Consider the following 56,937-nt stretch of genomic DNA (forward strand, 5'->3'; position numbering starts at 1 on the left):
CTCTTTACCACCTTGTCGATAAGCCACGCCGACGGCTTTCTGGCCCTCCAGAACAATCCGGCTGGCATGAGCCTTTGTTTGGATGTCCAGATTGGAACGCTTTCGAGCCCGGCCGAGATAGGCGCGTGCAGTCGACATGCGGAAACCACCTTTGGCGGTGTTTTGATAAAGACCAACCCCTTCCTGGTCAGGGCCATTGAAGTCCGGATTGTAGGTATAACCAGCTTCCTGAGCGCCTTTCAGAAACACGTCGCAAAGGGGATGAAGGTCGCGCTTCATCGTCGAGACATATTGAGGTCCGGACCCGCCGCGATAATCGCTTTCGCCCTGGTCATTGGTCTCCATTTTTTTGAAATAGGGCAGGACATCCGCGAACCCCCAACCTGGATTGCCCTCGGCTTCCCAATCGTCGAAATCGGCGTGTTGTCCGCGAATATAGACCATGGCGTTGATCGAACTGGATCCGCCCAGAACCTTGCCACGCGGCCAGTAACCAGAGCGATTGTTCAGCTCGGGATCGGGTTCGGTGGTGTACTTCCAGTTGATCGGAGCGCTGTAGAACGCCTTGCCATAGCCAATCGGCATCCAAATCCAGAAATTCAGATCCGAACCGCCCGCCTCAAGAAGGCACACTGTGTATTTGCCGTTTTCAGACAAGCGATCTGCCAGCACGGCTCCGGCTGAACCAGCGCCTACGACAACAAAATCATACTCGGTCATGGCTGGTTTACCGCACCGACTTGTCACGTTGAATGAAGATCGAAACCAGAGCCAGAAGGCCGGAACCGACCATGAGGAAGAACGAAACGGCATTCAACACAGGTGTCGAACCGACCTTGGCCATCCGGTCATACATCGTGATGGTGAGCGGCGCTTCCGAGCCGACCAGGAACAGAGTGGTGTTGAAGTTTTCAAAGGACACAAGGAAGGCCACAATGCCTGAGGCGATCATTGCCGGGCGCAGAAAGGGCAGGGTGATGGTTCTCAGTACCCGTGCGCGGTTTGCGCCAAGGTTCAGCGCAGCTTCTTCCATGCTGTCATCGAATTTCTTCAAGCGCGCGGTGATCACCAGCGAGGTAATCGTGGTGATGAAGGAAAACTGCCCAAGCACAACCAGAAAGATCCCCGGGCGCAAGAAGTCCAGTTCCATGTCAAAGCTGTTCTCGAAATAGTTGGCTGTGTCGCTCGCCAACACAAGGATCGAGATGCCCAGGATAACACCAGGAATAACAAGCGGAATGACCATCACAATGTAGAGCGCATTTTTGCCGGGGAAATCACCGCGAACAAACAAAAACGCATTGGTGGTTCCAACCAGAACAGACAGGGAGGCGACAAAGCAAGCTATGACAAAGGAATAGTACATCCCGCGCAACAAGCGGCGATCATGAAACATGCCGAGTTTCGGCTCGGTGTCGTTGAAGAACCAGTCGAGCGTGAAACCTTGCCACGGCAGGGCGGGAAACAGGCTGTCGTTAAAGGCAAATGCACCTGCAGCAATGAGAGGCGCTGCCAGGAAAATGAAGAACGCCGCGACGTATATCCGGTAGCCCCAGAGAAAGGGAGATGGGTTGCTTTGAAGCAGCATATTCGGTCTCCTCAGCTCTTGGCGACGGTGTTGGCGAGTGTCTGTCCGCTGAGCTTCAGGCCCAACCAGATAACGAGCGACGTGAAGGCCAGGAGCAGGAAGCCAAAGGCTGCGCCGGACTCCCAGTTGAACCGGGTGATGAACTGGTCATAGATCTGTTCGGTGAACCAGCTGGAGTTCTTGCCGCCCAGGAGAATGGGTGTCAGATAGGATCCTGCTGTCAGCATGAAGACGACAATGCAGCCCGAGACGATCCCTGGCATTGCGTAAGGAACGATGATCCGGCGGAGTACCGTAAAGCCGTTGCCGCCCAGATTGTATCCGGCCTCAATCATGGAATTGTCCATACCATCGAGTGTCGATACCAGAGGCACGATCATGAACAGGATGACGGTGTAGACTAGGCCGACGACAACCGTGGCATCATTGTAGAGGAACTCAATCGGACCATCGATCGCGCCGGACCATTGCAGGAACGTTGAAATGACGCCGGTTTCGCGCAGCAGCAGTATCCAGCCAAAGGCGCGGATCAGATCGCTGACCCACAGTGGGATCAGACATAGCAGAAACAGTGCGCCGCGGGTTCTGAAGCCGGCAACCTTGGCTATGTAGTAGGCGATCGGAAAACCGATCAGCAAAGCGAGCGCCGTGACCAGCAACGCCATGGAACCGGTTCGCAGGAGCGTGTTCCAGTAGATAGGCTCCATCGCGAAATCGATGTAGTTGCCAAAGCCGAATTCATAGACCCTTGGCGCAACTTTTTCGCGCAGGGACAGAATGACCATGCCGATATGCGGAAGCAGGATCAGCAACAGGATCCAGAGCGCGAAGGGAGCGAACAGGAGCAGCAGGGTGAGGCGTTTGATATCTTTTTGTTGCATCACGATGCCTCATGATGTGCAAAGCATGTAGCCTGCTCAGAAGACCATGCAAGGCGAACATCTTCGCCTGGTGCCAGGTCGCCGCTTCCCGTCAAGGTGACGTCTGCCTCGATAAGTTGTCCGGTCGAGCCGCGGACAAGCACCCGGCTGTTCGCCCCGTTGAAAAGCAGGCTGTCGACAACGCCATTGATCGAAGTTTCATGCGCTTCAACCGGGGCTTCCCGGTCTGCGCCGCGCAGGGTGCGAATGAATTCGGGACGAACGAAGATATCTACGGTTTCACCCTCTGAGATCCGGCTTTGGCCGTTTGCGGTGAACTTGATAGGCAGGCCCTGGTCCGTTTCAGCCATCCCGCCGGTGGCGTCACTGCTTTTGACGCGCCCGGTCCAGCGATTGCTGTCGCCGACGAAGCCGGCAACAAAGGCCGTGTTTGGGCGATGGTAGAGTTCCTGGGGCGCCCCGACCTGTTCGAAGTTGCCCTTGTTCATCACTGCGACATGATCGGACATGACCAAGGCTTCGGATTGGTCATGGGTGATGTAAATGAACGTGGTGTTGAACTGATGCTGCAGGAGCTTTAGCTCGATTTTCATGGCCTCGCGCAGCTTGAGATCAAGAGCGCCGAGTGGTTCGTCAAGCAGCAGAACATCCGGGTCAAGCACCATGCAGCGAGCAATCGCGATACGCTGTTTCTGCCCTCCCGAAAGTTGGTGAATTTCACGATCGGCGACATCGGGCAGAGCGATACGCTCAAGCACATCATGGACCTTCCGCTTGATTTCATCCTTGTCGTTGCCGTTACAACGCAATCCGTAGGCAATGTTCTCATAGACATTCATCATCGGGAAAAGCGCCAGATGCTGAAAGACCATCTTCACATTGCGCTTGTTGGGCGGCGTTCCGAGAACCGACTTGCCCTTGATTTTTATGTCCCCGCCCGTTGGCTCCTCAAATCCGGCAATCATTCTCATCAAGGTTGTCTTGCCGCAGCCCGATGGACCCAGAATGGAAAAGAAAGACCCGCTTGGAATGGTGAAAGACACATCATTTACGGCGCGAACCTTTCCGAACGACTTGGCGATGTTGTTGCATTCAAGGTCAAAAGTCGGATTGGGTGTCATGAGCGTGCCAGTTGCGGATTGAGAATTGAAGGAAGGTATTCGGATCTCTGGTTCAGCTTAAGCCCCTGATCAAGGTGAGGGGCGAGCGTTCGGCGGATCCTGTGTGCTTAAGAAGAAGTTTGATAGGGCGCTGCGAAGCGCCCTATCGTTTTCGTCAGCTGCTGGATCAAATTAGCCGCCGGTGGCTGCCTTGATCTTTTCCAGGGTCTTGCCTTCCATGTCCTCAACTCCGGGAGGGATGTTGGCAAAGAACTTGAGGTTGCTGATGTCGGCATCGGTGAAGGCGGCGCTGACAGCGACCTTCTTCTCAGGTGGCAGTAGATCCTTGGCGCCTTTGACGGATGCCATCGATCCAGTGCTGCTGGACATGATGGTGACGTTTTCAGGCCGCAGAACAAAATTGATCCACTTGTAGGCCGCATCATCGGCCTTGCCCTTGCGAGGTAGCGTGAAGGTGTCGATCCAGGCCAGTGCACCGGTCTCAGGCGGAACAAAAACTATGTTTTCGTTTTGACCAAACAGCTTGTACGCAGTGGAGTCCCAGGTCTCTGATGCAACGATTTCGCCGGAAAGCATCATGGCCGACAGATCGTCGCCGCCTTTCCAATAGGCTTTGATGTTGCCTTTGCACTCGATCAGCTTGTCCGCGACCTTGTCGAGAATCTCCTGATACTTGTCCAGATCAGCATAGGCGGCGAAGGGATCTTCACCCATTGCGAAGGCAGTGCCAAGCAAGATGGTGCGCTTCAAGCGCATTGATGTCTTGCCCTTGTATTTTGGATCGCAGAGATCGCCCCAACCCTTGAAGTCAGGCGCCATCTCCTTGTTGGCCATAAGGCCGGAGGTGCCCCACTGGTGCGGGACCGAATAGACTTCACCCTCGATGGTCGTATTCGCCTTGACGCCTTCCAGCAGCGAAGGTTCCATCACGCTGGTGTCGATCTTGGACAGATCCATCGGCTTGTAGATGTCATATTCGAGCTGCGCCGCATAAATACGGTCATGGCTCGGTTGGGCCAGATCGAAGCCAGCTCCACCTGTGGCGCGTAGCTTGGCAATCATTTCCTCGTTGTTCGAGAAGGTGACCTCGACGTCGATGTCGGGATACTCTTTTTCGAATTTCTGAACGAGTTCTTCTGGCGCATAGGAGCCCCAGGTCAGAAGACGTAGTGTCTCTGCTTGAGCGGAGCTGGCCCCGGTGAGCATGGTCGCGGCGAGCAAGGCGGCGACGGTTGGGTTCAAACGCATTTAGTATCTCCCTTTCAGCAGTCATAACAATTGCAGTCGGCAGCGATGGGGAAAATACTAATGTTGAATTGGTCTGTATAAATATATCCATTACGGATAAAATTGCAGACCAATTATGTTGATTGGCCCACGATGCTCTTGATGATTTCAATGCCTTTCTTGATTTCCTCGGGCGGGGAACTGCCAAATCCAAGAACAATGCCACTTTGCTTTAGCTTGTTCAGGGCGTAGCGCCCTAGAGGAGATGTCACCACCCCGGCGGATCTGGTTTCGGCCACCAGGAAATCCTCGGTCAGGGAAGGCGCCAGCAGCCCCACGGCGTGAAATCCGCTCTTTGTGGGCTGCACATCAATCTTGCCTGCCAAACATGATGCCGCGCTGATCAGGGCATCATGACGCTCCTTGTAGAGTTGCCGCATCATCCGGATGTGAGTGGCGAACATGCCTTCATCCATGAAGTCGGCCGTGATTGCCTGGGTCGCTGTCGAGACGCCGCTTAGCCACGCCGAGCAAATATGGTTGAAGCTCTCGACAAGCCCCCTGGGGGCCAGGACAAAGCCGAGGCGAAGGCTCGGAAACAGGGATTTGGAGAAGGTGCCGACATAAATAACCCGTTCCTGGGTGTCGATGCTCTTCAAGGTCGGCGGTGGTTGTTCGCCATAGTAGAATTCACCGTCGTAGTCGTCCTCCACGATCATTGCATCTGCGTCGTGGGCTGCCTGTAGTAAGGCAAGCCGGCGTTCCAGGCTCATCACGTGACCCAACGGCTGCTGGTGTGAGGGGGTGACGAAAGCCAGCCTGAAATGGGGAGCTTTTTTCAAGCCATCGTCGACACAAAGACCTTCTTTATCGACCTTGATCGGTACCAGGTTTGCGCCGGTTGAGATGAAAGCATTGCGGGCACCGATTGCGCCCGGATTTTCAAACCAGACAGGTTCACCTGGATTGACCAGGAGTGAGCTGATCAGCGAGAAACCCTGCTGAGCGCCGTTGACGATGAAGATTTGCTCCGGGTCGCATTTAATGCCTCGCGAGGCATTCAGCTGGCGCGCAATGGCAGCGCGAAGCGGCGGAAACCCGAAGGGCTCGCCATAGCCTGTGACCTGATCGCGTTCGCGCCGCCAATGTCTGGCTGACAATCTTGCCCATTGAGCCATGGGAAAGGCATCGAGAGCGGGAAGGGCGGTCGTGAACGCCAGGGATTTGTGCGGCAGTCTGGTGCGCGGTGCAAAATCTGGTGTTGCATGTTTTGCTGCGTGTGAAAGACGCGGCTCGGCGATGGCGCGGATCTTACCTAGCGACGCGGATCCTGGTTTGTGCCGGACTTTCAGGGCGTCGCTGACAAATGTCCCTGCACCAACACGCGATTCCACCAGACCTTCAGAGATCAGACGGTCAACGGCGTCAATCACAGTGGTCCGGGAAACGCCGACCTCTTCGGCCAGGGTTCTGGTCGCAGGCAAACGCTCGCCCGGCATCAGTCCGCCCGCCAGCAGCAGCTCGCGCAATGCCATATAGAGTTGTACGGAAATGCGCCTGCTGGAGGTTTTGTCGATCCGGATGGATGACAACAGGACGCCGGCATGATGCTTCATCGGACCCTTTCAATTGGTATGAAGGTTTGCGCAAAACGGACCTTAACTCAAGTCCAATAATGACTATTTTAGCGTCAAGCTGCCAAGCGATTGCGCAGGCGGTACAAAAATTACAAAGGTCTGATCGGTCCATGAAGATCCAATCCATCGAGACGTTCACAGATGAGTTCGTGTGCTTTGTCCGTGTGACGACAGACACTGGTGCGCAGGGCTGGGGGCAGGTCGCGCCCTATTGTGCCGACATCACCGCGGAGGTTGTTCACCGCCAGGTTGCGCCTTACGCCCTGGGACAGGACGCCTACGACATTGCCCATCTGATGGACATGATTCCCGACAGGGAGCACAAGTTTCCAGGGGCCTATTTGCGCCGTGCGATGGGGGGGCTGGATACAGCGCTGTTTGATCTGCGTGGAAAGATTGAAGGCAAACCGGTCTGCGAATTGCTCGGCGGAACGCCAGGAAAAGTAAGGGCCTACGCGTCTTCCATGAAACGCGATATCACACCGCAAGACGAGGCGGATCGTCTGAAGAAAGAGCAGGATGCATTCGGCTTTACGGCATTCAAATTCCGCATCGGCGCCGAATGTGGGCGCGATCATGACGAGTGGCCTGGGCGGACTGAAGAAATTGTACCTACGATGCGCAAGGCTTTTTCGGATGACGTCGCTCTGCTCGTTGATGCGAACTCCTGCTACTCGCCAGCCAAAGCAATTGCTGTGGGAAGGTTCCTGCAAGACAATGGTATTTCCCACTACGAGGAGCCTTGCCCCTATTGGCATTATGATCAGACCAGGCAGGTGACTGATGCGTTGGAGATCGATATCACCGGCGGCGAGCAGGATTGCTCACTGGTGGATTGGCAACGCATGATCGATGACCGCGTCGTCGATGTGATCCAGCCCGATATCTGTTATCTCGGGGGCATGGTGCGGACCATGAAGGTTGCCGAAATGGCGCATCAGGCTGGATTGCCGTGTACGCCACATGCCGCCAATCTCTCGATGGTGACGCTGTTCACGATGCATCTTTTGCGGGCCATCCCAAACGCTGGGAAATACCTGGAATTCTCAATTGAGAAAGAAGACTATTATCCTTGGCAATATGGTCTTTTTGCCTCTTCTCCCTTTGATATTGTTGACGGGAATGCGGTGGTTACCGATGCACCTGGATGGGGTGTCGAGATCAACACGTCGTGGCTGGAAAAGTCCCGCTACAAGATCAGCGAATTGGAAGCCTGACCATGAAGAGTGTTGCCGAGCTGACTGCCGAATACCTAGAAACTGGAACCCTTGAAGGACTTCCGAACGGCCACTTTATTGACGGTGCTTTCTCACGTCCCGATCACAATGGTTCGATGGAAAGTTTTGATCCGGGGTCGGCAAAGGCATTTGCCAGTTTCGCGGCAGGGACCGCAGGGGATGTTGATGATGCGGTCGCCAGTTCACGCAAGGCCTTCGAGACATCCTGGCGTGACGTTCTGCCGGTCGAACGGGCGCGGATCCTGCTCAGGGCATCTCAGCTTATCCTTGAAAACATCGATCGGCTCGCGATCGTTGAATGTCTCGACAGCGGCAAGCCTTTGAACGAGGCGATGGGCGATGTTCGCGGCGCGGCGAGAACATTCGAGTACTATGCCGGCGCCTGCGATAAGCTTCAGGGCGACAGCTTCCCGCTCGGGCCAGACTATCTTGGCTATTCCATTCATGAGCCGGTCGGTGTCACCGCCCATATCATCCCCTGGAATTTCCCCATTTCGACGGCTGCGCGTGGCTTTGCACCGGCTTTGGCTGCAGGTTGCGCCGTTGTCGCAAAACCTGCCGAACAAACGCCGTTCACAGCCCTGATGTTGGCAGAGGTGCTGTCTCAGGCAGGGCTGCCTGATGGTCTTTGCAATGTTCTGACCGGAACAGGTCAGGAGGTCGGCGCTCCGCTGACGCGCCACACGGGTGTGGATCACATTACCTTCACCGGCTCGGTCCTCACGGGAAGCTCGGTGATGAAGACAGCGGCTGATGACATCACCCGTGTTGTCCTGGAACTTGGCGGCAAATCGCCTGTCGTGGTGATGAAGGATTGCGATCAGGACAAGGCTGTGGCCGGGGTTCTGGGCGCGATCTACGAACACGCCGGGCAGATCTGTTCAGCTGGGTCCCGCTTGATCATCGACAAGGCTATTCACGAAGAGTTCCTGGAAGAGCTTGTCGCCAAGACCAAGGCTCTGAGCCTGGGGCATGGATTGCGCGATCCGAACGTCGGCCCGGTGAACTCCGCCCAGCATCTGGACAAAATCGAGGGCTTTCTGGATCGTGCCAAGGCACGCGGGCTGAACATTGTGGCAGGCGGCAATGTCACGGTTGATCCTGAGACGGGCGCCGGTTGGTTCTTTGAACCGACGATTGTTGATGGCGTTGATCAGGCGGATGAGCTTGCACAGGAAGAGGTTTTCGGACCGGTACTGACGGTTCAGGTCGCAGACGATGCCGATCATGCGGTGGAATTGGCGAATGACTGTCAATACGGTCTGGTGGCGGGGATCTTCACCAGGGACTTTTCCGCAGCTCACCAGATGGCCCGAAAAATTGACGCCGGCCAGATCTACATCAACGAGTATTTTGCAGGCGGCGTTGAGGTTCCTTTCGGGGGCAACAAGAAATCCGGCTTTGGCCGCGAAAAAGGCATCGAGGGCCTCAAGAGCTACTGCAAGACCAAGAGCGTTGCCGCCAAAATTTCCCGAGACGATATCAACGAGAGAACCACATGATCGACTTGAAAGCCTTCGCAAGCCTTGCCTCGACAGAGCTGGGAGTCTTTGCCGACAAGCCAACGACTTTGACCAAGGGTCAGCAGGAAGCTTCAAGTATACTTTGGGCGTCGGACGATGGCGCAACCAAGATTGGCGTTTGGGAGTGTACGCCTGGCCGCTTTACTGCTGACCGGACGGCTGCCGGGGAATACTGTCATATCATCTCTGGGCGGGCTTCCGTCTCCAATGCAGATGGCAGTGGCTCCCGGGACATTGGGCCGGGTGATCTGCTGGTGTTACCGCAGGGCTGGACCGGCGAATGGGTGATCCACGAGCATATGCGCAAGCTGTTCGTTATCAGCGCGACTGACAAAGCCTGATGTGACGTCAATTGCTGGTTTGCGCTGGAGCACGGCCACATGGCGTCTGTGAACTGACAGGTTCTCTCCCACCTGGAATCGCAGTCTTGCCAGCGTCCCTGACCACATATTTACCTAACCGGTTTGTCTTTATTTGAGTGGAACGGCACGGACGTGGCTTGATGTGCTTGGCAAAGCAGCGCGAATTTGGTTTTGTGCTTCAATGGCTTTGCGTGAGTGTTACAAACCGGCATGAACCGTTCCGAACAGATTTGTGCGGCCCTGCGGACCGCAATCCTTGAGCGCGCCCTTCTTCCGGGCATGAAGTTGCCCGAAGATGCCCTTGGTGAGCGTTTTGGGGCGAGCCGAACGATCGTGCGACAGGCCCTGGAACGGCTGGCGGCCGAGGGACTGGTGGAACTGCGTCGCAATCGCGGGGCGGTGGTGGCAACGCCCAGCCTGGAAGAGGCAAGGGATCTCTTTGATCTGAGATGCCAGATCGAGGATTTGGTGGTGTCGCGGCTGATTGCGAACTTTGGCCCCAGGCACCTTGAGGCCCTTGAGAGTCATCTGGCAAAGGAAATCGAGGCAGAGCATGGCCCCGAGCCGGTTTCGATCCGACTGGCGACCGAGTTTCACATTTTATTGGCACAGCTCACCGAAAGCCCGGTGCTGATCCGGTATGTGGAGGACGTCGGCTATCGCTGCGGCCTGACGTTGGCGCTTTACTCCAGGCCGCATTCGACAGACTGCGGCATCCATGAACATCGCGAGATCATTGATGCCTTGAAAAGGGGCGATCAGATGCGTGCCCGCGATCTGATGCGGCATCACCTTGGCGCCGTGGCCGAAAGGGCCCTGCTCAAGGATGAGGCCGAAGGGCAGGGCACGATCTATCTGGACGCACTTGAACCCTACGCCAAGGGGGTCCGCGAAAACGGCTAGTTGCGCATGGACATCGAGGCCTGGTCAGGCCTCGATGTCCATGCGAATGAGAATCCGTTCGGCGCTGTCGTTCCAAACGTCCATCTTCACGATCTTGCCGTTTCGAACCTCAAACCGGTCTATGTAACGGTTGCCTTCAAAAGACGTGCCGTCAGGCCATTCGCCATAGAGTGTGCCGACGGAGTAGACCACCGTTCCTTCAGGTCCGCTGGCAACGTCAAAGCGGTCCATCTTCTTTTTCACCCAGCTGTAGCGCATCGCGTTGAAGCCTGTGGGCCCCGAGGGATGGGTAAATTTGCGCCCGCCCGTAAATGTAATGTCCACATCATCGGCCACGAAGGTCGCCGCGAGCTCCGGATCCGGCTTCATGGAGGCATCAAGGTAATCACGAACGATCTGTGCTTCTACGGGCAAGGGGGCTGTTTCAGAAGGGATGTGCATGGGGTGATCCTTTTCAGAGGCTTGTATCAGCCCTGACTATAGAAACTGCGACCGAACTCGCATGCTCAAATTGCATGCAATTTTTGCATGCAATTTAATCGTAAAATTGTCGGCAAACCTCGAACTGAAATGCACTTTCATTTAAATGATTGAAATATAATAATAAAATATCTTGGCATCGAGTTTGCTTCGGTCGACGCATTCGGACAGGCGTTCCGGACGTCCAGAGGAGTAATTCATGCAAACTTCCCGATTTCTTTCCCAAGTAACCCGCCGTGCCCTGATGTCAGGCGTTGTTGGCCTGGCAGTGGCCACCAGTCTGCCGGCCTTTGCAGCCGACACGGTGAAGATCGGCCTTGTCGCCGCGCTCAGCGGTCAGTCTGCAAAGTCGGGCCAGGCGATCACTCGAGGTCTCACCATTGCGATTGATGAAATCAACGCAAAGGGCGGTGTCCTTGGCAAACCGATCGAGCTGGTTAGCCGCGATGACGAAAGCAATCCCGGCAAAGGCCTGGTCGCCGCACGCGAGCTGGTGCAGCGCGAGGGCGTTGCGGCCATGATCGGAGGTCTGGATACGCCAGTGTCCTTCGCGATCGTTCCGTTTGCCAATCAGGCGAAGGTTCCCTTTGTGGGGCCTTGGGCTGCCGGCACCGGCATCACCAAGAACGGCGCGGAAGAAAACTACATCTTCCGCGTGTCTGCCGTTGATGAATATGTCGATGAGGCCATCACCGAGTATCTCGTGGCCAATCACGCCGTGAAGAAGCCGGGCATGATCCTCATCAACAACCCTTGGGGAGAGTCCAACGAAAAGGGCCTGACCAAGGCGCTTGAGAAGCGTGGCATGGAAACGGCAGGGATCGAAAAGTTCGAGTCCAATGATGTCGACGTCGTTCCGCAGCTCACGCGGTTGAAGGAAAATGGTGCGGATTCTCTCTTCGTGGTCGCAAACGTTGCGCCAACGGCACAGGTGATCAAATCGCTTGATCGCATGGGCTGGGATGTGCCGCTTGCGTCCCATTGGGGCCCATCGGGTGGTCGTTTCACCGAATTGGCTGGAAAGAGCGGCGAGAAGCTGCACTTCATCCAGACCTACCTGTTCGTCGAAGGTGATGCGAAGGGGGAAGCCATGTTTGCCAGACTGCAAGAGGCTTTTCCGGAAATCAAAACCATGGCCGATGTGACCCCGGCAACCGGTATCGCAAATTCCTACGACGCGATGATATTGCTCGCGGCTGCGATCGAAAAGGCCGGTTCGACTGATGGCCCAGCCATTCGGCAGGCAATGTACGAGATCGAAAACATCGAAGGCTTGATCAAGACCTACACCGATCCGTTCTCGCCGGAAGACCAGGACGCAATCGGTCCTGAAGATTACCTCTTCGCACATTTCGTTGAAGGTCAGATCATTCCTGTCAAGTGATCCAGGACATCGGCTCCCGCCCGCCCGCCGGGCGGGAGCCCTTTTGCACAGACTTAAAGACTTCATCGCTCGCCAAAGCGCGCAGGAAACACCCATGACCTTATTGATTGCCGCCCTGGTGACCGGGATCGGACTTGGAAGCATGTATGGCTTGATTGCCCTCGGCTTTCAGATCACCTACTCGGTTTCGCAGACAGTGAATTTTGCCCAGGGAAGCGTCGTCATGCTCGGCGCGGTCCTTGGCTACGTTTTCATCGAACGGCTCGGATTGAACTGGCTGATTGCCTATCCGCTGGCGATACTGTGTTGCGGTGGCTTCGGCATGATTGTTGAGATCCTGCTGGTGCGGCCTTTTGTCGAGCGGAACTCTGAAGCCTGGTTGATGGCGACGGTGGCCGGCGGCATCTTTCTTGATAACGCGGTGCTTTTCACTTTTGGCAACGAGCCGCGAACGCTTGCTTCGAGCCTCACACAGTCGACGTGGCAGTTCGCCGGTACCGGGATCTATCCGCAGCAGATCCTGGTTCCCATCGCCGCAGTGGGCGTAGCACTTGCCCTGCATTTCCTGTTTCGCAAGACCCTGCAGGGCCGTGCCCTGCTTGCGGTTGTTCAAAACGTTCAGGCCGCGCGGCTGATGGGCATCAACACGACAGCCATGGTGTCTGGTTCCTTTGCGCTCTCGGCGATGCTTGCAGGCGGGGCGGGGCTTCTGATTGCGCCCTTGCTATCGGTTCACTCCGACATGGGCACGTTGTTTGGACTCAAGGCATTCGCGGTCGCGATCCTGGGCGGCATGACCTCTGCATCCGGAGTGATGCTCGCGGGCTTCCTCTTCGGGCTGGTGGAGGCGCTTGTGACCTCCTATCTCGGCTCGTCTTCCACCTACATCGTCGTCTTTGCGCTCGTGATCCTGGCGCTCACCTGGAAGCCGGACGGATTGTTCGGGCGACCAGCGGTCAAGAAGGTCTGAGAAAACAAGATGCAATATCTCATTTCCCGTACGGGGCTGGACCTCTTGATTCTCGCGCTGACGGTCGGCGGGCTTGTGCTCACGTTCGCCAGCGGCGGCTACATTCAATTCGTCATGGGCCTGGTTGCACTGACGACCGTACTTTGCGTTGGGCTGAATGTTCTCTACGGGCTGACAGGTCTGGTGTCGCTCGGACAGGTTGGCTTCTTCGCCATCGGTGCTTATGCCACCGGGGTTCTGCTGCTCAATGATGTCAGTTTCTGGATTGCCTTGCCCGCTGCAGCAGTTGCCGCCGGCATTACCGGCTGCCTGCTTGCGATCCCCGCAGTCCGTATGGCCGGGCCATTTCTGGCGATGGTGACGATCGCCTTTGCATTCATCGTCGAACATGGTGCGGTCGAATGGCGTGCGGTGACGGGTGGCCAGAACGGTTTGACGGGTTTTCAGATGCCCATGATCGGTGGATACACCCTGTCTGAAACGGACCTTGTGCTGTTCAGCATCTGTCTCGCAGGCCTGTCGCTTTATCTGTATCGCCGCTTGTCCGATAGCGGCTGGGGCATGGCTATGACGGGCATGCGTGATGCGGAGACTGCCGCTTCATCCCTCGGATACAGACCCTTCGTGGTGAAGTCGACCGCATTTGCGATTGCTGCGGCCATGGCAGGTGTCGCGGGCGGACTGTTCACGCCGCTGATGATGTTTATTGCGCCGAGCAATTTCCCATTTTCGCAATCAATCCTTTTTCTTTTTGCGGTCCTGATTGGCGGTGCAGGGAGTGTTCTCGGGCCATTGGCAGGCGCGCTTGTGACAGTTCTTTTGCCCGAATTCCTGTCGGGACTGGCCGAGTACCGGCTGTTGTTTTTCGGCGGCTTGCTTGTCGGCGTTCTTTTGATCGCACCGCGCGGACTCGTGGGGTCGATCGCAGCCTTTTTGCCACGGCCATCGCGCGCGATAAAACCCAGTCCGGCAACGGACATCGAAGCGCTGCTGGCAGGCTATCCCAAGCCGGACAAGCTCGAGATCCAGGGGCTCGGCATTTCATTTGGCGGCGTGCGCGCAGTGGACGGTGTCAGCCTGTCCCTGCCGTCCGGTGCGGTGACTTCAATCATCGGGCCGAATGGGGCGGGAAAGACGACAATCCTCAATATGATCAGTGGCTTCTACAAGCCAACGGATGGGGACATCACCTTGTCCGGCAAATCACTTGCCGGGCTGCCTGCCTTTGAGGCGGCACGCAGCGGGATCGCACGCACCTATCAGACGACAAAACTGTTCGAGAACATGAGCGTCGTTGCCAATGTGATCTCCGGATTGTCCAGAGGCAGGCTCGGCCAGCCTCTCGGGCAGATCGAGTCCCCGGAAAATCTCGAGCTCGCGGCCGGGCTCCTGCGGTATTGCGGCTATCTGGGAGATCTGGACAAGCGTGCAGGCGATCTTCCTCACGTTGACCGCCGCCTTGTCGAGATTGCACGGGCACTCGCCATGAAACCGGGCATTCTGTTGCTGGATGAGCCTGCCGCCGGATTGATGCGGGCCGACAAGGACCAGCTCGCCGTCATCCTTCGCAAGATCGCGGACCTTGGGCTGGCGGTCGTGTTGGTCGAGCATGACATGGAGCTGGTGATGGGCATTTCAGACCGGATCCAGGCCGTAGATGCGGGCAAACCGATTGCCTTCGGCACGCCCTCCGAAATCCAGGAGAACGAGATCGTCATCGCTGCCTATTTGGGTGATGGATCCGCGCCAGCTTTGCCGCGCAAAGATCTCCTCGAAACAGTGGAAACGCCTGTTCTGTCGACCTTGAAACTGACCGCTGGCTATGGGGCTGCACCAGTCCTCAAGGATGTGACACTCAAGGTACGTCCGGGAGAAATGGTGGCTCTTCTTGGCGCCAACGGAGCAGGCAAATCCACCTTCCTGTCCGCAGTGTCGGGTCTTCACCGCCCGGTAGACGGTAGCATCATCCTGAAGGACGAGCCCGTTCATGCGCTTGCTCCTCATGACCTGGTTGCACGCGGCCTGGTTCTGGTTCCCGAAGGACGGCAGGTGTTTCCCGAACTGACGGTCCTCGAGAACATCGAACTCGGCGCTTACAAACGGCAGCGGGATATGTCGGGCGATGAAGTCGAGGCTTTGCTCGAGCGGTTTCCGAGGCTGAAGGATCGGCTGCACAGTCGGGCAGGGCTTCTTTCAGGCGGCGAGCAGCAGATGATGGCCATTGCCCGTGGTCTCATGGCACGCCCGAGTGTGCTTTTGCTGGATGAGCCGTCTCTTGGCTTGGCTCCGGCGATGATCAATGAGCTTTACGCAATCCTTGGGGAGTTGCGTGATGAGGGAACCACCATCCTGCTGGTCGATCAGATGGCCTCGCTTGCGCTTTCGGTGGCTGACTATGGCTACGTTCTCGAGCAGGGTCGTATCGTCATGGAAGGGCCTGCCAACGATCTGATCTCCGATGAAAGGCTCACGGCAGCCTATCTGGGTGGCGGAGAGGACGTTTCCATGCAGGAGGCGGCGCGATGAGCGATCTGATCATCCGCAATGTCAGAACGCCGGAAACCGAGGGGCTTGTCGACCTTCTGATCGTCGGCAACCGGATTGAGGAAATAGGGGCTGGTCTGGTCGCCGAAGCGACCGAACGAGACGGGAACGGCGCTCTGCTCGTTGCGGGATTTGTGGAGAGCCATATCCACCTCGACAAGGCCTGTATTCTCGATCGCTGTCACAATGAAACAGGAACGCTCGAGGGGGCAATCGCGTCGGTTGGTTCGGCCAAACGAAATTTCACCGCCGATGACGTCTATGACAGGGGCAAGCAGGTTCTGGACAAGGCGATTGTCCAGGGAACAAATGCGATGCGCACCCACGTGGAAATCGACCCGGGGATTGGACTTGCCGGTTTCCATGCGGTCGTGGCGTTGAAAAGGGACTATGCCTGGGCGGTCGATCTGCAGATTTGCGTTTTTCCGCAGGAAGGTTTGACCAACTATCCTGGAACGCAAGAGCTTTTGGAGGACGCACTCGGCTGCGGAGGCGATCTTCTGGGCGGCTGCCCTTATACTGACAGCGATCCGAACGCGCAGATTTCCATCCTGTTCGAGATGGCAGCAAGACATGATGTGGATCTTGATTTCCATCTCGATTTCGATCTCGACCCGAGTTGGCGTCATCTGGACGAAATCGCCCGCAAGACGATTGCGCATGGCTGGCAGGGACGGGTGGCGATCGGCCATGTGACGAAGTTGTCAGCGCTTCCGCACGCAGAACTCATGGAGGTGGTTTCACTGCTCAAGGATGCGGGAGTTGCGCTGACGGTTTTGCCCGCGACGGATCTGTTTCTGATGGGGCGAGGTGAAGACCATCTGGTGCCACGCGGTGTGGCACCGGCACAGATCTTTCACGAGCATGGTGTCTGCTGCACCGTGGCGACAAACAACGTGCTGAATCCCTTCACGCCTTACGGTGATTGCTCGCTTCCCCGGATTGCCAATCTCTTTGCCAACGTTCAACAGCTCAGCACGGAAAGCGAGCTTCAGGCCTGTTTTGACATGGTTTCCGATATTCCCAGAAGATTGATCAATCAGTCACGCCGGATTGCGGTTGGTGAGGCGGCTACCTTTGTTGCTCTTCCGGCGCTGACCGGAGGACAGGCCGTCGCCGAAATCGCAAGGCCGTTGTGGGGCTTCAAGGATGGTAAAATGACCTTTGAACAGGCGCCGTCCAAGCTTTTTGAACCCGGTTAAGTTGTCTGGGCTGATCTTAGTCAGGCCGCTCGATCATGCTGACGTGGGCTGCAACCACCTTCCAGCCATCCGGCGTGCGCACCCAGGTCTGCATTTGTCGCCCGACCTTGGTGGGGGCGCTGGGCTTGATGTAGTGCGTTGAGGCAGTGGCGAAGTCTCTGCCATAAGTGGTGATCTCGACCCGCTCCAGTGTCCGGGCAAGATCCACATTCGGGCGGCCTGAGCGAAAGGCTGCAATTTCATCATAGCCATAGAGGTTCTCGCCGCCGCCATAGCGGATGGTCGTCGGCGCATTGAAGAATAGCCGGTCCAGCGTCTCGACATCATTCGAGACAAGCGCCGTCTCATACTCATGAAACATGGTGGTGACTTCTGCCTGGACCTCCGGAATGTTGATTTCCAGCGCAGCGCCGGTAAGGGCATCTGTGTCGCTCATCAAGTTTGCTCCTGCTTGCGGGCCTGGATCTGGCCCCTGAGCGTTTCGAGAAAGGGAATGTCGCGGTACTGATCCGGCTGGACCGCGTCCCAGGCGACGCCAGTTGGCTGTGGGTAGGGTGTCCGGGTCTCGATGAGTTCAAGCTCCGTCGCGATGGCGTGAAGGGCGCTGTCATGGCCCATCATGACAAGGCTGCTGTCGTCCACGACCTGGGACGAATGCACGGTCGTTGTGATCAAAGTGTCCGCTTTGAGTTTGCCGAGTTCGCGAAAGATGCCGAGTTCAAGATCGGCGAAACCGCCACCCTTGCCGGTGCGTCCGCCATTGCGGCTGACGGCAACACAGCCGACCACGACAAAATCGAGCGGTTCCATGTCGATAAATTCGACAGGCTCTCCGTGCTCAACGAAGCCCTGAGAGGTTGCGGCAAGCTCGAACTGGATGCCTGCCCTCTCAAGGGCCTCAGGATCAAGGCGCACGAAGGGGTAGGGCTTCAGCAGCTCGGGGACAGGCGCATAGACAATCTTGCCGTCATAAAGGGCCCTGAGACGCACAGGTATCTGGGGCGGGTCCGGATTGCATTTGACGGTTCGTGCTGCTTTCCACTGGGGGAGCTGAGCCAGGTTCAGCGCTGCCTGGTCGGCACCGACGAAATTCGGGATACGACTGTCGACAGGCCCGACGTTGACGCCGCCCGACACCAGGCCGGACCAGATCTGGTTCCTGATTTCATCCTTGCTTTCGTTTCGTCCTGACCAACGTGCCGTTTCCATGGTGCTATCCACCTTCCTGGTTCAAAGTGCTGCGACCGGCGCCTTGGCGACGCCGATGTCTTGCAGATGGTGCGCCACGCGCAGGGCCAGATCTTCGCGCCAGGCCGATGAAGGAGAATGGCTGTGTGAACAGGCCAATGTTGGGCCTGGCTGGAATGACTTGACCGTCGAGAGTGATTGTCTTGGTGCCAGACGGCAGAGCGGCAAAAGGCGTCGTGGGAGTCAGTATGATGTCGAGGTTTTCGAACATCTCGCTCATCATGGCGCGGAACCAGCTGCGGAAGCGATGGGCCTGTTGCACCCAAAGCGCAGGGATCATCGTTCCGGCCAGGAAGCGGTCGCGTGTGTCGGGGTCGAAATCGTCTGGTCTGGACCTGATCCGGTCGAAATGGAGATTTGCACCTTCGCTGGCGGTAATCACATAGGCTGCAGCACGGGCACGAGCAGCTTCAGGGATCTCGACCTCACGGCTTGCGCCAACAGCTGCTGCAGCAGCATCGAGGGCGGCCAGCGCCTCGGGTTCGGCATTGCTTCGGAAATAGCCTCCCGCTGTGGCAATTCTCAAGCCGTCGATGCCGTTCTTGAGCTCTGTCGTCGTTGCCAGAAACGGCTTGTCGGCTTGCGCGGGGTCCATTGGGTCCGGCCCTTGCAGGACATCGAAGACCAGCGCGAGATCGCGGGCGGAGCGCGTTATGGGGCCCAGATGATCAAGGCTTCCCACGAAGGGAAAGGTGCCGTGCCTGGACAGGCGGCCATAGGTTGGCTTCAGGCCGAACAATCCGCAAAATGAGGAGGGGACCCGAATGGAGCCATTAGTGTCTGATCCGAGCGAAATGGGCACCATGCCGCTGGCGACCGACGAACCTGAGCCGCTGGAAGAGCCGCCCGCCATGCGGTTCGTGTCATGCGGATTTAGGCAGTTTCCGTCATGGACGTTTTCCCCCGTAAAGTCATAGGCATACTCGCCCATGTTCAAGCTGCCTGTCAGGATAGCTCCCGCCGATTTCAGCCGTGAAACCAGAAATGCGTCGGCAGCGGCAGGTGGATTGTCGCGGTTGATTTTTGAGCCCGCGCACGTGGTTATTCCTTCGATGTCGAACAGGTTCTTGACCGCGAAGGGCACTCCGGCAAGAGGAAGATAGGCGCCGGCTGCGACCTGCCGATCTACCTCTTGTGCGTCGCGCAGTGCCTTTGTCTCGGTCACGTCGGTAAAGGCGCCAAGCGTAGAGTTTAGCTGCTTGATGCGATCAAGACTGGAAGAGATCACATCCGCGGCGGTGAGATCTGTGTCCTTGACCGAGCCTGCGATTGTGGTGGCATCTGCGTGAATGCTGTCAAAGCTGCTCATGGCACAAACACCGGGGCTGCTTCTTCGGTGTCATCGAGCGGAAAGGACAAAAGCAGGTCCGCCGCTTTTTTTGTCGCCGTGATGTGGGCTTCCACCTCAGGGCGCCAGTCACTTTCGATGGTCAACTCATTCAGTGCCTGCATATGAGTGACATACGCTTTTGCGTCGAAAATCTCGCTCATGCAATCTGTCCTTCGAATTGGCTTTGAACCGCGTTTTGCAGCGCGCCGAGACGCGCTGTCCAACCGACAATGCCGCCCTGGGCGCGTATCATCTCGAGTGCGGCGGTTTTGAAATGGGGGAAATAGCTCTCGGTCGCTTCCTCGATCAGAAGACAATTGTAGCCACGGTCATTCGCCTCGCGCATGGTGCTTTGAACGCAGACCTCAGTGGTGACCCCGGCAAAGACAAGGCTTTTGATGTCAAGCTCATTCAAGCGTTCGCCGAGAGCCGTCGCATAGAAGGCGCCCTTGCCGGGTTTGTCGATCACGATCTCTCCGTCAATCGGCGCGCAATCTGCAATGATTTCCGCACCTGGTTCGCCCTTGATCAGGATACGGCCCATCGGACCGGGGTCACCGATGCGCAGGCTGGGTGCGCCGCGATCGCGCTTGGCGGGAGGGCAATCGCTCAGATCGGGCGAGTGACACTCGCGGGTATGGATGACCGGCCAGGACTGGGCGCGAAACAGAGCCAGAAGGTCCTTTGTCGGAGCTATCGCCCGCTGCATGTGGCTGACGTCATTGCCCAGGGTTTCGCCGAACCCGCCCGGCTCGATGAAATCCCTCTGCATGTCGATGACGATCAATGCCACCTCGCCAGGCTCGAAGTCGAAGAAGAAGGGCTCTGCCTTTACGGAAATCATGCGTGTTGACCTGCCATCGCGTGGCCGACTGTTGCCCGGTTTGTCTCGGCAATCGGCGAGGAATAGGTGATACGGCCCTCCGACATGACGGCAACAGTATCGGAGAGTTCCAGAATCTCATCCAAGTCTTCGGATACGAGCAAGACAGCGGCGCCCTTGTTTCGCTGGTCCATGATCTGGGCCCGGATTTCCGCGACAGAGGCAAAGTCGAGCCCGAAACAGGGATTGGCGACAATCAGAATGTCGACTGTGCCTGATAGCTCACGGGCAAGGATTGCCCGCTGGACGTTGCCGCCGGATAGGTTTTCGATCGGTTCGTCGGGCGTTGGTGTCTTGACCCGATAGGCCGCGATCAATTCCCGCGCGCGCTCACGCATGGGCGGAGGCGAGAGCCAGCCCTTAAATGGCGATATGGGTGACTTGTCGAAGGTGCGAAACGCCATGTTCTCCGCGACGCTCATGCGCGGCACGGCGGCATTTCTCAAGGGTTCCTCCGAAAAGCCGAAGACCTTGAACTGGTCCATATGCTGCCGGGTTGGCTCGTAGGGTTGCTTGTCGATGAAGATCCGGCCGTCACTCGGGATCCGCTGGCCGGACAGGACCTCGATGAGTTCTGACTGCCCATTGCCCGAGACACCGGCGATGCCAAGTATCTCACCCTTGTGAACCTTCAGACTGACCGCCTCAATGGCAGGTGCTTCCTCGTTATTTTCGGCGAACAGGCCGGCCAGTTCGAGCTTGAGCGACTTTTCGCTTATCTGACTTCGCGCAGCCCGCTCCCTGATTTGGGTCTCTCCGATCATCATGGTGCTCATGTCGGCCACCGAGATCTCGCCAACCTTGCCGCCGCCGATCATCTTGCCCTGACGCAGCACTGTCACTTCGTCCGCGTAGCTGGTCACTTCCCGGAACTTATGGGTGATCATCAGGACGGTCAGTTCACCGGCCTTGGTCATGTCCCGGACAAGGCCGAGAACCTCATCAGCTTCATCTGGTGTCAGCACGGATGTCGGCTCATCTAGGATGAGAAAACGTTGATCTAGATAGAGCTGCTTCAGGATCTCCAGCTTTTGTTTTTCACCGGCCGAGAGTGAGGATACGGGAACATCGAGCGGAACCTGGAAGGGTGTGGTCTCGAGAAAGTCTGAAAGAGCCTGGCGTTCCTTGCGCCAGTCGATCACTCGCGGGGCGTCTGCTCTTGAAATGACGAGGTTCTCGGCAGCAGTGAGCGAGGGAACCAGCGTGAAATGCTGGTAGACCATGCCGATGCCGAGCGAATGGGCCGCGCGTGGACTGGCGACAATCTCCTCCTTGCCGTTGACCAGAAGCGTGCCGCGGGTCGGCTGATAGAAGCCCATCACACATTTGACCAGGGTGGACTTGCCGGCGCCATTTTCGCCGAGAAGGGCATGAAATGATCCAGGCTCGACCCGAATGGAGACATCATCAAGGGCCGTAAGACTGCCAAAGACCTTGGTCATGCCAAGCGTTTCGATGCCAATGGCTCTTGAAGGGGTCGCCTGTTGATGCGCAAGCGAGGTCATGCGGTTGCCTTCCCGGTGACCGTGCCAAGGCCTTCAAGAAAGGTGTTGCTGTCGGCGACCGCGCCAAATACGCCGCCCTGCATGGTGACCATCTTGAGAGCAGCGTCGTGATTGCCTGGATCGGTCGCGCCGCAGCAGTCGGAGAGGATCAGACACTCAAAGCCCCGATCGTTTGCCTCGCGCATGGTTGTGTGAACGCAGACGTCCGTCGTGATCCCGGTCAGGACGAGGTTTTCGATGCCGCGCGTGCGCAGGAGAAGCTCGAGATCTGTTGCACAGAAGGATCCCTTGCCAGGTTTGTCGATGATTGGTTCGCCCGACTCTGGTGCAAGTTCGGGAATGATCTCCCACCCCGGTTCCCCGCGCACCAGAATCTTGCCGCAGGGGCCAGGATCTCCGATGCCCGCCCCAATGCGCTGCGAGCGCCAGCGCTTGTTGTCCGGCAGGTCGGCCAGATCGGGCCGGTGTCCCTCGCGCGTGTGTATGACGTGAAAGCCAGCCGCGCGCATTGCCGCCATCACCTTCCTGATCGGCTCGATCGGCGCGCGGGTGAACGAAATGTCATACCCCATGCTGTCGACGTAGCCGCCAGGCCCGCAGAAATCTGTCTGCATGTCGATGACCACCAGCGCGGTGTTTTCCGGTCTCAGGTCGCCGTTGTATGGCCAGGGATAGGGCGTCGCTGCGACGGGGCCTTCGATGGCCCATTGCTGCTGATCTTCTGCAAGGCTCATGTTGGATTACTCCGCAGCATCTTTGTGGGCGTTATCGCCAAAACGTCTCGTTGGCTCTTCGAAGCCGCAGGAGGTTCCGTCCGTATGGATGACATCGTCTTCCCAGGGCAGCTTGTAGGTTCCGGCAGCAAGGTCGGTCATGTAGGAATAGGGACAATCCTGAGCCCCGCCCTTGACGGCGACGTAGCCACGGTGGCCGAACTGGTAGATGTTGTTCTCCACGCCCCAGTTGATCCGCGCTTCTCGAACCAGGTCTGGGCGTACTTCGGCCGTGATAATTTCGTTGGGACGGCCGCTGGTGCCATGGGCGATGATTGTGCCATCGAAATTGACGATCATGCCTTCGCCCATTGAATCGAAGGTACCATCTGTTCCGCACATGCAAACATTTGCGGTGACCATGAGGTTACAGAAGGCGTTGGACTGGTTGGTGAATTTCCAGCTTTCCCGGATCGGCGCAGTGTAGCCCGCTGTGCGGATCATGATCTCCGCGCCCTTGTAGGCACATTCGCGCGCCATCTCGGGGAACATCCCGTCGTGACAGATGATCAGGGCGATCTTTGAGCCCTTGGGGCCCTCTATGACCGGGATGCCTTGATCGCCCGGTTCCCAGGGTTCGACCGGCACCCATGGGTGCATCTTGCGATAGTAGAGTTTCAGCTCGCCGGTGTTGTCGATGATCAGGCCCGAGTTATAGGGCATGCCGCCGGGATTCAGCTCCATGATGGAGAAGCAGCCCCAGATATCATTGTCCACACAGGCCTTCTTGAACGCGGCGACTTCTGGCCCGTCGAGGCGGCACATGATGTCGGGATTGATGTCCATTGACAGGCCATGGAGGGCATATTCCGGGAAGACCACCAGATCCATCGTCGGCATATTGCGTCGGGCCTTGGCCACCATGTCGACGATGACCTGGGTCTGGTTCGCCAGGTCGATTTCGGTTTCCACCGTCGGCAGCTGGAGCTGAACCATACCGAGAACCACGCCATTGGGCGATTTGTTGAGACCTCCAAGTCCGTTCATGTTGTGGCTCCTTATTTGGTGATGGACAGTTCGCCGGGCGCGCCTTTGAGCGACCGTTTCGGCGAGGTGCTGACGATCATGATCAAAAGCGTGAGGATGTAGGGTGCGGCGTTGAAGAAGTGATAGCCACGCGAAATGCCGATCGACTGGAGGGCCGGTCCAAGGGCACCGGCAGCCCCGAACAGCAGTGCTGCCCAGAAGCAGTAGATCGGATTCCATCTCGCGAAGATCACAATGGCGACGGCCATGAGCCCCTGACCGGAAGAGAGACCCTCGGTCCAGCTGCCTGGATAGTAGAGTGAAAGAAACGATCCGCCGATGCCGGCCAAAAAGCCTCCTGCAGTCGTCGCCAGCAGGCGCACCTGATTGACGTTGATGCCGAGGGCGAGCGCCGCTGGCGCACTGTCACCGGTGGTTCGCAGGACAAGCCCGTAGCGTGTGTTCTTCAAAGCCCACCACAGGAGAACGGCAAGGCCGACACCCAGCAGGAACAGCGGATTGATTTCAAGCGCCTGCCGGATGCCGGGGTGATCGCTCCAGCCTCCAAGGGACAGGGCGGGAAGACGCGGGGCCGAAGGCTGGATGTAGGCTTTGCCAAAGAAGAAGGCGAGACCGGTGCCGAACAGCATCATCGCGATGCCGATGGCGATGTCGTTGACCTTTGGCAGCTTGCACAGGTAGCCGTGGAGAGCGCCAAACAGGGAGCCTGCAAACCCGGCCACAAGGACACCAAGCCAGGGGGACCCGGTGTGATATGAAATCGCGTAGCCGGACATGGCGCCAAAGACGAGGGTTCCTTCGAGGCCAAGATTGATGCGGCCCGATTTCTCGGTCAGCATCTCGCCGAGACTGACGAAAAGAAACGGCGTGGAGACCCGGATCGCGCCGGCAAACATGGCCAGCAGGACTGTCATCAGCCCGGTGTCGTCACCCATCACTGTGCTCCTTTTGAACGAAAGAACGGCAGACGCCCGTAGAATGTCTCGGAGACCAGGAGCACCAGAAAGATAAGGCCCTGAAGCAGCAGCACGGTCGCGTCGGGCAAATCCATTCGCCGTTGGACAAGTCCTCCTGACGCTGCAATGCCACCCAGGAAAATCGCGACGGGAACAATGACAAGCGGGTTATGCCGGGCGAGAAAAGACACGAGAATGCCGGTGAAACCGTAACCGGCAATCAGGGAGGCGTTGGCCTTGCCGTGGATAGCGGCGACCTCGAAGAAACCGGCAAGCCCTGCGCAGGCGCCTGCGATCGCACAAGAAATCACCATCAATTTGCCCACGGGAAGCCCCTGGGCCTGTGCTGCGCGCAGGTTTCCGCCCGCGATCTGTGCGGCGAAACCAAAGGTCGTCCGGTTCATCAGCAGATAGAGGAGACCGCAGAGGAGAATGCCGACAAGCAGTCCCCAGTGGACGTCGGTGCCGGGAATGAGACCAACCATGTTTTCTGCGCCAATCGGCGCCGTGGAGGGCTTGTTCGGGTCAGAGGGGTCACGAAGCGCGCCCTCGACGAAAAAGTTCAGGATCGAGACTGCGATATAGAACATCAGCAAGGATGCGATGGTTTCATTCACGCCTCTGAAATGGCGCAGGGCACCGACGCATCCGATCCAGGCGCCGCCAGCGATCATGGCCGCAAAGAGCATGACTGTGAGTAGGACATAGGACGGGACGGCCCCTATCAGGGGGATCGCGATGGCGCCGGCAGCGAAGCCGCCAAGAACAAGGGCTCCTTCGCCGCCGATGATGACCAGCCCCAGACGCGCGGGGATAGCCACACAGAGTGCTGTGAACACGAGGGGGGCCGATCGTGCGAGCGTGTTTTGCCAGGAGAAGCTTGTGCCGAAACCGCCGCGCCAGACCAGGGAAAAGAAGTCAACGGGAGACTTGCCGAGGGTAAACAGGAAGACCGAGAACAATATTGCCGAGACGATCAAGGCGAGGATCGGCATGACGACGTATTCCGAGGAACGCCGGACCCTTTCCAGGCTTTCGCTCAGGCGATCCTTCTCCGCTGTCATCGGCAATGTCTCGGTCGTATCGGCCATTCTTAGTCCTGCTGGCATTTCGAATTTTGTGGCGGTTTGCATAAAGGCGTGCTGCCTCTCCGGAGCTGGGTCACCATGCAGGTGGAACGCCCAGCTCCGGAGGATTTCAGGTCAGGTGAACCGTCAGGTGATTGAGCCGATGACGCCTTCAACCAGGAAGTCGGTCTGATCGAGCGATGGCTCGTAGTTGTCGAGGCTTGCACCAGCAGCCAGCAACGGCGTTCCATCCTGCTTGTTGATCGGTCCGGTAAAAATCGGCTTTCCGGCTTTCACATCGGCGCGTGCTGCGTCTGCTGCCGCAATGGCGGCTTCGCTGGCGCCTGCGCCATATGGCGTGCTGCGAACGAAGTCGACATCAAAGCCGCCGCCTGTAAAGTTTGGCAGGGCCGTGTCTTCGGCAAGATCTGCGGCAAACTTCTTGTAGATGGTCTCCCACTTGTACTCGGCGCCGGTGATGAAGCCATTGGGGGCGAGCGGAGCCTGTGAGGCGTTGTGGCCACAGCACTTGACGCCACGGGCCTCAGCCGTCTCAATCACGACTTTCGGGCCATCCACATGACAGGTGAGAACATCGCAACCCGCCTCGACGAGCGCGTTTGCAGCTTCTGCTTCACGAACAGGCATGGACCATTCACCCGTGAAGATGACCTGAACGGTCGCATCCGGGTTGACCTTACGGGCGCCCAAAAGGAACGAGTTGATGTTGCGAAGGACCGTTCCGATCGGCTTGGCTGCGACGAAGCCAAGCTTGTTGGTCGTGGTCGACAGGCCGGCGGCCACGCCATCAACGTAGTGAGCCTGATCGAGGTAGCCGAAATAGCTGCCTGCGTTCTTGGGGTCTGCGTCTGTCCAGAGAGGTGCGGCATGACGGAATTCAACATCCGGATACTTGGCAGCTGCATCCAGAACAAAGGGCTTGTAGTAGCCGAATGAGGTTGCGAAAATCATATTCGCGCCGTCGAGGTTGATCATGGATTCCATCGACTTTTGAACGGCGATGGTTTCGGGGACGCTTTCTTCTTCGACGACGGTGACGCCCGGGACTTCCTTCAGGGCGGCGGCGGCAACCGCATGTGCCTGGTTCCAGCCAAAGTCGTCACGCGGGCCGACGTAGACAATGCCGACAGTCAGGTCGCTGGCAAAGGCGGACTTGGCGATGCCGGCGGCGGAAAGGCCAAGGATGCCGGCTGCAGAATTTTGCAGCAGCGACCGGCGGTTGAGTTGGAATTTTGACATGTTCAGACTCCCATATCAGTGCGGGTTGGAGCGGGCGTCCTGCCCAAGCTTGACCTCGTACTTTCATCAGCAACCGGCATGCCAAGTGCGCCATCTGCGCCAGCAGATGGTCTAAAAGGCTGCCGAACGGACGATTTCGGGAACGAGATCGGTTTGCGAGCTGCGAGAGGGCAGCCCGAAGGTCGATAAGGTGCTAAAAAGCCACCAGTCTTACCGGTGGTGAGTAGAATTTGTGCAGCTGGTCTCATCAGCGGATTTCCTCGCTCGCAGCTGCCTTGACCGGTTCATAGCTGGCATCGAGGCGCATGCGCAGATAATCGGCGCCACTGACCGGCGGGTATTTCGCCGGTTTATCCGAACTCTGACAGGTCGGCAGACAGGCGACCTCGGCGTCCGGATTGGGGTCCAGGAAAAAGGCGATGGAGTAACGCTCCTTGCCGCCCGTGTTGACCACCCGGTGAGGTGTCGAAACGTAGATGTCATTGGTCCACCGCATCAGGCAATCGCCGATGTTGCAGACGAATGCACCCTCGATGGTCGGGGCTTTCAGCCAGACGCCGTCACGGCGCTGGACCTCGAGGCCGCCGACGGCATCGGGCAGCAGGATCGTGATGTTGCCGTAGTCGGTGTGCGTACCGGCGCCGATCTGCCCGGCATCCGCATCATCAGGCTGTGGCGGATAATGCAGCAGACGGAGCGTTGCCAATGGAGCGTCGAGTTTGTCTTCGAAGAAGGTCTGCTCGATGCCAAGATCAAGGGCAATGGCCTTGTGCAGAGTGCGGCCAAGGTCCCAGACCGCATTGAAGTAGCTTAGAACCGTGTCCTTCCAACCGGGCAGCTCAGGCCAGAGATTGACGGCCCGAAAGGGCTCTCCGGCCAGGATGCGGGGGTCGTCGGCGCTCAGATCGAGGCCGATGTTATAGGCTTCCTTGAGGTCCGAGGGCTTCGTCGGATCGAGGTTTTCACCCTTCATCGGCACGTAGCCACGATTGGTCTTGAAGAAGTTCCGGCTCAAGGTGGCTTTGGCATCTGTGGGTTGAGCGAAAAGCGTGTGGGCGGCTGAGAAGGTCGCGTCGATCAGTTCAGCCTCGACGCCGTGGTTGCGGACGTAGAAAAAACCGGTTTCCCGCGCGGCCTTTCCCAGTTCGCTTGCAACTTGTTGCAAGCCCTCCGGTGTGCCGGCAAAAGCCGGTGCCAAATCAATCACTGGGAGCTCAAGTTCGCTCATCGTTTTCCGTTCTGCCTATTGACCCGGAGCGGTCTATTCCGCTGCTGCAACGGGTTGTGTTTGTCCAAGCGTACCGATGTAGGTGCGCCAGCTCTTCAGGTGCGTGATGTTCTCGGCTCCATCGGTTCCGGCGGCTTCGCAAATGAAGCCCTGAACCGATCGACCATCGGCCAGGTCGACTGTTCCCAGTCCAAGTGGCCTGGGAATGCTTGCAAGAAAACTGCCAACCTCGCTCAGGGGGAGCGCCCAGATTTCAAGGTCTATTTCTCCGCCAGACCCGTCTTTGCCGCGCACGAGGCCAGGTCGCTTTGGCGGACCTCCCGCCAGCGCGTAGAACGAATAGGCGTTGCTGGTGGTGGTCGTTTCGAGAAAGCGTGCGCCGCGGGACGTGAGCTCATGATTGAGTGCCATGCCCGACATGTGGGCGCCGCAGACCGCCAGAGCGAGTTCATTTGTCGTCGGCCCGGGCATGTGATCTATCGATTTGGGCAAGGCCCAGTCCGTCGCACCCAGCGTGTGAGGCGCAGCTTGCTCAAGCTTTGATCCAAGAGCTGCGAGGAAGCCGTCACGCCCGGCGGGGGCGAGCAGTGTGACATTGCCGGGGCGGCCATCAGAGCGTGGTGCGACCGGGACCGCCAGACCGCACATGTCGAGCAGATTGACGAAGTTGGTATAGGTGCCGTTTCGCGAGTTGGGCCCAATCGGATCAGCTTCCAGATCCGCAACGGAATAGAAAGTCGGCATGGTCGGAACGCACAGCAGATCGACCGATTGCATCACGGGTTCTGTTTTGCGGGCCAGTTCCTTCAGCCGGTAAATCCCGCGAAAGGCGTCTGTTGCTGACAGTTTCAACGCTGCGCCTACGACCTGACGCGTCACGGGATGGACGACCTCCGGCGTATCGCGCATCAGGTCCTCAAGAACCGTGTGGCGCTCGGCAACCCAGGCGCCTTCGTAGAGCATATGCGCGACGTCATAGAATGGCGTGAAATCAACTTCGATGATTTCGGCGCCGTCGTCTTTCAAAAGCGCAATCGTTTCTGCGAAGGATTGAGCCTGGGCCTCATCACCAAAGAACTCGATCGACGCAGCATCCGGGATGCCAATGCGAAGTTTTGGCGGGACAGAGGAGAGAGGAGGCGCTGCGATGGCACGGGAATAGGCATCGGCCGCGTCAAAACCGGCTGCTGCCTGGTAGGCCGCGTAGGCATCTTCGACGGTCAGGGCGAAGATGGAGATGGTGTCGAGGCTTCGGCACGCCGGGACGACGCCGCTTGCAGACAATGCGCCAAGGGTTGGCTTGAGACCAACGATATTGTTGAGGGCCGCGGGAACGCGGCCGGAACCGGCGGTGTCTGTTCCAAGCGAAAAGCTGACTATGCCGTGGCCGACAGCGACAGCAGAGCCAGAAGAGGAACCGCCTGGAACCATGGCAGGGTCGACCGCATTCTTTGGCGGCTGGTAGGGGGACCTGACGCCAACCAGCCCGGTGGCAAACTGATCGAGATTGGTCTTGCCAATCAAAAGTGCCCCGGCCGCCTTCAGCTTGGCAACAACAAAGGCGTCCGTTTCAGCCAGGAATTCGTAAGCCGGACAGCCGGCAGTCGTCGGTTTTCCTGCGGCATCGATGTTGTCCTTGATCACGAAGGGAATGCCCCAGAGCGGCCTGGCCGGATCAAACGAACCCAGCGCGGCGGCTTCTTCGAGGAGTTCCGCCTTGTCGATCAAGTGTATGAAGATGCCGGGGTCGGCGATTTCTTCTATCCGGCGATAGACCTCTTCAACGACATCGCGCGCCGGCAACCCGTCCTGATAGGCGGTGTGCAGTGACGTGAGGGTGAAGGGAAGGTCAAACATCGAAATACCTCAAAATCTTCTTGTTGTTGTCAGGCCGCCGAAAAGGTCGGTCTCGTCAAAGTCGGGGGCGTCGGGGCTGCTGATAGCAACGACCTCGTATAGGGGTGTGCCGGCGTATCCATGACCTGAGCGGTGGTTCCTTGCTCGATGATCTCGCCGTCCTTCATTACGACCACGTGGTCACACAGCAGGCGAACGACATGCAGGTCATGGCTTACAAAGAGATAGCTGATCCCGAGTTTGGCGCGCAGATCGACCAGGAGGTTCAAAACGACGGCCTGGATCGAGACATCCAGGGCGGCTGTCGGCTCATCAAGCACCAGAAATTCGGGATTGAGAGCGATCGCACGAGCAATCCCGACACGCGCTTTTTGTCCCCCTGAGAGCTGATGCGGAAACCGGTCCAGCAAGGGCAGGGGCAGTCCGACAAGGTTTGCCAATTCTTCTACGCGTGAGCGCCGTTGTGACCTGTCCATCTTTGCCAGACGTGCGAGAGGTTCGCTTATGGACTGCCGCGCGGTGTGGCGAGGATTGAAGCTGTCGGTCGCATCCTGAAAAACCATCTGGATCGACGCGCGGCGCGGATCGCGGGCAAAGGACTGTGCCGGTGTCTGCGCAAGGTCTTCACCGTTGAAGCGAATGATGCCACTTGTCGGGTCATCCAGACGCACAAGCATTGAGGACGTCGTCGACTTGCCGCAGCCGGATTCCCCGACGAGGCCTACGCTTTGGCCCTTTTCGACATCAAAAGAGATGCCCTTGACCGCGTGCACCGGACCAGACTTGGCCTGATAGGTCTTCACAAGATCACGAACTTCCAGAAGCGGTGTGCCCGAGGTGGGGAACTGGGGCATTGGCGTTCGTTCGCTTGCGGGCAAGAGCGAACGAACTTCAGCTTCCGCACGAGGTGTGGCGTCCACCAGCTTTCGTGTATAGGCATGTCTGGGGGCGGAAAAAAGCTGCTCCGGTGCGCCTTCTTCGACGACCTCGCCATCTTTCATGACGACGATCCGGTCGCAGTATTGAGCCGCCAGACCCAGGTCATGGGTAATGACCATTGCGCTCATGCCGCGTTCTGAGATCAATTCGCTGATCAGATCCATCACCGCTTTTTGGGTGGTGATGTCGAGCCCTGTTGTCGGCTCGTCCGCGATGAGCAATTTCGGGTCACAGGCAAGGGCAATGGCGATTACGACGCGTTGGCACATGCCGCCCGACAGCTCAAACGGGTAGGCATGATAGCGCGCTTCGGCGTCATGAATGCGGACGGCTTCCAGCGCCTTGATGGCTTCCGCTCTGGCTGTGTACCGGGTTGCCTTGGCATGCCGGCGCAAGACCTCCTCAATCTGATGACCGACCTTGCGGATCGGGTTGAGAGCCGCGCGCGGGTTTTGAAAGATCATCGAAATTTCGCGCCCACGAAGGTCGCGCATGGCGCTCTCTTTTGCGTTCTTGAGATCAAGGCCGCCATAGGAAAGGGTGCCGCCCGTGATCGAGCCGCCCTTGTCCAGCAGGTGCATCAGAGCGTAGGACGTGACGGATTTGCCGGAGCCGGACTCGCCAACAATGCCCAGAATTTCGCCTTTGTCGACGTTGAGCGATACCCCGCGAACGGCCTGAACCTCACCTCGTCTGGTCTGAAAGGAGACCTTGAGCTTGTCGATGGAAAGCAGGCTCATGTGCGTTGCCGGGGGTCGACCATGTCGCGCAACCCGTCTCCCAGGAGATTGAAAGTGAAAACTGCAAACATCAGTGCAAAGCCGGGAAAGAAGGCAAGCCACCATTCGCCGGACACGATGAAGTTTGCGCCCTCGGCGACCATGATCCCCCATTCGGCGGTTGGCGGGCGGACGCCCATGCCGATGAAGCTGAGACCGGCCGCATTCAAGATCGCCCAGCCAAGGTTGAGCGAAACCTGGACCATCATCGGCGGAAGTGCGTTCGGGTAAATATGAAGAGCAAGAACGCGAAGGTCCGAATTACCGGACAGCTTTGCCGCCAGGGCAAATCCGGCATTGCGCCGTATGTTGACTTCGGCCCGGACGAGGCGGGCGTAAAATGGAATGTTGATGACGGCCGTGGCGTAGACGATGTTTTCCACCGTGTTGCCCAAAGCTGCCACGATGCCCATTGCGAGCACGAACAGCGGAAAGGCCATGATCGTATCAAACAGGCGGTTGAGCACGACATCAAGCCAGCCGCCCCAATAGCCGGCAATTGCCCCGAGCACGGAGCCAACTACGAAAGACAGGGCGACGGCGGCGATCGAAATCGCGAGATCCAGCCGCGTGGCAACGATGACCCGACTGAAAACATCCCGGCCGAGATTGTCGGTGCCAAACAGATGGTCCCACGAGGGTGGCTGCAGGGCACGTGCTGCATTCGAGGCGAGTGGGTCATAGGCAACGAGCGAGGGACCGAAGATCGCTGCCACGATGAGGACCATGAACATCGCAAAGGCGAGCAGGGTCACCGGATTGGACCGCAGCACATAGGCTATGTGCGCAAGCGGGCCGTCCGTCTGTGTGTGTGGTTCGAGATTTTGGGCGCTGTCGGTCATTTGGTCTGAAATCCGATGCGCGGGTCGATCATCGTGTAGGTGAGATCGATAACAAGGTTGAGCGCCACGAACAGCAAGGCCATGGCAAGAACGAAGCCCTGCACAGCTGCATAGTCGGAGACGACCAGCGCCTCGACCGCGTAAGAGCCGATGCCCGGCCAGGCAAAGACCTTTTCAACCAGGACGTTGGCGCCAAGTGTGAAAGAGAAAACCATTCCGAGCGTGGTCACGACCGGCAAGAGCGCGTTGCGGAACGCGTAGGTGGACAGCACCTTTTCTTCCGTCAGGCCGGCTGCGCGCGCTGTGCGGACATAGTCTGAAGAGAGTGCGCTCAGCATGGCGGCGCGGGTCATCCGGGCCAGTGGGGCAAGCGTGAAGAGCGCCAGTGTGATCGCGGGAAGAACCAACTGCTTCAGCGCACCTGTCCAGGTTTCCCAGTCGCCTGCGATGGCCGCGTCGACCAGATAGAACCCGGTAACCTGATCTGGTTCGATATAGATGAAATCGAGCCGGCCGAGCGGTGAGGGCGCTATTCCAAGCAGATAGTAGAAGACGTAGATCAGGACCACACCGGTGAAAAAGGTGGGCAGGGACACGCCCGCGGTGACAAGGACACGGCACAGATGATCGACGGCCGATCCTGGGCGGGTGGCCGCGAGCCCCCCCAGCGGAATGGCAATCGAACAGGACAGGACGAGTGAGATCAGTGTCAGTTCGAGCGACGCGGGAAGCCGCGTTGCCAGGTCTGATGCAACGGACTGTCCGGTTGAGATGGACTGCCCCAGATCACCGGACGCCAGATCCGTCAGATAGATCCAGAACTGTGCGGGAAGCGACTTGTCCAGTCCAAGGGCGCTGCGGACTTCGGCAATTGATGCCTCGTCCGCAGCCGCGCCTGCAAAATAAACTGCCGGGTCGCCAGGCAGGGCCCGGGTCAGGATGAAACTGACCACGATGACACCAAAGATGACAGGTATGGCCTCGGCAACCCTGAGCCCGATGGTCAAAAGGCGCTCCGGCAGCATGTCTTATGCCTTTTTCAGGCCGCGGACATCGAGCTGGCGGTGGAACCAGTACTCGTAGCCCGATACGTCATGGGTGCCAACGTTGAGAGCAGGCTGCCACAGGGCAATACGAGGCACTTCATCCCAAACGATTTCGATCATGCGCTTGATCTTCGGGGCGTAGTCCGGGTCTTCCACGGACATGTGCAAGGTCTCTGCGGTCAGGGTCTCAATTTCCTCGTTGCGGTAGTTTGAGGAGTTGAAGAGGTGACCTTCCAGATACGCCCAGAAGAAGTAGTAGCATGGGTAATTCAGCCAGCCGCCGAAGGTTTCAAGATGAAGCGGCAACCGCTTTTCGACGAGTGAGGCCGTGCGCCAATTCGCGCCGGGCACCTTCTCAATGGTTGCAGTGATGCCGATCTTGGCAAGATTTTCCTGAATGAGAAGCGCAGTCGGCTCCATCCAGTCAGCCTGGCTCAGTGAGATCGACAAAGGAACTTCGAAGCCGTCGCCGTAGCCTGCTTCTTCCAGAAGCGCCTTGGCCTTTTCGAGATCCGTCGAATAAGGGAACTTCTGAGGCCAGGAAATGTCGGTCGGTGTGGCGTTTTCGCCGCCCCACATGGGGGCTCCTCTACCATAGGCTGCGGTCTGGAAAACCTCATCATATGGGACGGCGAATGCGATGGCCTGGCGGACACGCTTGTCTTTGAAAGGTTCGAACGCCAGGTTTGGACACAGGCAGTAGATCGAGTTCTCGATCGGCGTGGTCGCGACGGTGATGCCGTCGAGATCGGACAGTTCCTTCGCGTCCTTGTTGGGCATGTTGAAGGACATGTTCACATCACCACGCTCCAGAAGGGCGCGGCGGGTGGCAGGACTTGGAACCTCTCGCAGAACGACGCGCTTCACCGCCGGCAAAGGACCTGAGGTCCAGTCGTCGTTGCGCTCGTAGACAAGCTGCTCACCTGGCTTCCAGGCTGCGACCTTGAAGGCACCGGATCCGGCTGGCGTCTTGTGCAGATATTCCATTGCCCAGGGGTCTGCGTCGGTCGCATTTGCAAGTGCAACCTTTGAGTTGATGATCATCGGTACCGGAACCGCGAGATCAGGCAGTGTCAGCTTGGACTTGCGCAGCAGATTGATCTTGAAGGTCAGGTCGTCGATGGCTTCGAACTGTTCCGGCTTTTCGAGGGAGCCGGCTTTCATCTGCACCGTCGGGAAACCGCCGACACTGACGGCGCGGTCAAAAGACCACTTCACGTCTGCTGCGGTGATCGGCGACCCGTCCTGAAACTTGCCTTCCGGGCGCAGCTTGAACACGATCGCCATGCCATCGTCCGCAAACTCCCAGCTCTCGGCAACTTCCGGCTCGATCACGGAATAGTCGTAAGACAGGCTGCCGTCTGCGAGAGTCTTGGTGCCAAAGCTGACGAGCCGGTCGTAGACATTGACTGCGACCTGATAGCTGGGGCGGTTGGTTCCAGTGCGATGGATGTCCAGGCTGTTGATGGTCTGCCCGGTGACTGCCACGACGACGTCGCCGCTTGCTGCAGAGGCGGGGAGCACTTTCAGGAACGGTAAGACAGAAGCTCCAAGAGCTGTTGCACCAGCCCCTTTTAAGAAACTGCGTCGGGAAGTGTCGTTCATCACGTCGGTCCTCATATTGATGCAGGAAGCCCTGCTTCTGATCTGTTGAGGCAACGATGCGCGCAATCAGTGAGTACTTCTATTGCTAATTTTGCAGCTTTGCGCTTCATTATTTGCAGCGCTACTGTTAAGGTGCTGAAAATGAAACACCTTCAGACACTGCTGTTGATTCAGGCCGTCGCGCAGGCGGGCTCAATTCGAAAAGCAGCAGAAGACATGAACATTACCTCTTCCGCCTTGAACCGTCGGATTCAGGGTTTTGAGGCTGAGTTCGGGGCACCGGTCTTTGAGCGTTTGCCACGGGGCGTGCGGCTTAATCCGGCCGGGGAACTCTTGATCCAGCACATTCGGGCGCAATCCTCGGACCTGGAACGGGTGAGGGCGCAGGTTGCCGACCTTTCCGGCGTCCGCCGGGGGCGTGTCTCAATTTCCTGCTCGCAGGCCATTCAACCCTATTTCATGCCGAGCAAGATCGCCGAGTACCGGCGTGAACACCCAGGCGTCACCTTTTCGGTCAATGTGCGCGACAGAGACGCGGCGGAGATGGAGCTGCGCAGTTACAACAGCGACCTTGCTCTCGTGTTTGAGCCGCGTCATCTTGCCGAGTTCGATGTGATCATGTCGATTACCCAGCCAGTCTATGCGGTGATGGAGCGTAACCACCCCTTGGCGGCGAAGGATGAGCTGCGGCTCAGGGACTGTCTGGCGTATCCGCATGTGGTGCCGCCGCCTGCAATCGGCATTCGCTATCTTCTTGACCTTGCCGTTGGGCGCATGTCCCAGAAGCTTGCGCCGACAATCGAGGCCGAGTCCTTCGAATTCATGCGCCACTACGTCCAGAATGACCAGGCCATCGGGTTTCAGTTTCCCATCGGACTGAATGTTGGCCGTGATGACCGTCTTGCATTCAAGCCCTTGTCTGTCCGCGATATTGCGCCGGGAAACCTGTCCCTGCTGCAAATGAAGGGTCGCACGCTGCCGGTCGCTTCAGCGCGTTTCGCCAATCAGCTGGCGCTTGCCCTTGCTGACCTGTAAGCGCTTTTGTGTCGGATAGTTATTTGTAATTGTTCAGTATTCTTGCAGCCGCATTGCGGGCGTGGTCGGCAATATTCGGATCACGGGTAATCAGTGCTGCGACGATGGCGCCGTCGATCAGCAGCGCCATTTCGTGGGTCAGACCTTCTGCGTCTTCCGGCCGTGCTTCGCGTGCCAACTCGCGAATCTTGTCTAGAACGACCGTCTTGTGCCGAAGCGCAATGGCACGCATGCGGTCGTCATCCTTGTCGTGTTCGGCAACCGCGTTGATGAAGGGGCAGCCGTAAAAATGCTCCTCGGCAAACCACTTCTTCAGGACCTCGAAGAGGTGAACGAGTTTGTCAGCCGGGCAACCGGGCAGGGCATCAACCTCTGCGACAAACCATTTGCGCCAGGTTTCCCCCTCGCGTTCCAGCACGGCTTCTACAAGCCCTTCCTTCGAACCGAATGACTTGTAGAGGGTCGTTTTGGCGGTGCCGGCTGCCGAGATGACTGCATCGACGCCGGTTGCGTTGATGCCCTGCTTGCAAAACAGGTCAGATGCGGCAAGCAGAAGCCGTTCACGGGCAGCCCCGCGTCCTGATGCTGGATTCGAAGTCGCAGTTGCGCTTGATGCGTCGTTTTCGGCGAGAGACACTTTAAAGCCTTTTTGAGCATACCGACCGATCTGTTTCTTTTGCCTATCGGAGGTCAGCGTGCATTTCAACCTGGAAGGGCATTGTTTTTGGTGAACTTCAGGTACACCGGGCGCGGAAATAGGCGCTTTCGCAGTGCGGACGGTCGTAAATTGCGCAGTGCGATTTTGCCGGGAATTAGGATATTTCCTTAAAAAGTCTTTATTAACAATGGGTAATGACGTTTTATGCATCTTGGCACGGACTCTGCTTATCGGAAACAGAACGGTATGTTTTCTATTTGGAGCAGTTCATGGCTGGCGGTGCCCACATTCAGACGATCGGCGTCTCCCATACCTACAAGGGTGGCGGGGCAAAAGTCCTCGGACAGATAGATCTGGAAATCCGCCCTTGCGAGGCTCTGGCACTGATTGGCCGCTCTGGTTGCGGCAAATCCACCCTGCTGCACATTCTCTCCGGTCTGTCTGTGCCGTCTGTCGGCAAAGTCCTGGTGGATGGCGCGCTTGTCACTGAGGCGTCGCCGAGCCGGATCATGATGTTCCAGGCGCCCAGCCTTTATCCATGGATGAGCGTTGAACAGAACGTCGGACTTGGCTTGCGTTTCAATGGCAAGATGAAGGAGGCTGGCCACCGCATTCCCGAGGTTTTGGAGCTGGTGGAACTCGGCGACTACGCCAAACGCAACGTTCAGGATCTTTCCGGCGGGCAACAGCAACGGGTTGCCCTTGCGCGATCATTGGCCTTGAAACCCGACGTTCTGCTTCTCGATGAGCCGCTGTCTGCCCTCGATGCTTTCACCCGTCATGCCCTTCAAAGAGACATTCGCCGGATCTGCAAGGATCTGGGCATCACGCTCGTGCTTGTAACCCATGACATCAATGAGGCTGTAATGATGGCGGATCGCGCGTTGGTGCTGAAGGCTGATCCTGGCGACATCGATGCCGAGATCCCGATCCCGATCCTTGGGGACCGTCTGCCCTCCATGCAGGAATTTTTTGATGTGCGCCGCCAGCTTGTGGCGGCCTATGAGGCTGCGGCCGGCCTGACCATGGCCGAAGCGCAAGGTTTCATTTCAGACAAGAGCTTGAACGTATCAGCGCCAGTTGAACGACTGGCCGCCAATTGACCCCTGTTTCAGACCGCAAAGGCATCAGATCATGAGCAAGACCGACAGCACCTATCTCGACCGCTTGAAAACTGAGGAATTTGACTGGGCCATGCAGAAATGGGCCGGGGAAGCCTATGCGGGTGATTATTCCCGTCGCGAAATGCTGAATATGTTCGCCAAGGGCGGTCTGTTTGCGTCGCTGTCGGGGCTTCTCTCTTCGCTCCCGCAGATGTCCTACGCCCAGGATGATGAAGTGGTGCGCATCGGCTATCTGCCCATCACCGATGCAACGGCCTTGCTCGTGGCGCATGCGAAGGGCTTCTTTGCAGATGAGGGACTGGAGGCTGAGCGGCCGACGTTGATCCGTGGCTGGTCACCGTTGATCGAGGGCTTTGTGTCCAACAAGTTCAATGTGGTGCACTTCCTCAATCCGATCCCGATCTGGATGCGCTACAACAACAACTTCCCGATCAAGATCATGGCCTGGGCGCATACCAACGGGTCCGGCCTTGTCGTTGGCAAACACACCGACATCACCGATTTTTCCCAGTTGGGCGGCAAGCAGGTGGCTGTGCCGTTCTGGTATTCGATGCACAACATCGTGCTTCAGTATGCGTTGAGAGCCTCCGGCGTCACTCCGGTGATCAAGGGACCGGGAGAGCCGCTGGCGGAAAACGAGTGTAACCTTCAGGTCATGGCGCCGCCGGAAATGCCGGCGTCGCTCGCAGCCCGGAAGCTCGACGCCTACATCGTCGCCGAACCGTTCAATGCCCTGGGTGAGATGAAGGCCGGCGCACGGATGCTGCGCTTTACCGGTGATATCTGGAAAAACCATCCGTGCTGTGTGCTCTGCATGCATGAAGAAGCAACGAAGGCCCGGCCCGAGTGGACCCAGAAAGTGGTCAACGCCGTGGTCCGGGGTGCCATCTATGCATCGACCAACAAGGCGGAAGTTGCCGAGATCATCTCCAAGAACGGCGAAGGCTACCTGCCGGCGCCAGGCCCGGTGGTCAAGCGCGCAATGACCGAATACGACCTGCCGGCCTATCGTGAAAGTGGTGCTGTCCAGCATGTCGACGATTGGGGCAATGGCCGGATCGATTTCCAGCCTTGGCCTTATCCATCCGCCACCAAACTGACGGTCGAGCAGATGAAGCAGACGGTTGTGGGCGGCGACAAGAACTTCCTGGCAGATCTCGATCCCTCGTTCGTTGCCGACGATCTGGTGGACCGGAGTTTCGTCAAGGCTTCCCTCGAAAAATATCCTGAGTGGAAGAACGACCCTTCAGTAAATCCGGAGGATCCGTTCAACCGTGAGGAGGTTCTGTCGCTGTGAGCGAGACGAGCCACGCCCTGAACCAGGAGGCGGGTTTCACACCCGCTTCCAGCGCGACCAGCGGCAAGCCCTTGGTATCAGATGGCACAAAGAGCGTACTGGAGAGTCTGAGTTATTCGCTCGCCGGTCTCGCCTTGCTGCTCGCAGTCTGGTGGGTTGGAGGCCGTATGGTCGAGGCGTCGGATGATCTCTATGCCTTCGCCGATTTCGCACCGGTCCCGACCTTGGCGCGTCTGTCTGAGATGATCAGGACAGGAGAGGCCGTTCAGATCACGATCCCCAGCCTGATCAGGGTTGCTTCCGGCTTGTTCTGGGCCATTGCGATTGGGGTGCCGGTCGGCATTCTGGTCGGGGCGATCACGGGTTTTCGCAAGCTCACCAATGTCCCGTTTCAGTTCTTGAGAATGATCTCACCGCTGTCGTGGATGCCAATTGCGGTCATGGCCTTTGCCACATGGGAAGGTGCAATTGTCTTCCTGATTACGGTTGCCGCCATCTGGCCGGTGCTCTTTTCAACAGCTTCCGGGCTGAGGCGCATCGAACCGTCCTGGTTCAAGGTTGCGCGGAATCTTGGCGCGCGTCCCTGGCACCTGCTGTTTGTCATCATCCTGCCGGCGATCTCGCAGGACATCCTGTCCGGTATTCGTCTGGCACTCGGCGTGGCCTGGATCATCCTGGTTCCAGCCGAGTACCTCGGGGTCACATCCGGCCTCGGCTACGCCATCAATGACGCCCGCGACACGCTCGAATACGACCGGCTCGCGGCCACCGTCGTGATCATCGGGGTGATCGGTTTCAGCCTCGATTCCCTGTTGCAGCTGGCCATCGCAAAACTCAGCTGGCTGCGATCATCCTGATTTCATTTTGCCCAAGGAAACCAAGAAGGAGAAATAGATGTCCGAACCCGCAACAGCCCTGACCGGGTGTTTGGCGCCGATCGACAAGGGTGGTCTCGATGCCCTGATCGAGAACGGCAAGAAAGACCCGAAAGCGGTCAAGACACTGAAGTGCAAGACAGTTGCCGAAGGTCGTTTTCGCCATGCCAACTATATCCGCGATCTAGAGCCCTACATCGTCGACGAGCCGCCGGGTCTTCTGGGTGACGACACTGCGCCGAACCCTTCGGAAGCGTCTCTGGCAGCTCTGGGCTCCTGCATTGCCGTCGGCCTGCACGCCAATGCCGTTCACCGGGGCATCACGATCAATTCGCTCGAGGTTGAGCTCGAAGGTGATCTCAACATCACCGCGGTCTGGGGAACCGGCGATGTCAGCGAGAAGCCGGTCGGTTTCACGGATGTGAGGATCAATGTTCACATGGACGCCGACGCGCCCCAGGAGACCATCGACGAGCTGGTCGCCCACGTGTGTCAGTGGTCACCGGTGTTCAACACCTTCTCGCGGCCCGTGACCATGGTTGCGGCCTCCGCTTGATCAAACGGTCCGCCCGGCCTGTTCAGAGCCGGGCGGACCTTCCCGAAATCAAACCCGGATCAGGGCAACGAGGAGGTGTGAAGATGAACGCACAGATACAGCTTAAAACGGTCGACGATGTGGTCTCGCCGAACAGGATCGAAAGCATCTTGGCGAATGTGACGCAGATCGCGAAGACCGACCTCGCGCCGCTCGTTCACGATATCGATCTCAAGGGTGTCTATCCGGAAAACGTAATGCGCGCGCTTGGCGAAGCAGGGGCCTATGGGCAGCATGCGCCAATGACGTCCGCATCGTCGCTTTCTCCGGACGCCTTCGATCTGGAGACCGCAATCCGCGCCATGTCAATCGTGGGCGAAGAGTGCCTCTCAACTGCTTTTTGCGTCTGGTGTCAGGATGCGCTCGCCTGGTACATCGCCAACTCCGGCAATCACGCGCTCAAGAAAAACCTCGGTCCCAAGGTGGCCAGCGGTGAGGTTCTTGGCGGCACGGGTCTGTCCAACCCGATGAAATCGCTCTTCGGCATCGAGAAGCTTCGCCTCAAGGGTGTAAGAGTTGATGGCGGGTTTGAAGTCACGGGCACTTTGCCCTGGGTCTCGAACCTTGGTGAAGATCATCATTTCGGCATCGTCTTTGCACTTCCCGGCGAGGAGGATCGCAAGGTCATGGCCGTTGCCGATTGTTCAGCCGAGGGCGTGAAGATCTCGGAAAACGATGACTTCGTCGCACTGGACGGCACCAGGACCTTCGCAATCCAGCTGCGCAAGGCGTTCATTCCGGCTGAAAGCGTGCTTGCCGATCCGATCGACGAGTATATTCCACGCATTCGTGCCGGTTTCATCCTGCTTCAGGCAGGCATGGCGTTCGGCATGATCCGGTCATGCATCGATCTGATGGAACAAGCCGGTCAGACGCTATCCCACGTCAATTGTCATCTTCCAGATCAGCCGGAAGACTTCAGGGCTCAGCTGGACGCCATGGAGCGCGAGGTCTTTGAACTTGCTCGCACACCCTTCGACCCATCGAAAGAGTATTTCATTCGCGTCATCAAGGCGCGGCTTGCCGCCGGCGATGCCTCCGTTGCTGCTGCGCACAACGCGATGCTCCATTGCGGAGCGCGCGGCTATGTCCGCCGCGGTGCTGCTCAGCGCCGGCTGCGCGAGGCCTATTTCGTCGCCATCGTGACGCCTGCCACCAAGCAACTCAGAAAAATGCTGTCCGATCTCGGGGCCGCCTGATCTCACCGATTTGTTTTTGAAGAAGGAGTAGTGACAATGACCGATGGTACTTTGATTTCTCCCGAAGGCCTTGAAAGCCTGTGCGCCAGTGAACCCTGTGTCGTGATCGACACGCGGGCACCAGAGGCCTATGCCGCCGGTCATATCCCCGGTGCCGTCAACCTGCATGACATCTTCACCTATCTGGCGACGTCTTCACCCGAAGGCATTGCCGAATTGCGTGGCAAGTTCGCCGAAGAGTTCGGCTCTGTCGGTTTGTCGGGTGCAGAGACCGCGGTGATCTATGAACAATCCATGGCGTCAGGCTTTGGACAGTCCTGCCGGGGGTATTTCCTGCTGCAGTATCTCGGCTATCCGAAGATCAAGGTTTTGCATGGTGGCTATGAAGCCTGGACCGCGGCTGGCCTTACAGCATCAACCGACGCTGTCGCTCCGGAGCCAAAGGCCTTTCCGGTTTCTGATGCTGGCGCTGACTTGATGATGAATGTCAGCGACATGATTAGCGCAGTCGACAGCGAAGAAGTCGTCAAGCTGGACGTTCGCGACATTGACGAGTGGATCGCAGAAAGCTCTTCGCCCTATGGCAAGGATTTCTGCCCGCGCAAGGGTCGCATTCCAGGTGCCAAATGGATCGAATGGTACCGGATGATGAAACCGACGGCGTCCGGGCCGATGATCAAGTCCAAGGAAGAGGTGCTTGCTGAATGCGCCACGGTTGGCATCACGCCGGAGACGCCCGTCGCACTCTATTGCTTCAAAGGCGCCCGCGCATCGAACACCTATCTGGCGCTGAAGGAAGCTGGCGTGAAAGACGTCAAGATCTACTTCGGCTCCTGGAATGAATGGTCCCGGGATCCCGCGCTCCCGATCGAAGAAGGTCTGCCGTTCTAAGAGCAGACTGCGCCGGCGGTGGCAGCCTGTCGCCGGTGCTCAGATATCAAACAGGAATTCAAAGATGAATGCGCCGATTGTGATCGTTGGGGCCGGGCAGTCCGGCATGAAAGCCGCCGAGACACTGCGTTCCAAGGGCTATGACGGGGACCTTGTGCTTTACGGTGACGAGCATTGGCTTCCCTATCAGCGCCCGCCCTTGTCAAAAGCCTATCTCAAAGGAGATATGGCCGAAGAGCAGCTATATCTGCGACCAGATGCTTATTTTGAGGCACAGGCAATAGATTTCCAGATGGGAGCGAAAGTCAGCGAGCTGGATGTTGACGCCCGGAAAATCTCCCTGGAAAACGGCGATGAGCTTGCCTATTCCAAGCTGCTTCTCGCTACAGGAACCCGGGCATGCCAGATACGGCTACCAGGAGCAGACCTTGACGGCGTTTTTACACTCCGCAGCATGGACGATGTTGCCCCGCTCCGCGGTGCGCTGAACACTGCCGAACATATCGTCATCATTGGCGCTGGCTATGTTGGCATGGAGTTCGCAGCTGTCGCCGCAGGTATGGGAAAGTCCGTGCAGGTGGTTGAAGCTCAGTCGAGAGTACTTAAGCGCTCGGTCGCACCTGAGATATCCGAATATTTTCAGAGACTTCATACGACGAACAACGTTGGGCTGAACTTCGGAGTTGGTGTCCAGGCGCTTAGAGGCCGCGGCGCTTCAGTCAATGCTGTCTTGCTTTCGAATGGCGCCGAGTTGAAAGCCGATCTCGTTCTTGTTGCTGTTGGCGCTGTCCCCGTAACCGAGTTGGCCGAAGCATCAGGACTGGATGTCGCCGCTGGCATCATCGTTGATGATGCTTGCAGAACCTCGGCTCCAAATATCTTTTCTGCTGGCGACTGCTGTTTCTTTCCCTCGAGGCGCTACGGTAGACGAATTCGTCTCGAAAGCGTTCAAAACGCGATCGATCAGGCCAAGGCAGCGGCCAGCGCTATCTTGGGCGAAGTCGTCGCCTATGATCCAGTGCCTTGGTTTTGGTCCGATCAATATGACAGCAAGTTGCAGATCGCAGGCCTGTCCGAAGGCTATGACCGCACCCAGCTCGAGGGCGATCTCGATAGCGGCAGCTTTTCCCTGAGTTACTTTTCCGGTGATCGACTTCTGGCTGTCGATGCAATCAACGCACCTCGGGCGCACATGATAGCGCGCAAGACGCTGGCGCAGCCGTCAAGCGCAGAGGCCGCATGACTTTAAAACGCACAACCACACCCAACCTGGAGAGCACATATGAGTACCGTAACGACCATGCCGTCCGCCGATGTCACATTGGTACCTTTGATGACGAAGCTGGAAATGACCGAGCTGGTCATGGCAGCGAAATTCGCAAGGCAGGCGAGCTGGGCCGACATTTCGGCCGCCGCCGGCATGTCCGATGTCTTTGTCGTTTCCGCATGCCTTGGCCAGAATGCACTGCCTGCCGAGGCGGCGGCAAAAGTGGCGGCGTTTCTAGGGCTCGGCAATCGGACCAAGGACGTGGAAATTGCGTTGCAGCTGCCGCCCAAGAAGGCACAGGAAGCTGAGACTGTCTCCAAGGATCCGCTGATCTACCGCTTCTTTGAAATCACCTATGTCTATGGTGACAGCATCAAGGAGCTGATCCACGAGGAGTTTGGCGACGGCATCATGAGTGCGATTGATTTTGACCTGAAGATCGAGCGGGAAGAAAACCCCAAGGGCGACAGGGTCAAGGTCACCATGTGCGGAAAGTTCCTGCCATACAATCAGTGGTAATGTCCTCAGCAAACTCCGCCGGGCCATCATCAGGTTCGGCGGAGCGTTTCAGCTAGGAGGGTCCGAGGCGTTGGTGAGCTGAGCAGCCTTCGAGCTGTCGTTGGCCACCCAGATGCGTTGAATGCGACGGTTCGCGGACCTGGCTGTTTGAAGCGGCTCTCGGCCTGTGTCATGATCATGGTAGAGGCGCTGCGCGCAACGTCCAGTGCGTCTCACTCCATCTTCTCGCGGGCTTCTCCGCATTTCGTGGTCAAAAAGAGGTTTCAATGGTTCTCGCCGAGCTGGGATTCGATGAAGGTCAGATTCTTGCGGGCTTGAAGCCCTGGGTGGAGTGCGAAAGCCCCACCTATGACGCAGACGCTGTCGACCGCATGATGGATCTTGCGACCTACGAGCTTGTCGCGGCCGGCGCGACCATCGAGCGCATTCCGGGACGCATGGGCTTTGGCGGTTCAGTCCGGGCGACTTTCCCTCACAAATCGGCTGGTGAACCTGGGATCCTGATATCCGGCCACCTTGATACGGTGCATCCCGTTGGAACCCTTGATGTCTTGCCGTGGCGGATCGATGGCAACAAGTGCTACGGGCCGGGCGTGATGGACATGAAGGCGGGAAACTACCTCGCGATCGATGCCATTCGGAAATTGGCGCTTGTGGGGCATGAAACGCCTCTGCCGGTGACGGTCCTGTTCACTCCGGATGAGGAAGTCGGGACACCGTCCACGCGTGAGCTGATCGAGATGGAGGCACGGAAGAACAAATATGTTCTGGTGCCGGAGCCAGCGAGCGCCGATGGCGGTGCTGTCACCGGGCGCTATGCAATCGCACGCTTTCATCTAAAAGCCAAAGGCAAGCCGAGCCATGCCAGCTGGGCGCTTGAGGACGGGCGCTCGGCGATCGCCGCCATGGCGCTGAAAATTCTTCAGATCGAGGCTCTGACCACTCCGGACTGCACATTCAGCGTTGGCGTCGTCAAAGGTGGTCAATGGGTCAATTGCGTTTCGTCCCTGTGCGAGGCGGAGGTTCTGAGCATGGCCAAGCGTCAGGCGGACCTTGACGACGGTGTCGAACGGATGCTTGCGCTGAGCGAAGAAGAAGGCGGGGTCGTTTTCGAGGTTACACAGAGCGTTACCCGGCCGGTTTGGGAACCGTCATCAGAAACCTTGGCGATGTATGCTCTGGCGCGTGATGTCGCCAGCGAGATTGGCTTCGACTTGACGCACGGCAGTGCAGGCGGCGGGTCAGACGGCAACTTCACCGGCGCAATGGGGATTCCTACCCTGGATTCCATTGGGGTTCGCGGCCGCGGGCTGCACACGCTCGATGAACATATTTTCATCGACAGTCTGGTTGAGCGTGCGCAGCTCATGGCCGGAATGCTTATGCGCCTCACCTAGGTCGTCATCTTCCGCATTACGATCAGGACGATACCATCAGGCGCGTTCTGGTTTGACCAATTCGTCACGGCTGGCGGTCAGGTAGGCTTCTGCATTGTTCGACAGGGATGGCCCGAGGTAGCCTCCTTCCTGAATGAGAGCTGTCGGCAGTCCCATCTGGACGATTTCACGCGCCATCGTGGCAAAACCCGCGCCGGTCATGCCGACTTCCGAGAGTGGATCGTCTTCCGCCATATCAAAGCCGAGCGAGATGACGATTGCCTCGGCGCCAAAGGCCTGGATGGCTCTGACACCTTCGCGGAAGCGTGACAGGATTGCGTCTTCCCTTGCGCCGGATTGAAGTGTCAGGTTCAGGGTCGCACCGTCGCCATTGCCTTCACCACGTTCGTCTTCGTAGCCCAGGTAGTAGGTTGGGTAGCTGTCGGGATCGACGTGAAGCGAGCACATGAAGACGTCACCGCGGTCATAGAAGATGTCCATGGTGCCGTTGCCTGTATGGGTATCAATGTCAAAGACCGCGACTTTCGAGAATGTTCCGCGCAGTACCTGGGCTGCGATGGCCGCATTGTTGAAGATACAAAAGCCGTTGGCGCCGTTTGACAGGGCGTGATGACCTGGTGGCCGGCACAGGCCATAGACCATTTGTTCACCTGCAGCGACGCGGGTGGCGGTCTCTACGGCTGTTTGGGCAGACCAATAGATCGCTTCATAGGTATTTTTGGTCAACGGCACGGATGTGTCCGTCGCGTACCAACCAAGCTGACCATAGATAGAGGAGGACATTCGGCCCGCGCGCCGACCCGGGTGATAGGTCGGAATGGCTTCCGCATCGCCTGCCTCCGCTTGCCAGCGGGCGAAGGCATCTTTCCAGAAGTCCACATAGCCGTGTTCGTGGACAGCCTTGATCGGGTCAACGCCATAGTCCTCGGGCTTCTCGATCGCAAAGCCGTTTTTGAGAAGCATGTCGCGGATCAGGATAGCGCGTTCCGGCTGCTCAGGATGGGGAATATAGGCTCCCCGTCTGAAATAGCGTTCCGGATTATGCTTGAGCTGGCGTTCGTCGAAGATAGCTTTCATGGAAGGGTCCTGAGAGGGCTCAATAGCCCTGGGTACGGTCGATTGTATTTTCGGGAACATGTCCGTTGACGGCGGCGATCGCAGCCTCTGTGACCTGTTTCGCCACGATTGCTGCGGAACTGTCACTCGCTTGGTGAGGCGTGATCAGGATCTTGTCGTTGCGCCACCAGCGATGATCGCCGGGAAGTGGCTCGGTTCTGAATACATCCAGAGATGCGCCTCCGAGCTGGCCAGAGGCCAAAGCCCGGTCAAGATCCTCGTCAACGAGGTGCTGACCGCGCCCCAGTTGGATCAGGCGCGCTCCGGTTGGCATCTGATTGAACAGGTCTTCATTGAGAATGTTCTCCGTCTGTGGCGTGAGAGGAAGAACATTGATCAAGGCTTGTGATTTGGCGGCGACCCTTTCAACGGAAGAGCCCCCTCTCTCAAAGGATATGCCAGCGGCCGGTGCTTCGCAGGGGTGTTTGCGCACTGCTGCCACAACAGGAAAACCGAGGGCTGCGACAGCCTCGGCAATCGCCTTGCCCATCAAACCGTAACCAAGCACGCCAACGGTGTAGTCCTTGGGGGTAAGGCTCAGGTCTTGCTGATCCCAGGTCGAAACAGACTGCTTTTGAATATAGTGGCCCATGTTTCGGTGATGCCAGACCACCTGCCAGGCCGCGAAGCCTGCCATCATGTCGGCCTGGACATCATCCCGGATCCTCGTCAGATGGGCTGAAGCGGGCAAGCTGGGGCAGTTGATCAGGCTGTCGACACCTGCAGCGATGGACGAGACCAGTCGAAGGTTGGGATAGGGGGTAAATGCATCTCTTTCGGGAGACCATGCGACCGAAAACCGGATGCGGTCTGGGTCTTCAACGTCCTGCGGCGAGCGGATCCGGACTTTGTCGGCGTAGGGCCGGAAAGCGTCCGCGAACAAGTCTTCCAGATCGAGCTTTGAGCTGAGGTAGACGCCTTCTATGACTTCGCTGTTGGTCACTTTGCTTCCTTGTTCGACATAATTTTCTCGAGTCCACACCACTCCGCGATGAAGAGGGCAATTGTTCCGGTAACCCGTTTTATGGACGAAAGACTGACACGTTCATCAAAGCCATGAATGTCCTGTGAGATTGGTCCATAAACCAGGCAGGGCATGTCGCCATAGATCACGAAGACGCGGGCGTCCAGATAGCTCGGAGTCACGAAGGATGTCAGCTTCTTGTCTGTCGCCTGTCGATGGGCAGCAGCAAGTGTTTGTTCGGCTTCGGTGTTTTCCTCAAGCACATAGCCGCGGGCGAAGAACCCGTTCCAGGTGATCTTGGGCGGGCGGTTGCCGAGGAAACTGTCGCCGACAAGATCACTGGTAATGTGGTCTTCGATCTGTCTGGCCCGATCCCTGGGATCATCGCCGGGGTAGATGGCAATGCGGCAATGGAGCTTGCACCATGCGGCAACGGTTGACGCCCAATCGCCGCCTTCAATCTTGCCAACGTTGAAGTTGATCGGGTGATCTTCGGTTTCAAAGTAGGGGTAGTTGGCCTTCTCGCCGTTCCAGTCTTCGCACAGGCGCTTCAGGCTTTCGATCACGCGGAAGCTGGCTTCGATCGCATTTGCGCCCGTACCGGCTTCTCGCACATGGACCGGATGGCCAGAAACCTCGACTTCGAACCAGAGCACACCCGTGTTGGCCCGGACCAGCTTTTCGTCTTCGGGTTCGGGAATAATGGCAGCGTCAGCCGTGTATCCTTCGACAAGGCATGAAAGTGCGCCATTACCGGTACATTCTTCTTCCACGACGCTTTGGATGTGAACCTTGGCGGCTGGCTGCAAACCCAGGCGGCGTAAAGCATCGAGCGCGAAGATATTGGCAGCAAGACCTGCCTTCATGTCTGCGCTGCCGCGACCATAGAGCCAGTCGCCATCGCGCCTTGGCTGATAAGGGGGAGTGACCTTCCACATGTCGTGGGGGCCTTCAGGCACAACGTCAACGTGGCCATTGAGGATCAGGGATTTACCAGTGCTCGCGTGCGGCAGATGAGTGGCGACCACATTCAGGGCCTCACTGTAGTCTACGGTGACCGGGGAAAACCCCGGGTGGTCATGGATCTTGTCCAGGTCAATTGCAAAGGTTTCCACGTCATAGCCGCGTTCGGCGAGGGCCTTGCCCAGAAAGCGCTGGGCGTCCTGCTCCTGGCCGCGCAGTGACGGGAAGCGGATGAGATCCTCGGTAAATGCAACTTGATCTTCAAAACCGGCTTCAACAGCATCAAGGATCGATTGTGTCAGTTCGGCGTCCAAGGAAGTGACTTTCTCAAAGTGAACATGATCGAGAAGGAGAGGCGTCCAGTGTGTCGCGATCAGTCAGGGTGGCTTGGGTCAGGATGCAGCGGCGAGTTCCTTTTCCCGGCCGGGTATCGCCTCGATCAAGGATTGGGTATAGGCGCTTTGCGGTGCGTTGAAGATATCGTGTGCCGTGCCGATCTCAACTACTTCACCTTTTTGCATGACGGCGATCCTGTCGCATATCTGGGCGGCGACCCTGAGGTCATGGGTAATGAACACAAGCGCAAGATTCAGGCGCACTTTCAAATCGGCAAGAAGATCCAGAACCTGGGCCTGAATGGAGACGTCCAGGGCTGAAACCGCCTCGTCGGCGATGATCACGCGTGGCTCAAGAGCGAGCGCGCGGGCAATGCCGACCCTTTGCCGCTGACCGCCGGAAAACTCATGCGGGTAACGATCGAGAGCGGATTTGTCGAGGCCGACAAGTTCGAGGAGCTCAGCCGCCTTTGCGAAGGCCTCTGATGCGGCGACACCATGTGCGATCGGGCCTTCGGCAATGATCCTGCCGATCCTGGCGCGTGGATTGAGCGAGGCGAACGGATCCTGGAAAATCATCTGGATCGACTTGCGAGCGGATCTCAGATCCTCGCCCTTCAGATGTGCCATGTCCTTGCCCGCGAGGAAAACGGAACCTGCGTCGGCTTCCATCAAGCGGACCAGGCACCTTCCGATACTGGATTTGCCGGACCCGCTTTCGCCGACGATCCCCAGTGTTTCACCTTCGGCCAGCTCGAGGTTGATCATGTTGACGGCCTTGACCACGCGTTCGGGTCCACCGAAAAGGCCTCCTCCTGAGCGATAAGTCTTGCAAAGACCGATGACTTCCAGGATCGGTGTCGGGCTCGTGATCACATCCTGTTTTTCAGCAAGGAGCTTGGGAATCGCCGCAATCAGCTTGCGCGTATAGTCATGCTGTGGGTTGTCCAGAACTTCCTCAGCGGTTCCCTTTTCGACGATCTTGCCGAATTGCATCACGGCAACCCTGTCAGCGATTTCGGCGACCACGCCGAAGTCATGGGTGATGAACATCACCGCCATGCCATGGCGGTCACGCAGATCGTGGATCAGTTCGAGGATTTGGGCCTGGGTGGTGACGTCAAGCGCGGTGGTCGGCTCATCGGCGATGAGGACATCCGGCTCCAGGGCGAGTGCCATCGCGATCATCACCCGCTGGCGCTGACCACCGGACAGTTGAAACGGATATGTCTGCATGGCCTTTTCAGGATCCGGGATTTGAACCTCGTTGAGAAGCTCCAGCGTGCGCGCGCGGCGTTCTTTCGGTGTCAGGAGGTTATGGGCTTCAAAAACCTCGGAGATCTGGTCCTCGATGCGCATCAGCGGATTTAGCGCAGACATGGGTTCCTGGAAGATCATTGCGATCCGGCGCCCGCGCAGGTCCCGCAATTCCGCCTCGCTCAAGGTCAGGAGGTCCTGGCCGCCGAAGAAGATGTGACCAGCGGTAGGGCGCACTTGGTCCGGAAGCAGGCCCATCATCGCGTTGGCGGACATGGATTTTCCGGACCCGCTTTCGCCAACAATGCAAAGGATTTCACCCGCGTTGAGCTCATAGGAGACATCGTCTACGGCAAAGGCACGATCAGCGCCCTCTGGAAGGGCGATCTGCAGATCTTCAATGCACAGGACCGGTTCGCTTGGCGTGCTGGTCATCACTTGCCCTTTCGCGAAAGACGTGGGTTCAGGGCATCGTTGAGGCCTTCCCCGATGAGATTCAGGGCGAGCACGGTCAGGACGATCGCAAGACCCGGGAAGAACGACAACCACCATGCCTGTCGGATCACGGTTCTGGCGGCTCCGATCATGTATCCCCAGGACATGAGGTTGGGGTCGCCAAGCCCGAGGAAGGAAAGGGAAGATTCCAGAAGGATCGCCGTTGCAACCATCAGCGAGGCAAGGACGATGATCGGAGACAGGGTGTTGGGCAGGATCTGACGCCAGATGATGGTCGCGTTGGTCTGTCCCGACAGGATGGCTGCCTCGACATATTCGCGCGATCTGAGCGACAGGACTTCACCACGCACAAGTCGGGCAACCGGCGGCCAGCTGACGATCGCGATTGCGCCCACGATCGACTGAACGCTGGGTTCGAAGATTGCCACGAGCACGATGGCCAGAGCGAAATTGGGGACGGTCTGGAAGAACTCGGTGAAGCGCATCAATGCGTCATCGACCCAGCCGCCGAAATATCCGGCCAAGGCGCCGATCGGAATGCCAATGACCAGCGAGACGAGGGTGGAGATCAACCCGACAAGCAGGGATACCTGAGCCCCATGCGCGAGCCCGGCCAGTACGTTGCGCCCGAGGGTGTCCGTACCAAGGGGGAAGCGTTCCATGGCAAAGGGCGGCAGGAAGGGACGTTGCACCATCTTCCAGGGAGACTGGGGGAACAGCACGGGGGCGAGCACGGCAACCAGGACCACGGCAAGGAGAATGATCAGGCCGATGACCGCGCCACGATTGCGTTGATAGCGTTTCCAGAAATCGGTCATCACGAGGCCCTGATCCGAGGGTCAACGACCCGGTAGAGGATATCGGTTATGAGGTTGAACAGCAGCACCATGGCGGCGGAGACGAAGAAAACACCAAGGAGCACGTTGTAGTCGCGCTGCGCGAGGGCTTCGAACATCAGCCGGCCGATGCCGGGCCAGGCGAACACTGTCTCTGTGAGAACCGCGCCGCCAACCAGTTGTCCAGCTTGCAAGCCGGCGAGCGTGACCACCGGCAGCAGTGCATTTCGGAAGACGTGGCGCCGTTGGATGATACCGGGCTTCAGGCCCTTGGCGCGGGCGGTCTTGACGAAATCGAGTGTGCTGACCTCGAGCATTGATGCGCGGGTCATACGCATATAGACGGCCATGAAGAACAAACCCAGCGTGGTCGCGGGCAAGATCAGATGCTTTGCGATGTCGATGACCCGGTCCAGACCTTCGTAGTTGCCGCCGACAGTTTCGTAGCCAAAGCCGGGAAGCCAGTTCAGCTGGACCGAGAAGATTAGGACGGCCATCAGCGCCGCCCAATAAAGGGGCGTTGCGTAGAACAGCAGGGCCACGGTTGAAATCAACGTGTCGGACCATTTACCGACCCGCGCCGATGCCAGAACTCCGGCGAGCGTGCCGAGGACAAGGGAAATCACAAAGGCGGTCATCGTGAGCAGGAGCGTCGCAGGCAACCTGTCGAAGATCAGATCTGCCACCGGCATCTGCTGGCGGTAGGAAAAGCCCAGATCAAGCTGAATAATTCCGCCAAGATAGAGACCAAGCTGGGTCAGCAGTGGCTTGTCGAGGCCGAACTGCTCCCTCAGCTGTTCCAGAAAAATGTCGTCCGCAGCGCCAGCTTCACCAGCCATGACCGCAGCAGGGTCTCCGGGAGCGGCGTGGATCAAAAAGAAATTCAAGGTCACGATTGCGATCAGGATGATCGCGGCCTTGACCAGGCGCATGGCGATAAAGCGGAGCATAGGCCTTGTCCTGCCGGTTGTTCCGGTCTTCAGGTTCAAAAGGTTGCTCCGCGCTGGTCCTGACGAACCTGCGCGGAGCGGGGGAGTGCCTTTTGTTCCTACTTCTCGATGTAGGCGTCGCGGAAGCCGTCGTTGACACCGATTGCGGTGGTCACAAGGTCTTTGACGTTACAGCGGTAAATGGTCGGGAAGCCAAGCTCCAAGAGCCATGCCACCGGCACATCGTCGGTCAGAATCTGCTGAACTTGCGTGTAAAGCGCCTGACGCTCTTCCTTTGAGACAGCGGTTGCTGCCTTGGCAAACAGTTCATCGACCTTCGCGTTCTCGTAGCCTTCTACATTGTTCCAGGGAGATCCCTTGGCAATGTTGGAGGACACGTAGGTTCGAGCTACGCCGAGAGCCGGGTCGCCATACTGGTAGAGGTAGGTGAAGGCGAGGTCGTAATCCCAGTCGCTGATCTTCTGGTTCCAGCCGGCGACATCCGTCGCGACGATCTCTACCTTGACGCCAACCTCTTCGAGGTTCTGTTTGATGGCTTCGGCCCAGCGTTGCCAGGTTTCACCGTAGGGCAGAGGCAGGAGGCGAACGGGTGTTCCGTCGTAGCCCATCTCTTCCAGAAGCGCGCGTGCCTTGTCCGGATCATAGGGGTATTGGCTCACGTCATCGGAGAAGAAACGCGTGGAGGAGGAAACCGGGCTTTGGGCCACTTTTCCGAGACCGTTCCACAGAGCGTCCTTGGCGAACTCGCGGTCCATGGCGTACATAACCGCCTGGCGGAACCGCTTGTCTGCCGTCGGCCCTTCGCGGTTGTTCAGCCACATCCAGGACAGCGGCCCAATGAATTCCCAGCCCTTGTCAGTGACGCAGGTGTTTTCCATGGCGGTCAGACGCGGCACATCGAAGTTCTCTACCGAGCCACCTGGCAGGATGTCCACGACACCTGTTTCGAAGGCTACCGAACGAGAGGCGGCATCGGGAATGATGTGCCAGTAGATCTCGTCGAGATAGGGCAGGCCGTCGATGTAATAGTCTTCATTCTTGGTCAGAAGAATGTGAGAACCCTTGGTCCATTCGGTGAACTTGAAGGGTCCGGTTCCGATCGGCGTGTTGTTGGCCGGGTTCGCCTTGTAGTCCGTGCCTTCATAAATGTGCTTCGGGATCATCGGCATGGTGCCGACTTCGAAGATCCCGATGAAGGGTCCGAATGGCTCGTTGAGTTTGAACACGACGGTGTTCGCATCCGGTGCCGTGATCGATTCCACATATTTCAAGGATTGGCGCAGACGCGGGTGAGTTTCGCGCAGAAATACATCGGCGGAGAAGACCACGTCTTCTGCAGAGAACGGCTCGCCGTCATGCCATTTCACGTTGTCATAGAGGTGAAACGTGTAGGTCAGGCCGTCTTCGGAGATCTCCCACGACTTCGCCAGCTGGGGAAGCGGCTCAAGGTCGGGGCCATAACGCAGCAGGCTTTCATAGACATTGCCGGCAACCATCTGGGTCGGGCCGTTTTGAACGAGGCCCAGCATAAGGCTCGGCGGTTCGGGCTGAATGACGGCGTTGGCCCGTCCGCCAGATACCGGATCAGCCAACGCGGTCCCGGTCGCCACAATGAATGTGGCGGCAAGCAAGGATAGTTTCTTCAGCATGTGAGTTCCCCTCGGTTTGTTTGGCGCGGCGGACTTTGGTCTCTGTTCGCGCCGGATGCTGGATCTATGGAAGGTTCTGAAGCCCGGATTGGTCCTGGTTGTCAGTTCTCCAGGTCCGGGTAGTTCTTTATGGCGAGGCGCAGGAAGGCATCCCACTGCGGGTCCGGTTTGTTGCCCGAATGCTGCTTGTCCCAGTTTTCGTACTGTTGCGCAGTTTTTTCGGCCAGCTCTGGGTCGATCTTCCGCAAAGTGCCGCCTGACGACATTATCGCCAGCTGTGCCCGGCAAGCCCGTTCCATGTTGAACATCAGGCCGAAGGCTTCGCCAACAGTTCTGCCGCATGTCAGCAGGCCGTGGTTGCGCAGGATCATGACCTTGTGTTCGCCAAGATCGTTGACCAGGCGCTCGCGTTCGCCCAGATCTAGCGCGATGCCCTCGTAGTCGTGGAAAGCGCAACGGTTGTGAAACTGGAGGGCCCACTGATTTAGCGGAAGAATGCCTTCCTCCATCGAAGAGATTGCGACGCCAGCAACCGTGTGCGTGTGAAGGACGCAGTGGATTTCCGGACGGGCGGCATGGACAGCACTGTGGATGGTGAAGCCGGCCTTGTTAATGCCCGCGCCATAGGTGTCACGCAGGATGTTGCCGTCGATGTCGACCGTTGCAAGGGAGCTGGCAGACACTTCGTCAAATCGCAGTCCGTAGGGATTGATCAGGAAGGTATTTTCGCCTTCGTCCTCCGGTGCCTTGGCCGAGATATGCGTGAAGATGCTGTCGTCCATCTGATAGTGGGCAATCAGCCGGTAGGCGGCGGCCAGGTCAATGCGTTCTTTTGGTTGTGTCGTCATGTCTTGGCTCGCTGATCATTCGCTCGATGTGTTCGCCTGCCGGCGTTCGTCCAGACGCCATGTTTCGGCCGAGACGCGAAAAGAAGCGTTCGATCGAGGTTGGAATCTTGTTGAACAAGCAAGCATGGTGCGGCAAAACTGTCAATTGTCGACAATAGTCAAAATTTAGGCGAGGATCTGGTTTCTTGCGCAAGTTTCTTGCCCTTGGTCATTTATTGAGGTCTGTGTGGTGTGATGAGACGGCGGACGGGGTTTGTATGAGCCTGGCTCGCAGGCGGGCGAGGTGAGCTGTGGGGCACGGTGTGCGAGGCTTGCGCCTGCTCGACGGACCGCTTTCAGGCTTTGAGTGTATGATTGCGAAGGACGGTGAACTGTTTGGCTGAAGAAGATAAGACAAGCACGGGTGGGTCGTTCTCACCGCTACAGACGACTGATCTCGTTCAGCAAATTGCCAGGCAGATTGGCGACGCAATTGCGGAGGGGCGACTGAAGCCTGCCGAGCGGCTCAACGAATTACGGCTTTCTCAGGAATTCGGTACAAGCCGCGCGCCGGTTCGCGAAGCTGCCCGTCTCTTGGAGAGCCAGGGGCTTGTGGTCTCCAGCCCGCGGCGCGGTTTTTTTGTGCGCACTTTGAGTGCTGAAGATCTGCGCGATATCTATGATCTGCGTCTTGGGCTCGAACTCCATGCAGCTGAACTTGCGCTTGAAAAGATCGGTGACGCTGAAATTTCAGCACTCGAAGAACAGATTCAAAGGCTTTATCAGCTCGCCGACGAGGGCTCTGTCGAGGAGCAGATCTTCCAGGATTTCGTCTTCCATCGGATGCTTTGCAAGTTCAGTGGAAATGCGAGAATTTTAAAGGTCTATGATGATCTTGCGACCGACATGCGCGCGGGCATCACGCTCATTGGCAAGCTCTATGATGATCCGCATCGGATCGCAGAAACGCACCTGCCGATCCTCGACGCATTGAAGGCCCGCGATGTAGCCAAGCTGCGGGAGGCGCTGCATTTTCACATTGCAGTCGCGCGCGATCAGGTCGTGCTTCTGTTCGAGCGAATGAACGACGTGTCCTGAAGGCGGTGACTACTGAATTTTCCGCAAGATGCGCAACAGATTGCGTCTTTCGGATTGGGTGAGCGGCGCCAATGTGTCTTCGCTTACCTGGAGCCCTCGTTGGGCTTTTTGCATGAAGAACTGCCATCCGTCTTCTGTCAGTGAGATCAGTTGCCGGCGGCGGTCACTGGGCGAGGGGGCTGTCTGGACAAGACCGCGCGCCAGCAGCCGATCGATCACGCCCTTCGTTGTTGCCACATCCAAACCGACTGTGCGCCCAAGCTG

Annotated in this window: 52 protein-coding genes and 1 pseudogene (2 of these 53 cut by a window edge); 19 read left to right on the top strand and 34 right to left on the bottom strand. The window is 57.9% G+C overall.

The features are described 5' to 3' along the window. The 6 genes from ABJZ52_RS19340 to ABJZ52_RS19365 all read right to left on the bottom strand — a co-directional run. Positions 1-720 carry the 5' end (the start) of a choline dehydrogenase gene (locus ABJZ52_RS19340; protein WP_348189889.1) on the bottom strand. It extends 903 nt beyond the left edge of the window, so only the first 720 of its 1,623 coding nucleotides appear in the window; its start codon is at positions 718-720; its stop codon lies off the left edge, out of view. Between the two features lie 7 nt (positions 721-727). Next, complete coding sequence (locus tag ABJZ52_RS19345; RefSeq protein WP_348189887.1) at positions 728-1,588, bottom strand: ABC transporter permease; 861 nt, start codon at positions 1,586-1,588, stop codon at positions 728-730. 11 nt (positions 1,589-1,599) lie between these two features. Next, entirely contained in the window at positions 1,600-2,469 is an 870-nt protein-coding gene (locus ABJZ52_RS19350; RefSeq protein WP_153769017.1) for an ABC transporter permease, read from the bottom strand. Then, a complete protein-coding gene (locus tag ABJZ52_RS19355; RefSeq protein ID WP_348189884.1) occupies positions 2,469-3,590 on the bottom strand; it encodes an ABC transporter ATP-binding protein in 1,122 nt (373 codons plus the stop codon). The genes ABJZ52_RS19350 and ABJZ52_RS19355 overlap by 1 nt, the downstream gene beginning before the upstream one ends. A gap of 171 nt (positions 3,591-3,761) precedes the next feature. Then, entirely contained in the window at positions 3,762-4,838 is a 1,077-nt protein-coding gene (locus ABJZ52_RS19360; protein ID WP_153769019.1) for an extracellular solute-binding protein, read from the bottom strand. 113 nt (positions 4,839-4,951) lie between these two features. Next, positions 4,952-6,433: a PLP-dependent aminotransferase family protein gene (locus tag ABJZ52_RS19365; RefSeq protein WP_348189882.1), complete on the bottom strand. Its 1,482-nt coding sequence runs from the start codon at positions 6,431-6,433 to the stop codon at positions 4,952-4,954. Between the two features lie 131 nt (positions 6,434-6,564). Here ABJZ52_RS19365 and ABJZ52_RS19370 point away from each other — a divergent pair, with 131 nt between their 5' ends. The 4 genes from ABJZ52_RS19370 to ABJZ52_RS19385 all read left to right on the top strand — a co-directional run bounded on the left by ABJZ52_RS19370 (position 6,565) and on the right by ABJZ52_RS19385 (position 10,480). Further along, positions 6,565-7,671 carry a mandelate racemase/muconate lactonizing enzyme family protein gene (locus ABJZ52_RS19370; protein WP_348189880.1) on the top strand — a complete coding sequence of 369 codons (1,107 nt, stop codon included), beginning with the start codon at positions 6,565-6,567 and terminating at the stop codon, positions 7,669-7,671. A 2-nt stretch (positions 7,672-7,673) separates the two neighbouring features. Next, positions 7,674-9,194, top strand: coding sequence for an aldehyde dehydrogenase family protein (locus ABJZ52_RS19375; RefSeq protein WP_348189878.1), 1,521 nt, complete (start codon positions 7,674-7,676; stop codon positions 9,192-9,194). Beyond that, positions 9,191-9,556 (top strand): cupin domain-containing protein, encoded by a 366-nt coding sequence (locus ABJZ52_RS19380; RefSeq protein WP_348189876.1) that lies wholly within the window; start codon positions 9,191-9,193, stop codon positions 9,554-9,556. The genes ABJZ52_RS19375 and ABJZ52_RS19380 overlap by 4 nt, the downstream gene beginning before the upstream one ends. Before the next feature lie 231 nt (positions 9,557-9,787). Beyond that, complete coding sequence (locus ABJZ52_RS19385; RefSeq protein WP_348189874.1) at positions 9,788-10,480, top strand: GntR family transcriptional regulator; 693 nt, start codon at positions 9,788-9,790, stop codon at positions 10,478-10,480. A gap of 24 nt (positions 10,481-10,504) precedes the next feature. Here the strand turns inward: ABJZ52_RS19385 and ABJZ52_RS19390 are convergent, their stop codons facing one another. Further along, positions 10,505-10,921: a nuclear transport factor 2 family protein gene (locus tag ABJZ52_RS19390; RefSeq protein ID WP_348189872.1), complete on the bottom strand. Its 417-nt coding sequence runs from the start codon at positions 10,919-10,921 to the stop codon at positions 10,505-10,507. 238 nt (positions 10,922-11,159) lie between these two features. Between ABJZ52_RS19390 and ABJZ52_RS19395 the strand changes: the two genes are divergently transcribed. The 4 genes from ABJZ52_RS19395 to ABJZ52_RS19410 all read left to right on the top strand — a co-directional run bounded on the left by ABJZ52_RS19395 (position 11,160) and on the right by ABJZ52_RS19410 (position 17,060). Further along, positions 11,160-12,344, top strand: coding sequence for an ABC transporter substrate-binding protein (locus ABJZ52_RS19395; RefSeq protein WP_348189870.1), 1,185 nt, complete (start codon positions 11,160-11,162; stop codon positions 12,342-12,344). 94 nt (positions 12,345-12,438) lie between these two features. Further along, complete coding sequence (locus ABJZ52_RS19400; RefSeq protein WP_348189868.1) at positions 12,439-13,314, top strand: branched-chain amino acid ABC transporter permease; 876 nt, start codon at positions 12,439-12,441, stop codon at positions 13,312-13,314. A 9-nt stretch (positions 13,315-13,323) separates the two neighbouring features. Further along, positions 13,324-15,840 (top strand): ATP-binding cassette domain-containing protein, encoded by a 2,517-nt coding sequence (locus ABJZ52_RS19405; RefSeq protein WP_348189866.1) that lies wholly within the window; start codon positions 13,324-13,326, stop codon positions 15,838-15,840. Next, positions 15,837-17,060 carry an amidohydrolase family protein gene (locus tag ABJZ52_RS19410; RefSeq protein WP_348189864.1) on the top strand — a complete coding sequence of 408 codons (1,224 nt, stop codon included), beginning with the start codon at positions 15,837-15,839 and terminating at the stop codon, positions 17,058-17,060. Before ABJZ52_RS19405 ends, ABJZ52_RS19410 begins: the two co-directional genes overlap by 4 nt. A gap of 16 nt (positions 17,061-17,076) precedes the next feature. Here the strand turns inward: ABJZ52_RS19410 and hpxZ are convergent, their stop codons facing one another. From hpxZ to ABJZ52_RS19495, 17 genes and pseudogenes are all read right to left on the bottom strand, one after another. Beyond that, complete coding sequence (hpxZ, locus tag ABJZ52_RS19415) at positions 17,077-17,463, bottom strand: oxalurate catabolism protein HpxZ (protein WP_348189913.1); 387 nt, start codon at positions 17,461-17,463, stop codon at positions 17,077-17,079. Positions 17,464-17,495: 32 nt separating this feature from the next. Then, the gene (locus ABJZ52_RS19420) at positions 17,496-18,269 is read right to left on the bottom strand and encodes a 5-formyltetrahydrofolate cyclo-ligase (protein WP_348189862.1); all 774 of its coding nucleotides are present in this window, start codon (positions 18,267-18,269) and stop codon (positions 17,496-17,498) included. A gap of 21 nt (positions 18,270-18,290) precedes the next feature. Beyond that, a pseudogene (locus ABJZ52_RS19425) lies at positions 18,291-19,617 on the bottom strand (AtzE family amidohydrolase). After that, complete coding sequence (locus tag ABJZ52_RS19430) at positions 19,614-19,799, bottom strand: DUF4089 domain-containing protein (protein WP_348189860.1); 186 nt, start codon at positions 19,797-19,799, stop codon at positions 19,614-19,616. The pseudogene ABJZ52_RS19425 and the gene ABJZ52_RS19430 overlap by 4 nt, the downstream one beginning before the upstream one ends. After that, positions 19,796-20,482, bottom strand: coding sequence for an isochorismatase family cysteine hydrolase (locus ABJZ52_RS19435; protein WP_348189858.1), 687 nt, complete (start codon positions 20,480-20,482; stop codon positions 19,796-19,798). The genes ABJZ52_RS19430 and ABJZ52_RS19435 overlap by 4 nt, the downstream gene beginning before the upstream one ends. Continuing rightward, complete coding sequence (locus ABJZ52_RS19440; RefSeq protein WP_348189856.1) at positions 20,479-22,026, bottom strand: ABC transporter ATP-binding protein; 1,548 nt, start codon at positions 22,024-22,026, stop codon at positions 20,479-20,481. Before ABJZ52_RS19440 ends, ABJZ52_RS19435 begins: the two co-directional genes overlap by 4 nt. Continuing rightward, positions 22,023-22,760, bottom strand: a complete 738-nt coding sequence (locus ABJZ52_RS19445) for an isochorismatase family cysteine hydrolase (RefSeq protein WP_348189854.1) — start codon at positions 22,758-22,760, stop codon at positions 22,023-22,025. Before ABJZ52_RS19445 ends, ABJZ52_RS19440 begins: the two co-directional genes overlap by 4 nt. A 6-nt stretch (positions 22,761-22,766) precedes the next feature. Next, entirely contained in the window at positions 22,767-23,786 is a 1,020-nt protein-coding gene (locus ABJZ52_RS19450) for a formamidase (protein WP_348189852.1), read from the bottom strand. A gap of 11 nt (positions 23,787-23,797) precedes the next feature. Beyond that, positions 23,798-24,721, bottom strand: coding sequence for an ABC transporter permease (locus ABJZ52_RS19455; RefSeq protein WP_348189850.1), 924 nt, complete (start codon positions 24,719-24,721; stop codon positions 23,798-23,800). After that, positions 24,721-25,806: an ABC transporter permease gene (locus tag ABJZ52_RS19460; protein ID WP_348189911.1), complete on the bottom strand. Its 1,086-nt coding sequence runs from the start codon at positions 25,804-25,806 to the stop codon at positions 24,721-24,723. The genes ABJZ52_RS19455 and ABJZ52_RS19460 overlap by 1 nt, the downstream gene beginning before the upstream one ends. 150 nt (positions 25,807-25,956) lie before the next feature. After that, positions 25,957-27,069, bottom strand: coding sequence for a BMP family ABC transporter substrate-binding protein (locus ABJZ52_RS19465; protein WP_348189848.1), 1,113 nt, complete (start codon positions 27,067-27,069; stop codon positions 25,957-25,959). A 247-nt stretch (positions 27,070-27,316) separates the two neighbouring features. Continuing rightward, entirely contained in the window at positions 27,317-28,297 is a 981-nt protein-coding gene (locus ABJZ52_RS19470; protein ID WP_348189846.1) for a 2-oxoglutarate and iron-dependent oxygenase domain-containing protein, read from the bottom strand. Positions 28,298-28,330: 33 nt separating this feature from the next. After that, positions 28,331-30,154 (bottom strand): allophanate hydrolase, encoded by a 1,824-nt coding sequence (gene atzF, locus ABJZ52_RS19475; protein ID WP_348189844.1) that lies wholly within the window; start codon positions 30,152-30,154, stop codon positions 28,331-28,333. A 29-nt stretch (positions 30,155-30,183) separates the two neighbouring features. Next, positions 30,184-31,833 (bottom strand): ABC transporter ATP-binding protein, encoded by a 1,650-nt coding sequence (locus ABJZ52_RS19480; RefSeq protein ID WP_348189842.1) that lies wholly within the window; start codon positions 31,831-31,833, stop codon positions 30,184-30,186. After that, positions 31,830-32,714, bottom strand: coding sequence for an ABC transporter permease (locus ABJZ52_RS19485; RefSeq protein ID WP_348189841.1), 885 nt, complete (start codon positions 32,712-32,714; stop codon positions 31,830-31,832). The genes ABJZ52_RS19480 and ABJZ52_RS19485 overlap by 4 nt, the downstream gene beginning before the upstream one ends. Continuing rightward, positions 32,711-33,739 (bottom strand): ABC transporter permease, encoded by a 1,029-nt coding sequence (locus tag ABJZ52_RS19490; protein ID WP_348189839.1) that lies wholly within the window; start codon positions 33,737-33,739, stop codon positions 32,711-32,713. Before ABJZ52_RS19490 ends, ABJZ52_RS19485 begins: the two co-directional genes overlap by 4 nt. Positions 33,740-33,742: 3 nt before the next feature. After that, positions 33,743-35,365, bottom strand: a complete 1,623-nt coding sequence (locus ABJZ52_RS19495; protein ID WP_348189837.1) for an ABC transporter substrate-binding protein — start codon at positions 35,363-35,365, stop codon at positions 33,743-33,745. 141 nt (positions 35,366-35,506) lie between these two features. Here ABJZ52_RS19495 and ABJZ52_RS19500 point away from each other — a divergent pair, with 141 nt between their 5' ends. Further along, positions 35,507-36,400, top strand: coding sequence for a LysR family transcriptional regulator (locus tag ABJZ52_RS19500; RefSeq protein ID WP_348189835.1), 894 nt, complete (start codon positions 35,507-35,509; stop codon positions 36,398-36,400). Between the two features lie 19 nt (positions 36,401-36,419). Here the strand turns inward: ABJZ52_RS19500 and ABJZ52_RS19505 are convergent, their stop codons facing one another. Further along, positions 36,420-36,953: a TetR/AcrR family transcriptional regulator gene (locus ABJZ52_RS19505; protein WP_348189909.1), complete on the bottom strand. Its 534-nt coding sequence runs from the start codon at positions 36,951-36,953 to the stop codon at positions 36,420-36,422. 374 nt (positions 36,954-37,327) lie between these two features. Between ABJZ52_RS19505 and ABJZ52_RS19510 the strand changes: the two genes are divergently transcribed. The 9 genes from ABJZ52_RS19510 to ABJZ52_RS19550 all read left to right on the top strand — a co-directional run bounded on the left by ABJZ52_RS19510 (position 37,328) and on the right by ABJZ52_RS19550 (position 46,222). Then, positions 37,328-38,161 (top strand): ABC transporter ATP-binding protein, encoded by an 834-nt coding sequence (locus ABJZ52_RS19510; RefSeq protein WP_348189833.1) that lies wholly within the window; start codon positions 37,328-37,330, stop codon positions 38,159-38,161. A gap of 31 nt (positions 38,162-38,192) precedes the next feature. Then, entirely contained in the window at positions 38,193-39,479 is a 1,287-nt protein-coding gene (locus ABJZ52_RS19515) for an ABC transporter substrate-binding protein (protein ID WP_348189831.1), read from the top strand. Next, positions 39,476-40,336, top strand: coding sequence for an ABC transporter permease (locus ABJZ52_RS19520; protein WP_348189829.1), 861 nt, complete (start codon positions 39,476-39,478; stop codon positions 40,334-40,336). Before ABJZ52_RS19515 ends, ABJZ52_RS19520 begins: the two co-directional genes overlap by 4 nt. A 37-nt stretch (positions 40,337-40,373) precedes the next feature. Continuing rightward, positions 40,374-40,910, top strand: a complete 537-nt coding sequence (locus tag ABJZ52_RS19525) for an OsmC family protein (protein ID WP_192108259.1) — start codon at positions 40,374-40,376, stop codon at positions 40,908-40,910. Positions 40,911-40,993: 83 nt separating this feature from the next. Then, positions 40,994-42,148: an acyl-CoA dehydrogenase family protein gene (locus ABJZ52_RS19530; RefSeq protein WP_348189826.1), complete on the top strand. Its 1,155-nt coding sequence runs from the start codon at positions 40,994-40,996 to the stop codon at positions 42,146-42,148. Between the two features lie 36 nt (positions 42,149-42,184). Beyond that, complete coding sequence (locus ABJZ52_RS19535) at positions 42,185-43,039, top strand: sulfurtransferase (protein ID WP_348189824.1); 855 nt, start codon at positions 42,185-42,187, stop codon at positions 43,037-43,039. A 64-nt stretch (positions 43,040-43,103) separates the two neighbouring features. Further along, positions 43,104-44,282, top strand: a complete 1,179-nt coding sequence (locus ABJZ52_RS19540; RefSeq protein WP_348189822.1) for an FAD-dependent oxidoreductase — start codon at positions 43,104-43,106, stop codon at positions 44,280-44,282. Positions 44,283-44,321: 39 nt separating this feature from the next. After that, positions 44,322-44,825: a cyanase gene (gene cynS / locus ABJZ52_RS19545; protein WP_348189820.1), complete on the top strand. Its 504-nt coding sequence runs from the start codon at positions 44,322-44,324 to the stop codon at positions 44,823-44,825. Between the two features lie 266 nt (positions 44,826-45,091). Further along, complete coding sequence (locus ABJZ52_RS19550) at positions 45,092-46,222, top strand: M20/M25/M40 family metallo-hydrolase (protein ID WP_348189818.1); 1,131 nt, start codon at positions 45,092-45,094, stop codon at positions 46,220-46,222. Between the two features lie 36 nt (positions 46,223-46,258). Here the strand turns inward: ABJZ52_RS19550 and ABJZ52_RS19555 are convergent, their stop codons facing one another. The 8 genes from ABJZ52_RS19555 to ABJZ52_RS19590 form a co-directional block, all read right to left on the bottom strand. Next, a complete protein-coding gene (locus tag ABJZ52_RS19555; protein WP_348189816.1) occupies positions 46,259-47,299 on the bottom strand; it encodes a histone deacetylase family protein in 1,041 nt (346 codons plus the stop codon). Positions 47,300-47,318: 19 nt separating this feature from the next. Next, positions 47,319-48,281: an NAD(P)-dependent oxidoreductase gene (locus ABJZ52_RS19560; protein WP_348189815.1), complete on the bottom strand. Its 963-nt coding sequence runs from the start codon at positions 48,279-48,281 to the stop codon at positions 47,319-47,321. Beyond that, the gene (locus ABJZ52_RS19565; protein WP_348189813.1) at positions 48,278-49,579 is read right to left on the bottom strand and encodes an ArgE/DapE family deacylase; all 1,302 of its coding nucleotides are present in this window, start codon (positions 49,577-49,579) and stop codon (positions 48,278-48,280) included. The genes ABJZ52_RS19560 and ABJZ52_RS19565 overlap by 4 nt, the downstream gene beginning before the upstream one ends. A gap of 78 nt (positions 49,580-49,657) precedes the next feature. Further along, complete coding sequence (locus ABJZ52_RS19570) at positions 49,658-51,292, bottom strand: ABC transporter ATP-binding protein (protein WP_348189811.1); 1,635 nt, start codon at positions 51,290-51,292, stop codon at positions 49,658-49,660. Next, positions 51,292-52,131, bottom strand: a complete 840-nt coding sequence (locus ABJZ52_RS19575) for an ABC transporter permease (protein WP_153769066.1) — start codon at positions 52,129-52,131, stop codon at positions 51,292-51,294. The genes ABJZ52_RS19570 and ABJZ52_RS19575 overlap by 1 nt, the downstream gene beginning before the upstream one ends. Continuing rightward, the gene (locus ABJZ52_RS19580; RefSeq protein ID WP_153769067.1) at positions 52,131-53,099 is read right to left on the bottom strand and encodes an ABC transporter permease; all 969 of its coding nucleotides are present in this window, start codon (positions 53,097-53,099) and stop codon (positions 52,131-52,133) included. Before ABJZ52_RS19580 ends, ABJZ52_RS19575 begins: the two co-directional genes overlap by 1 nt. A gap of 98 nt (positions 53,100-53,197) precedes the next feature. Then, positions 53,198-54,748 (bottom strand): ABC transporter substrate-binding protein, encoded by a 1,551-nt coding sequence (locus ABJZ52_RS19585; RefSeq protein ID WP_348189808.1) that lies wholly within the window; start codon positions 54,746-54,748, stop codon positions 53,198-53,200. Positions 54,749-54,849: 101 nt separating this feature from the next. Next, positions 54,850-55,596, bottom strand: a complete 747-nt coding sequence (locus ABJZ52_RS19590) for a class II aldolase/adducin family protein (RefSeq protein WP_348189806.1) — start codon at positions 55,594-55,596, stop codon at positions 54,850-54,852. 375 nt (positions 55,597-55,971) lie between these two features. Here ABJZ52_RS19590 and ABJZ52_RS19595 point away from each other — a divergent pair, with 375 nt between their 5' ends. Further along, positions 55,972-56,673, top strand: coding sequence for a GntR family transcriptional regulator (locus ABJZ52_RS19595; protein WP_348189804.1), 702 nt, complete (start codon positions 55,972-55,974; stop codon positions 56,671-56,673). Positions 56,674-56,682: 9 nt separating this feature from the next. Here the strand turns inward: ABJZ52_RS19595 and ABJZ52_RS19600 are convergent, their stop codons facing one another. Then, on the bottom strand, positions 56,683-56,937 hold the 3' portion of the coding sequence (locus ABJZ52_RS19600; RefSeq protein WP_348189802.1) for a MarR family winged helix-turn-helix transcriptional regulator. The gene runs 231 nt beyond the window's last position; 255 of the gene's 486 nt are visible here — the last part of the coding sequence; its start codon lies off the right edge, out of view — the gene reads right to left on this strand; its stop codon occupies positions 56,683-56,685.

The sequence above is a fragment of the Roseibium sp. genome (assembly GCF_039982295.1).
GTDB lineage: Bacteria > Pseudomonadota > Alphaproteobacteria > Rhizobiales > Stappiaceae > Roseibium.

Excerpts from the sequence above, each read along its gene's own strand:
- ABJZ52_RS19360 (WP_153769019.1), bottom strand. The coding sequence starts at position 4,838 with ATGCGTTTGAACCCAACCGTCGCCGCCTTGCTCGCCGCGACCATGCTC.
- ABJZ52_RS19550 (WP_348189818.1), top strand. The coding sequence starts at position 45,092 with ATGGTTCTCGCCGAGCTGGGATTCGATGAAGGTCAGATTCTTGCGGGC.
- ABJZ52_RS19570 (WP_348189811.1), bottom strand. The coding sequence starts at position 51,292 with ATGACCAGCACGCCAAGCGAACCGGTCCTGTGCATTGAAGATCTGCAG.
- ABJZ52_RS19580 (WP_153769067.1), bottom strand. The coding sequence starts at position 53,099 with ATGCTCCGCTTTATCGCCATGCGCCTGGTCAAGGCCGCGATCATCCTG.
- ABJZ52_RS19465 (WP_348189848.1), bottom strand. The coding sequence starts at position 27,069 with ATGTCAAAATTCCAACTCAACCGCCGGTCGCTGCTGCAAAATTCTGCA.
- ABJZ52_RS19435 (WP_348189858.1), bottom strand. The coding sequence starts at position 20,482 with ATGATTTCCGTAAAGGCAGAGCCCTTCTTCTTCGACTTCGAGCCTGGC.
- cynS (WP_348189820.1), top strand. The coding sequence starts at position 44,322 with ATGAGTACCGTAACGACCATGCCGTCCGCCGATGTCACATTGGTACCT.
- ABJZ52_RS19485 (WP_348189841.1), bottom strand. The coding sequence starts at position 32,714 with ATGACCGACAGCGCCCAAAATCTCGAACCACACACACAGACGGACGGC.
- ABJZ52_RS19375 (WP_348189878.1), top strand. The coding sequence starts at position 7,674 with ATGAAGAGTGTTGCCGAGCTGACTGCCGAATACCTAGAAACTGGAACC.
- ABJZ52_RS19400 (WP_348189868.1), top strand. The coding sequence starts at position 12,439 with ATGACCTTATTGATTGCCGCCCTGGTGACCGGGATCGGACTTGGAAGC.
- ABJZ52_RS19585 (WP_348189808.1), bottom strand. The coding sequence starts at position 54,748 with ATGCTGAAGAAACTATCCTTGCTTGCCGCCACATTCATTGTGGCGACC.
- ABJZ52_RS19540 (WP_348189822.1), top strand. The coding sequence starts at position 43,104 with ATGAATGCGCCGATTGTGATCGTTGGGGCCGGGCAGTCCGGCATGAAA.
- ABJZ52_RS19510 (WP_348189833.1), top strand. The coding sequence starts at position 37,328 with ATGGCTGGCGGTGCCCACATTCAGACGATCGGCGTCTCCCATACCTAC.
- ABJZ52_RS19385 (WP_348189874.1), top strand. The coding sequence starts at position 9,788 with ATGAACCGTTCCGAACAGATTTGTGCGGCCCTGCGGACCGCAATCCTT.
- ABJZ52_RS19405 (WP_348189866.1), top strand. The coding sequence starts at position 13,324 with ATGCAATATCTCATTTCCCGTACGGGGCTGGACCTCTTGATTCTCGCG.
- ABJZ52_RS19430 (WP_348189860.1), bottom strand. The coding sequence starts at position 19,799 with ATGAGCGAGATTTTCGACGCAAAAGCGTATGTCACTCATATGCAGGCA.
- ABJZ52_RS19480 (WP_348189842.1), bottom strand. The coding sequence starts at position 31,833 with ATGAGCCTGCTTTCCATCGACAAGCTCAAGGTCTCCTTTCAGACCAGA.
- atzF (WP_348189844.1), bottom strand. The coding sequence starts at position 30,154 with ATGTTTGACCTTCCCTTCACCCTCACGTCACTGCACACCGCCTATCAG.
- ABJZ52_RS19370 (WP_348189880.1), top strand. The coding sequence starts at position 6,565 with ATGAAGATCCAATCCATCGAGACGTTCACAGATGAGTTCGTGTGCTTT.
- ABJZ52_RS19590 (WP_348189806.1), bottom strand. The coding sequence starts at position 55,596 with ATGACGACACAACCAAAAGAACGCATTGACCTGGCCGCCGCCTACCGG.
- ABJZ52_RS19495 (WP_348189837.1), bottom strand. The coding sequence starts at position 35,365 with ATGAACGACACTTCCCGACGCAGTTTCTTAAAAGGGGCTGGTGCAACA.
- ABJZ52_RS19470 (WP_348189846.1), bottom strand. The coding sequence starts at position 28,297 with ATGAGCGAACTTGAGCTCCCAGTGATTGATTTGGCACCGGCTTTTGCC.
- ABJZ52_RS19460 (WP_348189911.1), bottom strand. The coding sequence starts at position 25,806 with ATGACAGCGGAGAAGGATCGCCTGAGCGAAAGCCTGGAAAGGGTCCGG.
- ABJZ52_RS19575 (WP_153769066.1), bottom strand. The coding sequence starts at position 52,131 with ATGACCGATTTCTGGAAACGCTATCAACGCAATCGTGGCGCGGTCATC.
- ABJZ52_RS19395 (WP_348189870.1), top strand. The coding sequence starts at position 11,160 with ATGCAAACTTCCCGATTTCTTTCCCAAGTAACCCGCCGTGCCCTGATG.
- ABJZ52_RS19555 (WP_348189816.1), bottom strand. The coding sequence starts at position 47,299 with ATGAAAGCTATCTTCGACGAACGCCAGCTCAAGCATAATCCGGAACGC.
- ABJZ52_RS19410 (WP_348189864.1), top strand. The coding sequence starts at position 15,837 with ATGAGCGATCTGATCATCCGCAATGTCAGAACGCCGGAAACCGAGGGG.
- ABJZ52_RS19455 (WP_348189850.1), bottom strand. The coding sequence starts at position 24,721 with ATGGGTGACGACACCGGGCTGATGACAGTCCTGCTGGCCATGTTTGCC.
- ABJZ52_RS19345 (WP_348189887.1), bottom strand. The coding sequence starts at position 1,588 with ATGCTGCTTCAAAGCAACCCATCTCCCTTTCTCTGGGGCTACCGGATA.
- ABJZ52_RS19530 (WP_348189826.1), top strand. The coding sequence starts at position 40,994 with ATGAACGCACAGATACAGCTTAAAACGGTCGACGATGTGGTCTCGCCG.
- ABJZ52_RS19355 (WP_348189884.1), bottom strand. The coding sequence starts at position 3,590 with ATGACACCCAATCCGACTTTTGACCTTGAATGCAACAACATCGCCAAG.
- ABJZ52_RS19380 (WP_348189876.1), top strand. The coding sequence starts at position 9,191 with ATGATCGACTTGAAAGCCTTCGCAAGCCTTGCCTCGACAGAGCTGGGA.
- ABJZ52_RS19525 (WP_192108259.1), top strand. The coding sequence starts at position 40,374 with ATGTCCGAACCCGCAACAGCCCTGACCGGGTGTTTGGCGCCGATCGAC.
- ABJZ52_RS19440 (WP_348189856.1), bottom strand. The coding sequence starts at position 22,026 with ATGACCTCGCTTGCGCATCAACAGGCGACCCCTTCAAGAGCCATTGGC.
- ABJZ52_RS19500 (WP_348189835.1), top strand. The coding sequence starts at position 35,507 with ATGAAACACCTTCAGACACTGCTGTTGATTCAGGCCGTCGCGCAGGCG.
- ABJZ52_RS19350 (WP_153769017.1), bottom strand. The coding sequence starts at position 2,469 with ATGCAACAAAAAGATATCAAACGCCTCACCCTGCTGCTCCTGTTCGCT.
- ABJZ52_RS19420 (WP_348189862.1), bottom strand. The coding sequence starts at position 18,269 with ATGGAAACGGCACGTTGGTCAGGACGAAACGAAAGCAAGGATGAAATC.
- ABJZ52_RS19515 (WP_348189831.1), top strand. The coding sequence starts at position 38,193 with ATGAGCAAGACCGACAGCACCTATCTCGACCGCTTGAAAACTGAGGAA.
- ABJZ52_RS19445 (WP_348189854.1), bottom strand. The coding sequence starts at position 22,760 with ATGAGCCTTGCAGAAGATCAGCAGCAATGGGCCATCGAAGGCCCCGTC.
- ABJZ52_RS19390 (WP_348189872.1), bottom strand. The coding sequence starts at position 10,921 with ATGCACATCCCTTCTGAAACAGCCCCCTTGCCCGTAGAAGCACAGATC.
- ABJZ52_RS19535 (WP_348189824.1), top strand. The coding sequence starts at position 42,185 with ATGACCGATGGTACTTTGATTTCTCCCGAAGGCCTTGAAAGCCTGTGC.
- ABJZ52_RS19365 (WP_348189882.1), bottom strand. The coding sequence starts at position 6,433 with ATGAAGCATCATGCCGGCGTCCTGTTGTCATCCATCCGGATCGACAAA.
- ABJZ52_RS19450 (WP_348189852.1), bottom strand. The coding sequence starts at position 23,786 with ATGAACGGACTTGGAGGTCTCAACAAATCGCCCAATGGCGTGGTTCTC.
- ABJZ52_RS19490 (WP_348189839.1), bottom strand. The coding sequence starts at position 33,739 with ATGCTGCCGGAGCGCCTTTTGACCATCGGGCTCAGGGTTGCCGAGGCC.